Below are 57,671 nucleotides of genomic sequence, written 5' to 3'. Positions count from 1 at the left end.
AGAACGTTGTTCTAGAACCAAGTATAGGATTATAGATTTAATCACTTTAAAAGAAAGAGCAGAAGATTGTTTTTAAAATGATGCAAATTTTCGGATTATTGACATTGGAAAATGTTATAGGACATATTATAGTAGATAAAAGAAAGTGGACATTTTAAAGTTTTTCAATTGAGTTTAAAGATTAAATAGAGTGAGCAAATTGAAAGAGCAGGTAGTAGATAAGAGAAATTTAAAGACAAAAATTATAAACAGAAGATTAGCCTATAATATCATACTTGTAATTTTTCTAGGTGGTAATATAGTATCAGCCTTTAGACAAGATGAAGTACTTTTTTTACAAGTTTAAGTAAAATACTTTATGGTGCAGCAATACTGATTTTATTAGTGCCTTTAATTAGAGTACAAATCATAGAAAGAAAGCATAAAAACATACAATCACTGATGAGAATAAGAGTTGCAAATATTACAGCGGTGAAAAGATTTAGGAATGTTTTAAAAGTCGTTGGTGGTATATGGTTATTTTTTATAGTACTTATGGTTTGGGCAGACTTCAAAGATGGTGTACCATTAGTAGAGAATGTAATAGAAAATGGATATATGATTGTGGAGTGGTTTTTTTGGTCGTTATGCTTAGCATATCTTATAACATTAATGAAGCAGATATATATGAAGATGGGATACTCTCATTAGTGTATTTTTCAAAGTGGGAAAATATTGCAGGTTATAGATGGCAAAAGTATCCTAATAAAAAGGGAGACAGCTATGCTTTACAGCTTAAGTTAAAGAAGAGAAATAGTGAAAAAACAGTATGGGATCAATTAATATATGGGTAGAAGATGAACAAAGAACAGAGCTTACTAAACTTATGGAAGACAAGAAAATCTCTTATCGTACATATATGTAGGAAACACTTATAATTAGATAAGGACAAAATACTTGAATTAAGAGCGCTAGGGGCTTATCATAAGAAGAAAGTATAGTAAAGGGGAGTGAGTGGATGAAGGCAAATAGGCAAGGATATAACTATATGCCAGAGGGTAGCGGACCATCATGGATTGCAATTATTATTTTAATGATTGTTTTTTGGCCCGTGGGTATATATTTATTATACAAAAGATTAAAGGTGGATCATAAGGCGGCAATAAAGTCAGGCAAGTTTATACATGGTTTTGGGATTATGTTAATTGTATTAGGTGGATTAGCTATAGTAGGAGATACAAGTACGGTAGCTGCTGCAAGTTTTTTAATTATTTTAGGTATTGTTTTAATGAGGACAGGGTCTAAAACAAAGAAACAAGTCTTACGTATTAATCAGTATATTGCCCTTATTGTTAATCAGCATATTATATCACTAGATGAATTAGCACGTGCTACTGGAAATACGTATGCTGTAGTATGTGAAGACTTAAATAAGATGATAGAAAAAGGCTACTTACCAGGCGCTTACTTAAATTTATCTATTAGACAAATTATGTTACAAGGTCAGAAGGCGCCAATTTATAGAGCTAATACTCAGGGACCTAGAAAACAACCTAGAACGAAAGTGATAAGTTGTAAAGGCTGTGGTGCTGAAATGATTGTAGCAGAGGGAACTATTAGGAAATGTGAATATTGTGGGACACCTCTTCAAGGTTAAAAAAGCATTATAATAATGATTAAATTAATATTAATAAAGAAGCTATTTAAATAAATGGATAGCTTCTTTATTATGTGCGAAAAAATATATGTAAGAAATTTGGGTTTTTTTGAAGCTGTTAAAGCGTTGGCGAGTGGAAAGTTATGGCATGAATAATTGCTAGAATAAGACTAGTGTGGTTATAATAAAAGTAAAGCATATCTGAGGTGGATAGCTCAGATAAACTATAATTTATATAGAGGTGGAATATGTCAGCAGTAGAAAAGCAATTTCAAGAAGAACTCATTAAAAATTGTCAGTTAGCAGAAAAAGAATGCCCAGGTTATAGAGCAACTCGTTTTCTTCAAACAGTAGAAAAGTTTGGTGCTGTAAAAACAGCTAAAGAAATCATTAGAAAAGGTAGAACATCTGATGATTTTGAGAAGCTTCAAGAAGCAGGTCTTTTGGAATATACAATGGAAGCGCTTATTGTAAAAGCACAATATGGCGATCTCTTCACTGATGACGAAGTAAATAGTTGTTATGAAATTCTTTGTGAATATGGCTATTATTAAAAATAAAAGAAGACCATAAAACTAGGTGATTGGCCTAGCTTTATGGTCTTTTTATTTTAGTAGGGACATAAATATGATATACTAGACATAAAAAATAATAGATATAAAAGGAGAATAGTAATGTATAGCTTTAAAAATGACTATAGTGAAGGCGCACATCCTAATATTATAGAGGCGCTAGTGAAATCAAATTTAGAACAAACATCAGGATATGGGCAAGATGCGTACACAGAAGAAGCCGTTCATTCAATTAAGGAAATAGTAAAAGATGAAAATGTAGATGTACACCTTTTAGTAGGAGGGACACAAACAAATCTTACAGCTATTTCAGCTTTCTTAAGACCACATGAAGCAGTTATCTCAGTGGAAACTGGCCATGTATGTGTTCATGAAACTGGAGCTATAGAAGCGACAGGACATAAAGTAATTGCAGTACCAAGTGAAAATGGAAAAATAAGGGCAGGGCAAATTTTAAAGGTATTAGCAACACATACAGATGAACATATGGTGAAACCAAAGCTTGTCTACATTTCAGATTCTACTGAAATAGGGACAATTTATACAAAAGCAGAATTAGAAGCTATTAGTAGTGTATGTAAGGCAAATGGTCTTTATTTATTTTTAGATGGGGCACGTATAGGCTCTGCGTTAATGTGTAAAGAAAATGATTTGAAAATGGAAGATTTTCCAAGTTTAACAGATGCCTTTTACATTGGAGGAACTAAAAACGGTGCCTTAATGGGCGAAGCATTAGTGATTTGTAATCCTACTTTAAAAGCAGACTTTAGATATCATATCAAACAAAAGGGAGGGTTATTAGCTAAAGGGAGACTCCTTGGTATTCAATTTGCTCAGTTATTTAAAGAAGACTTATTCTTTAGTTTAGCGACATATGCTAATGAAATGGCAGATCTTTTAAGAGCGGCCATTAAGGAAACTGGGTATGAATTCTTTAGTGAATCACCAACGAATCAAATATTCGTTATTTTTCCAAATGAAATACTTGAAAAACTAGAAAAAGATTTTGATTTTACAATCTGGGAAAAAATTGATGAAAAACGTACAGCCGTCCGTTTAGTAACTTCATGGGCTACTACGAGAAAAGGTGTAGAAAGCTTTATTAAGGCTTTAAAAGATGCATAAGAAACAAAAAAGAAAAACAGTTGCTTTTGCGACTGTTTTCTTTTTGTCGAAAAAAAGGTAAAAAATACAAATAGATAATTGACGGTAGTCTATTTTTGAGGTATAACAAAAATGAAAATGTTAATTATGATTAAATAGTTTGATTAAAAAATAAAAATACTTCGAGAGAGAGGGAGAAAGATGAGTAAAAAGCTAATAGCATCTTTAATGATCGCAACATTACTAGTAAGTAATACACTTTACGCACAAGCTCCAGCTGCAAAAAATACTACAACTAATGTGGCAGTAACAAACAATCAAAAACAAGATACTAAGCAAATTGCAGAAATTAAAGGCACACTTTTAACCTTAGATGAAGCTATATCACAAGGACTTGAAAATAGTTTAGTTCTGCAACAAGTTCGCAATCAAGCGGACATTGCTAAACTCGTAGGAAGCAATGGAGAAGAAGTAAGAAATAACTTAAACGAAAGTACAATGGCATTATCGCATGCAAGCTATGTAATTAATGACGGTAGAGATCAAATATATGAAAAACAACCTCAATTAGAATCAGCACAAGCAGCACTTGAAAGAGGAATGTCACCTGCTACAGTATCAAAAGAGTTTCAAGGTGTTACATTTAACTTTAAAGCTGGAAATACAATAATGGATGATGTTGTAGATTCATTAGCAGCGCATGTATTACCAGTATATCCAGGTGCAACAATGGAGCAAGTAAGATCATTAGTTAAAGATAAAGCAGAAGCATTATATCCTACTGTAGTTGAAGCACTTAAACAATATGTATCAGGTTTAAGTGATGAGTTAGCTGTAAGTCAAAAAAAAATTAGAAGAAGGTACACAAGAGTATCTTTCAAGTAAATCTCAATATGATGCAGCTGTACAATTTGCTATGTCTAATGTGGCTAATAAACTTTCAGTAAGCACAATTTCATCTTTAAGAGTAGAGCCTCTTGGGGAACTTGTGATCAAAATGGTAACAGCACAAGATAAAGTAACAGCTTATGCAGTAAACATTTATAAAAATCAAGTAGCACTACTCATTGAAAATAGTTACTTTGAAGCTTTAAAACAACAAGAAATCTTAAAGGTAAAAGATAAAGCAATGGAAAGAGGACTCGTGCAATATGAGCTAGCAAAAGCTGCTTATAAAGTAGGGGGGAAATCTAAAGATGATATGTTACTTGCTAAATCATACTATAACTCAACAGTTATGGCGCGTGAGTTACAAGTAAAAGAATACAACTCAGCTTTAATCGCACTTAAGAAAAATATGAACATGGATTTATCAAAAGAAATCCATGTTGCAAAAGTAGAAGCAAGTCCAGATGAAGAATATGATTTAGCACAAGGTATTGCCAGCGGACTTAGTCACCAATTAGCTATTAGAAAAGCAGAAGTTCAAGCAGAGCTTTATGATGATTTAATGGTTGCTGTAAATGCTTCAAATTACAAAAGCAGTGATAATCAATATAAAGAAGTTGTACTCTTACAGCAAGGTGCTAAAATCGCAATCAACCAGGCAAAACTTCAAGCAGAAAGTGATATTCGTACATCACATGCAACAGTAGAGTCTATGAAAAAACTTGTAAAAACAGCAGCTGAGCTTCGTCAAGATGCTACAGAAAATGTAGAAATTGCAAAAGTGAAATATGAAGTAGGTTATGGATTTGATAATGCCCTTCTTAAACAACTTAATTTACAAGATATGTCAGGAACAATTGTAGAAGTAATTGCGGCGGAAGAAAATCTTACAAACATTGAAGAGAAAGAAATTGAAGTTGTAAATGGTTATAACTTATCAAGACTTAAATATCTAAATGATATTGGGATTTTACCATATTAATCATACATAAGAATAGCATCCTAAATGCTTAAATTTAAATGAGAGTATTTAAACGTATAGTTATAGGAGGAAGAAATATGAATATAAAAGAAGTGTTTAAAGCAAAGAGACTACTTAACTTAGTTGCAATCGCAGCTTGCTTAGGAATCGTTTTATGCATATTAACATATGGGTTCAATGGAACTAAAGATGCAGAGCTTACAGCAATCGGAAAGTTCTTTGATGCTGGAGATGGATTAGTAGCACAGGGGATTCTTGAAACACAAGAAGTCAATGTAAATAGTAAAGTACCAGGTAGAATTGTAAAAATCTATGTACAAGAAGGTCAAGAAGTAAAAGCTGGTGATCCACTTATCGAGATTTCAAGTGATGAAATCAAGGCAAAGAAACAACAAGCAGAAGCGGCTTTAAGACAAGCAAAGGCAGGACTTGAAGCAGCTAAAAAAGTATATGAACAAGCACAAGCTGGACTTGATGCATCAAATAGTTTAATTGAAAAAGCGCAAGCTGGTGTAGATGCTTCAGCAGGAAAAGTAAATGAAGCAAAAGCTGGTGTAGCAGCTTCTCAAAAACAATATGAAGCAGCAATGGCAGTTAAAGAAAAAGCAGATAATGGTGCAAGAACACAAGATGTCATAAAAGCACAAGCAGCATATGACTTAATGAAAACATCTTATGCTAGAGTAGCAGCACTTGTAGAAAAAGGTGCAGTATCTCAGCAAAAATTAGATGAAATCAAAACTCAACTTGAAGTAGCAAAACAAACTTTAAGTATGGCACAAGAAGGTGCTAGAGAAGAAGATAAAAAAGCGGCTACAGCAACAAGTGAGCAAGCATTAGCTGGACTTGAAGCAGCTAAAACAAGAGTAGATCAAGCGGAAGCTGGACTTTCAGCCGCAAAAGCGCAACTTACACAAGCTATGGCTGGTGTAGATTCTTCTAAAGCGCTCCTCGCACAAGCGCAAGCAGGCGTAGAAGCTAAAGAAGGATTAGTACAACAAGCTAAAGGAGCAGTGGCGGAAGTTGATGCTTATCTTAAAGAAGTTGTCATTAAAGCACCAATGGATGGTATCGTAACAACTATCAATTCTGAAGAAGGTGAACTTGTATCATCTGGTTCACAAATGGCTATCGTAAGTAATTTAAAAGGAACTTGGGCAGAAGTAAGTGTTAAAGAAACTGACCTTAGCAAAATTACACAAGGGCAACAAGTACAAGTTAAAGTACCAGCTTATAAAGCCCAAACATTTACAGGTACAGTAACAACAATTAATGCACAACCTGACTTTGCAATTAAAAGAGCAACTAATGAAAATGGTGATTTCGATATCGTATCATTTGGTGTAAAAATTGAAATCGATAATGCTGAACAAACATTAAGACCAGGTATGAGTGCATACATTCAATTTGCCAACGAGGCTGAATAATGAGACACCCTATGAAAGCTTACGCAAAGAAGGTGAGTAGATGTTAGGAAGTATCAGAGAAGAATTAAGTAAGTTAAAATCAGATAAGCTTATGCTTATTACATGTTTAATTATCCCTATTGTTGTCAACCTTTTAGTAGGGTGGCAACTTAATAAGGGGGTTATAGATAAAGTACCTTTCGCTATAGTAGACTATGACGATTCTCAGCTTAGTAGACAGATGATAGGTTACTTTAGAGATAATGATGCTTTTGATTTAAAGTATCAAATAGATAGTCAATCAGAACTTGAAGAGCTTATTAATTCAAGTATGGTAAGAGCAGGAATGGTTATTCCTAAAAATTTCTCAGAAGATGTAACAGCTTTAAGATCGCCATCTGTTATGATGATTTATGATGGTAGTCATATGAGTCTTACAAGTATTGCAAAAAGTAAGGCTAGTGAAATTCTTATTTCAATGAGAGTTGGAGCTAGTGTGAAGCAGATTCAAAATCGTTTAAATAAGAGCTATGATGAAGCTTTCACAACAGCTATGCCAATTAGCTTTGTGACACGTACGCTTTATAATCCAACTAAAAGTTTTAATTACTTTATGACACCGGGTTATGGGACAGTTATTTGCCAGCTTGGAATTGGATTAACTGGTGTTTTATGTGTACGCAGAAGACGTAAAGAAGAGGGAGAAAGACGTAATGAACTTGCTTATATTTTAGGTAAAGTTATATTTTATGGCATATTAGGAAGTATAGCTATTTTAATTAATGTAGCTGTGCAAGTATACATATTTAAAATTCCTTGTAGAGGTTCACTGCCACTTGTATATTTCTTAAGCGTGTTGTTTATGTTTGCGGTATCAGCACTAGCGGTAGCTCTTTCAGCATGTTTACGTAACCGTGTAGTTGCTATGACAGCATCAGGTTTATTACTTATTCCCAACTCTATTATGGCAGGTTATACATGGCCACTTATTTCTATGATTCCATCATACAAATGGATGGCACAATTTATTCCATTCACACATTATGGTGATAATTTAAGAGATATTTATCTTAAAGGCAGTACAGTAAATGTTGGTGCGGATATTAGATTTTTAGTACTTTATACATTAATTATGATTGCAGTAGGTACACTTGGAATCACTATTCGTAATATGGGAAAACCAAAGGAGGAAGATAATCGATGATCACTTTTTTTAAGAGCCTTTGGGAAGAAATTGATTTTGCAACTAAGAAAATAGGATTGCTTTTAGTATGCTTTATCGCTATGCCATTCTTATCAATGTGGATTGGTGGGGCATATTATAATAGCTATGTAAATGACGTATCTATTGCTGTTTTAGATGAAGATAATAGTAGTTTAAGTAGAAAAATTATACGTTACTTTGATGAAAATGAACGCTTTATTGTGGAGTATTATGCAAAGGATAAAATGGAGCTAGAACAGCTTATTAATGAACGTAAGGTTTATATGGGAGTATATATTCCACAAGACCTTAGTATGAATATTAAAACAGGTAAACAATCACAAGTTTTAATTTTAACAGATGGTACAAATGCCATTGTAAGTAATAATTTATATGCAGGAGCAGCAAGTATTGTCCAAACAGTCTCTGCTGGAGCTGCTATTCAAGTTATAGAAGGAACAGGCAGTATGCAGGAAAATGAAGCTAATGGTATGGCACTTCCTTTAACTTTTGGAGAACGAATGTTATATGATTCTAAATTAACTTATATGAATTACTTAATGTATGGACTCTTTGCTGTATTCTTACAGCAACTTATGCTATCAAGTATGGCAACTTTAATGGCAAGAAATCCAGAAGAAGTAGCAGCTAAAAGAACACTTCCTAAATTATTTGCTAAAATGGTATTATCAGGAATATGCCTTATGAGTTCAGGTGCCTTTTCAATTTATTTAATACATAGGAAGTTTGGGTTAATATTTAATGGAAGTATCGCTTTAGCAATTTTAATAAGTGCATTATTTGCAATAGCTATAAGTTGTGTAGGTATTATCTTATTTAGTTTAACAGGTAAGAAAACCCGCTTTACACAAGTGGCTTATATGTTATCATTACCAACATTCTTAACATGTGGTTATGTATGGCCTATCGATCAAATGCCAAATGCATTAGTAGCCCTTGTGAAAACATTCTGGCCACTTATTAATTATGCAAGAAGCTTTGATGAAATTCTAATTAAGCACTTATCTTTTGCAGATGTAAAAAATAATATCATTGGCTTAATAGCATATATTTTAATTATGCTGCCAATTGGCATTTGGTGCTTTAAAAGAAAATTTGATTCAGAAGTAGACGTATAACGATAAATATAAAAAAGCATATCACTTTATGTGATATGCTTTTTATTTTGAATAAAAATATTATTTTATAAAATTTATGTATATTGACTTATAAAAATATAATTCAGTATAAAATTATACATAGATATTTTACATAAAATGTAAAATTGGAATATAATCATGTGGAGACAAAAATGAATATCAAGAGTAAATGAGTGAAGATGATTCTATTAGGGGGAGTAATAGTAAGTCTTACTGGATGCAATAATAATTTTGCTCAACAAGAAACGAAGGTGTTTTCTATAGACATTGATGGTAACAATCTATTTTACGATGAAGATTGTGAGGATGCAGCCGCTATAAAGTCTAGTGCAGAAGGTTTTACTATTGCAGCAATGGGTAGAAATTATTATAAGCCTGATGTGAAGGCAGAAACAGAGTATTATAGTGAAACACTCAAAGAGTATTTTACAGCGGATGATTGGATTGATAATGACAATGCATATATCGTTAAAAATAAACTGATGATGAGTGTGGAGGAGCTAAATATGGAGAGTATTCAATTAGTTCGAATAGGAGGTGAAGGAGCCTGTATAGTAGATTATACATATGTACTTATTGTAGAAAATTCAACTTCAGATTTCTTTTCAGGTTATGAAATAAAAAATGGTACTTCATATGAAACAGCAATTCAGCTTAAAATGCTAAGGCAGCAAGGCGAATGGAAAATTGATGAGTATAGCATAGAACGTACGGAGGAGATTAATTAACATGAAAAGAGGAATTACATTAAGAATTGTAGCAATAGTAACTATTGTTATTATTGCAATTTGTACAGCATTAAGTTATGTAAATTCTAATAAACTTATTAAAAATGCTTATATAGCACAGATGCATAGTGACCTAAATTTTATCAAAGAAATGGTTAATAACCTAATGGAAAAAGGCGAAATCAATGTGGCACTTATAGAGGGTCATCCATTTAAAGAAAAAATGTATGAAATGATTCAAATGGTAGCAGATATGGCGAAAGACACATCTAAATCAACAGATGAAATGTCAGCATATATAGAAGAACAAGTTGCTACAATGAATGATATTGTAGATATGTTAAAAGTATCAGTTGATACTGCTCAAGTTTTAAATAAAGAAATGGAATAGTTTAAAATTTATTCTGTTTTAAAAAATTATAAAAAACATATATTAAGTATACGGTATTGATAATTTTCGTATAGTACATATTGTGGTATGATAATAGTCGGAAATTTTAATATAAAATAAAAGAGAGGATGGACAAGGTGAAGAAGTTATTAATTTACCTCAAGGACTATAAAAAAGAGTGTGTTTTAGCACCTTTATTTAAGATGTTGGAAGCTTCTTTTGAACTTTTTGTACCCCTTGTAGTAGCCGCAATTATTGATAAGGGAATTGCTGGTCGAAATGTAGGATACATTATAAGAATGTGCTTAATACTTGTATTATTAGCGTTAATTGGACTTGCTTGTTCTGTAACTGCCCAGTATTTTTCTGCTAAGGCTGCTGTTGGCTTTGGAACAGGTGTAAGACAAGCTTTATTTAAGCACTTATTAAGTCTTTCGTTTACAGAAGTAGATACACTGGGAACGGCCACAATGATGACAAGGATGACGAGTGACGTTAATCAAGCGCAAAATGGTGTGAATATGGTGCTGCGTTTGTTTTTGCGTTCGCCATTTGTTGTACTTGGCGCAACAGTTATGGCCTTTACAATTGATGCAAGGTCGGCTGTAATCTTCGTCGTTGCTATTATTTTATTATCTATTGTTATATTTGGCATTATGCTTATAAATATTCCTATGCTGAAAGCAGTACAACAAAGATTAGATCAAGTATTAGGTACTACAAGAGAAAACTTAGTTGGTGTGCGTGTTATTCGTGCTTTTGGTAAAGAGGAAGAAGAGTTAAAAGCTTTTAACAAACATAATGAAGCTTTAACACATATTCAAAAGAAAGCAGGTACAATTGCTACGCTTATAAATCCACTGACTTATGTCATTATTAATGTAGCCATTGTAAGACTTATATGGGTTGGCGCGATTCAAGTGAACGAAGGAATTTTATCACAAGGTCAAGTGGTGGCTCTTTATAACTATATGTCACAAATTTTAGTAGAGCTTATTAAACTTGCTGGACTTATTATCACAGTAAATAAATCTATTGCATGTGGCAATCGTATTTCAGATGTATTTGAGATTAAATCAAGTATGTTACATGGTGACCAGATAGTAGGAAATGTAGGAGAAGATATTCCAGTAGTAAGCTTCAAAAATGTTTTTTTAACTTATAAAGGAGCAGGTGAAGAATCATTAACAGCTATTAATTTTGAGGTGAAGAAAGGTGAAACTGTAGGAATCATTGGTGGTACCGGTTCAGGAAAAACATCACTTGTGCATATGATTCCTAGATTTTATGATGCCACAGCAGGAGAAGTACTCATAGATGGTAAAAATGTTAAGTCATATGAACGTAAGGCACTACTTAATAAAATAGGTATCGTTATGCAAAAAGCAGTGCTATTTAAAGGGGATATGGCAAGCAATATTAAATGGGGAAATAAAAAAGCCACAAATGCAGAAATTCATGAAGCTATTACATTGGCTCAAGGAAGCGATGTAGTGGCACAAAAAGGCGGGTTAGAGGGAAAAATAGAGCAAGGTGGTAAAAACTTATCTGGTGGACAAAGACAGCGTATGAGCATTGCTAGAGCTCTTGTGAAGAAGCCTGAAATTTTAATTTTAGATGATAGTACATCTGCCTTAGATTTTGCAACAGATGCTAAGTTACGTAAGGCGATTCGTGAGCTTGAATATAAGCCAACTGTATTTATAGTGTCTCAGCGTGCATCTTCTATTCAATATGCTGATCAAATTATTGTTTTAGATGATGGTAAAATGGTGGGTAGAGGAACACATGAAACTTTACTTGAAGACTGTGAAGTCTATCGTGAAATCTATTATTCTCAATTTAAGAAAGAGGAGGCATAAGAATGAGTAAAAAAATAGATAAAGCCTCTCAAAGAAAAACGCTTAAAAAAGTTCTAAATTACATTAAAAAGTACAGAGGACTTATGGGGTTTTCTATACTTTTAGCGACTTTAATTGTTATACTAACTCTTTATGTGCCTATTTTGATAGGACGAGCTATAGATGGTATCGTATATGGCAACGTGAACTTCACAAGCATTTTACAAGCATTAGGCTTAGTGGTTATAGTGGTCATTATTACAGCTGCCGCCCAATGGCTTATGAATATGATTAATAATAAGGTGACTTATAATGTGGTAAGAGACATTCGTAATGAAGCTTTTGAAAAAATTGAGATTTTACCACTTAAATATTTAGATAGCAAATCACAAGGTGAAATAGTAAGTCGTGTAATCACGGATGTGGATCAATTTGCAGATGGACTTTTATTAGGATTTACACAGCTCTTTACTGGGATTATAACAATCTTAGGTACATTAGGCTTTATGCTGAGCATTAATATAGGCATTACTTTTGTAGTCGTACTCGTAACACCTTTATCTTTATTTGTAGCTAGTTTTATTGCTAAGAAGACCTATACAATGTTTAAGCTTCAATCTGAAACAAGAGGAGAGCAAACAGCATTTATTGATGAAATTATAGGTAATCAAAAGGTGGTTAAGGCTTATTCTCATGAAGAAGAAGCTATAGAAAAGTTTGATGAGATTAATAAGCGCCTTCAAAAGTATTCATTACGTGCGACTTTCTTCTCATCTTTAACGAACCCTTGTACACGTTTTGTAAATAGCATTGTATATGCAGGCGTTGCCATTACTGGAGCTCTTACAGTACTTTCAGGACGTATGAGTGTGGGAGCTTTATCATGTTTCTTAAGCTATGCCAATCAATATACAAAGCCATTTAATGAAATATCTGGGGTGGTTATGGAACTTCAAAATGCTATTGCTTGTGCAGGACGTATTTTTGAACTCATTGAAGAAAAAGCACAAGTACCAGAACCAGCCAATGCCATAAATTTAAATCATGTAGAAGGCGAGGTAATTTGCGAAAATTTAGCCTTTTCTTATGTACCAAAGAAGAAATTTATTGAAAACTTCAATATTCATATTAAACCAGGACAAAAGGTAGCTATTGTAGGACCTACAGGCTGCGGTAAGACAACACTTATTAACTTATTGATGCGTTTTTATGATGTAAATGATGGTAGCATTTTGGTAGAAGGTAAAGATATTAGAGATGTAACACGTAAGAGTTACGTGAAAGCTATGGGATGGTACTTCAAGAAACATGGCTTAAAAAAGGTACTATTAGAGAAAATATTGTTATGGGAAAACCAGATGCTACGGAAGAAGAAATTATTACAGCAGCTAAGGCAGCTCATTCTCATTCATTTATTAAACGTTTACCACATGGCTATGATACAGTTATTGGAGAAGAGGGGGGATGTTATCACAAGGACAAAAACAATTACTTTGTATCACAAGAGTGATGCTTTGTAAGCCACCAATGCTTATTTTAGATGAAGCGACATCTTCTATTGATACACGTACAGAACTTAAGATTCAAAGCGCATTTAATAAGCTTATGGAAGGCAGAACGAGTTTCATTGTAGCCCATCGTCTTTCAACCATTCAAAATGTGGATATTATTTTAGTTATGCAAGATGGCAAAATTATTGAGCAAGGCAATCATGAAACACTTCTTGCACAAAATGGTTTTTATGCAAATCTCTATAATAGTCAATTTGCAATTTAAGTACTTATAAAATCCAACTTTATACTAAAAGAGAATTGTAAATAGATGTTTGTTTTATAAAAAGAATGAAATGAAAAGATTTCCTTCTTTTTTGTTTAATTTAATCTAATTTAGTAAAATATATTGAATTAAAAATTTTAGATGATAAAATAGAACGTATATAATCTTATGTGAAATATATTTTAGCTTTTAATATGAAAAATAAACAAAGGGTACTAGCGTTCATAAGGAGAATAAGCATGGTTATATAAATACAAGATTATATAAAAAATGGTATAAAGTAGGGAGGAAAAAGTATGGAAGAAAGAGAAAAGTTTGGCTCGAGACTAGGATTTATCTTAGTTTCTGCAGGATGTGCTATTGGACTTGGAAATGTGTGGAAGTTTCCTTATATATGTGGTCAAAATGGTGGAGCAGCTTTATTTTAATTTATTTAGTATTCTTAGCATTATTAGGATTACCAATTTTAACATGTGAATTTGCCATTGGTCGTGGTAGTAGAAGAAGTGTGGCAAGTGCCTTTGATCAGTTAGAACATCCAGGTACCAACTGGCATCGTATGAAATGGTTTGGAATCATAGGAAATACTGTTTTAATGATGTTTTACACAATGGTAGCTGGTTGGATGTTCTGTTACGCATATCGCATGGCTACAGGTCAGCTTACAGGAATGTCACAAGAAGCGATTGGAGATGTATTTACTAGGATGTTGGCTTCACCAGGAGAAATGGTATGGTGGACACTTGTAACAATTGTCGTAGCAATGTGTATTTGCAGCTTAGGATTAAAAAATGGTGTAGAACGTATTACAAAAGTGATGATGAGTTTATTAATCGTTATTATGATTATTTTGGCTATTAATTCATTAACTTTATCAGATTCAAGTAAAGGGGTAGCTTTTTACCTTGTACCTGACTTCAGAAAACTTGTGGAAAATGGTATAGGGAATGTAGTATTTGCAGCTATGTCCCATGCCTTCTTCACATTAAGTGTTGGTATGGGGTCTATGGAAATTTTTGGAAGTTATTTAGAGAGTAAACGCAAATTAACAGGGGAGGCTTTAAGTGTTGTTATCTTAGATACATTTGTAGCCCTTACAGCAGGACTTATTATTATTCCTGCATGCTATATTGAACCTAATGCTGGACCACCGTTATTATTTATTACATTACCAAATGTATTTAATCATATGGAAGGTGGACGTGTATGGGGAACACTTTTCTTTGTATTTATGACATTTGCAGCACTATCAACAGTTGTAGCTGTATTTGAGAATATCGTTTCAATGACTATGGAAATGACAGACTGGGGCCGTAAGAAGACAGTTATGATTGATTTAGTAGTAATCACTGTGTTATCAATGCCAGCAATATTTGGTTATAATATTTTAAGCTTCATAGAGCCAATGGGCAGCGGTAGTACAATTATGGATTTAGAAGACTTCATTGTATCTTATAATATCTTGCCATTAGGCAGTTTAATTATGGTACTATTTTGTGTTAAGAAAAATGGTTGGGGATTTGAAAGCTTTATTAAAGAAGCAGATACAGGAAAAGGTATTTCTTATCCACAAGTTTTAAGAGGCTATATGCAATATGGTCTACCTACAATTATTGTTGTAGTTTATTTAAAAGGTTACTATGACATGTTTGCGCCACTTGGAGTAGGTTCACTTGTATTTTGGATGATTGTAGCCCTACTTTTCTTAGGTTTTATCTTTAGTTTAGCTTTACCACAAGGACATAAGAAGAAATAGAGAATTAACAAGTAGTACAACTTTGCAATACATAATAAGCAAATAAAATATAATCCCTCTAACGAAATTCCGATAATATAAGGTATTTAAAATACATTTTAAGGAGAGAGTTGGAGGGATTTTATGAATAAGACAAGAAGAAGTATTTTAGCAGTAATGATAACTTTAGTATTACTAGTTGTAATGGCATTTAAGGCGGAAGTATCACCTGTTTTCGCTGCACAAAAAACAGTGAGGATTATGCCACTAGGTGACTCGATTACAGATTGTGACTTTTGGCGAACAATGCTCTTTAACAAACTTACAGAAAATGGCTATAATGTAGAGTCGGTAGGAACAAGACCAGGGAATCATGAAGGACACTGGGGATTTAAAGTAACAGATATTGCGAATTATAATCAATTAGTGCCATGCTTGATGCATCTAATCCAGATGTTATCATTATGCATTTAGGCACAAATGACTGCTGGCAAAATGTAAAAATAAGTGAAATTATGAAAGCCTACACCAAGCTTGTAGGACAAATGAGAGAGAACAATCCTAATATAATTATTGTAGTAGCACAAATTATACCACTTCACCCAGATGATAAGATTAATTATGCTGCTAATGTTAATGCATTAAATAAAGAACTACCAGGATGGGCAGCAGAACTTACAACAAAAGCTTCACCAATCTACGTATGTGATCAATATACAGGGTTTGATGTAGATGTAGATACATATGATGGAGCACATCCAAGTCAAACAGGAAGTCAAAAGATTTGCGACAATTGGTATAAAGCATTAGTACCTATTTTATCAGGTAACGTACCAGAACCTACAGAAATACCAAAGCCAACACAGACACCAGAACCTACAGAAATACCAAAGCCAACATCGGTTACAGCGGGATTAGTTTTAGAAGCTACGACAAGTAACTGGGTGGTAGCTATACAATGGCAGTTAGGATTAAGAATGATTCTGATAAAGTTATTACAAATTGGACATTAAAGCTTAAAAAATCAGAAGTAGATATTACAAGTATTTGGTGTGCAAATGTAGATGAAGATGGAGAGGATTTGGTTATTACACCTATGGGCTGGAATAATACAGTTGCTCCAGGTAGCTTCGTAGAATTTGGTTTTCAAGGAAGCGGATCAGTAACAGAGGATTTTACTTATACACTTAGATAATGAATAAATTCAAAGAGGGGGGCTGTCGCACTAAGAAATTAGTGTGCAGCTCCTTTAACTATATAAAATAAAATAGCCAGGCTTCGAAAAGCTTGGCTATTAGTGCATAAATATATTTATGCCAACAAATAATATCTTACATAAGAATTATATACTTACTCAGAAATTTTATCAATTAGAATTACCTTTAGATATTGATGGCATAATCCCAGATAATGATTCAGTGCGTTTGCTCAGTGAGTTTGTAGAGGAGATGGATCTTTCAGAGTTATATTCGACTTATTCCCGTATTAGGAAAAATCCTGCAACGCCACGTTTTTTTTTTTAGAATGGAAAAAGACGTAAAATGTTTATAAAGATGATATAATAAATTTCGGGATAAGGAATCCTATAAAAAGTTATAACACAAGGAGATAAAATAATGAATCAAATAATTGAAAACATTTTAACAAGACGTAGTGTAAGAGTATTCTCTGAAAAGGATATTGCAAGAGAAGATTTAGAACAAATTTTAAAAGCAGGTCTTTATGCCCCAAGTGGTATGAATCGTCAAACATGGCAGTTTACTGCTATTGTAAACAGAGAAAAAATCCAAAAGCTTGCTAAGCTAATAGAAGTGAAATTAAGTCGCGCAGGTTATAACTTTTATAATCCATCAGTGATTGTACTTGTATCAAATGAAAAAACAAGTGGATGGGCAAAGGAAGATACAGCTTGCGCCCTTGAAAATATGTTTTTAGCAGCACATTCATTAGAAATTGGTTCTGTATGGATTAATCAGCTTAAAGATATTTGTGATGAGCCGGAAGTTAGAGCTTATCTTAATGAAGTTGGCGTGCCAGAAGAACATAATGTATATGGAATAGCAGCTTTAGGTTATGCGGCTAAAGAACCTAATCAAAATGTAGTTAAAAAGGGTATTGTGAAGATTGTAGAATAATTAAATAAGATAGGTAAGATAAAAAGGATGCTATGAAATATAGCATCCTTTTTAAACTTTTCAAACACTCTTTTTGAACCAATGGTAAGGCTATCATATCCAGCAATAATTTTGTGACATTTTACTTTATCTATTTATAAAAATAGTTATTTGATATATCGTCAAATAGAAGAAATTATATAAAAATATGTATTATGTCTATATAAAAAAACATTAGATATCAAAGGTTAAAAAGAAAAAAAATGAGTTTTTATAGGTACAATACAAATGTAGAAAGTGTATTATATCTATTTGTTTAACTGAGATAAAAAAGTAATATAGTCAATATGCACTAGAAAAAAGGCAAAAATTATATAAAATAATAAATAATATTTTATACATTGAAAAATGATTGAAAAAAATATAATATGATTATATTAAAAAGTTTTTATAAGTGAAGATAGATATCTAGTGGAGGCAACTATGAAAACAAAAATAAATTTACCAATGAAAAAGAGAATGTCTTTAGTATTAGCAGGAACATTAGCTATGGCAGCAGTGGTTCCTTCATTTGGTAGTAATATTGCAAACCAAATTGTAAATGAGACATATGCTTCAAGTTATAAAGAGATAGAAACATCTATAGCAACTAATAGTGCAATAGAAGAAACAGCTGCTATTGAGCAAAAAAACGAATTAATAACACAAGAAGAGACTATGGTAGTACCACGAATATTAGATGAATCAAAAGGTATTTCACAAGAAATAAGAGGACAAAGAATGTTCTTCACACATAAAAATGATAAAGCTTCATTAAATGTAGATGGATTAAAGGAAATGGGATATTACCTATTTGATACAACAAGTAAAGCTATGACTATTGAGGCGGATATCGAAGTAAAAGATATTCAGGCGAGTAGTAGTTATGGGATTTTCATAGGAATGTTTAATGAAGAGGGTGATATTTCAGGAGTTACCACACTAGGTATAAGAGGAGATCAATCTGTTAGAAATATATATACTAAAAATCTAGGTGGTGCACCGGGCGCAGGTGGTATTAACACTAAGCTAAACATAGGAGATAAAGTGCATGTTGTTATCCAAAAAACAAATAATGGTTGTTATACTGAGGTAACCAATAATGGAGAAACAAAAACAGCTACAGTAAGTTATAGCAATGCAGCAGCATTAGACGATATCAATACTCCTGTACGTTATGGGATTGGTCTTTCAAATGCCTCTATAATTGTTACAAATCTCGTTTATAAAGATGCGGATGAAAATATATATTTCAAACAAACAGATTACTATAAAGCAGTTGGAAAAGCACCAAGTATAGAAAGTGTAAATGAGTCTCAAATTGCTAAGAATCGTAAAACAATTAGTGTAAGTTGGAACGGTGAATCACCAGAGGATGATGGGAAGTATAAGGTAGAACTATCTAAGGATAATGGAGAAACATATACAGTTTTAGATACAGATGTTATGGAAAAAACTTATACGACTAAGGTTAATGAAAGTGGTACATATATTTTTAGGATTTCAGGAATTTGTGGTACTACTGAAACAGAGCCAAAACTTTCACCAGCTGTTTCAGTTTTAGCACCATTACAAAGTCCGGTATTAAATGCCACAAGTAGTGATGGGCAAATTAATTTAACATGGGAGGCAGTAGCAGAAGCAACAAGTTATGAGATTTATAGAAAAAATGATGTAAATGAAGAAGGCATATTAATTGGGACGACAACTACATTAGGTTATAGTGATCAAAACGTAATCAATGAAGAACCATATTATTATGAAGTCATTGCAAAATCAGCAAATAATAGTAGTAATCCATCGGAGCCTCTCATTATGGTAGCAACAGCAGGGCGTGAAGGTAAATATGTTTATGAAGATCAAGCAACTCATATCAGTATGACAAAAAAATCTTATGACACAGTTTATAAAGATAAAGCTACCTTGGAAGGTAGCGTAGATAGAAATGGAGAAATGGTATTAGAAGTAAATGGTCAAGTACAGCAAACTATTAAACTTGCTAAAGGTGATAAATTTGCATTTAAAGCAAATTTAGTAGCTGGTAGAAATGATGTGAATTTATTATTTAAAGATGAAGTAGGAAAGGTAACACGTAAAACCTTTAATTTTGTGTATTTAACTAATTATGATATTGTAGTTGATCAAAACTATACAGGTGAAGATGGACAGCTTGCTAAGGATGGAAGTAGTGTAAAAATGTATAAAACAGTGCAAGCAGCTGTGAATAGTGTAGCTGACACCAATGCAAAACGCATTGTAATTCTCATTAAAGAAGGAAACTATGTAGAATATTTACGTGTAAAATCACCTTATATTACCTTAATAGGAGAAGACCGTGAAAAGGTTAATGTAAACTTCTTTGACCCGGAGATTACAAAGCCAGGTGGAGATACTAAAGCACGTAGTGCAATATACATTGAACCAAGTGCTACAGGATTTACAGCAGAAAACTTGACTTTTGAAAATACATATAAGTTTAAAGGTGATGGTTCAAGTTCTAATGAATCATCAGATGCAATTCGTGTAGATGCTGATGAAGCAACATTTGTAAATGTAAAATTAGTAGGATATCAAGATACACTTCAAACAAATACAAATCGTCAATATTTCTATAAATGTGTTATTACAGGAAATGTAGATTTTATTTATGGTGTAAATGCACGTACATTAATTGAAGACTGTGATATTGTATATCGATATAATGCTAATAAAAATAGTGGTTATGTTATTGCGCCAAGAACAGATGCGAGTGCTAAATATGGATATATCTTTAATAATTGTAGAATCACTGCGGAAGAAAATTGTAATGGTGATAAATATTTATTAGCACGTCCTTGGGGGCCAGATGCTGCAGTTACATTTATTAATACATATATGAGTGGCATTATTAATAAGTCAATACCATATTCAGATATGAGCGGAAATGAATACCGTAAAGCACGTTTTAAAGAATTTTATTCATATGGTGATGGTTATGCAATTAATGGAGAAAGACCACAAATCTCCAAAGTCCAAGCTGAAGAAATGTTAACAGCAGACTTCTTAGGTTGGAATCCATATGCAGTCGCACAAAATGTTGGACAAACTGATTTTGTAGGTAATGTGGTAACAGAAGTACCAGAAAAATTCATTGAAAATAAAGAAGTAGAAGATGCTCATGTAGATAAAGGATTAGGCGCTTATTCAGTAGAAGGATATGCAAGACAAGTTACAGGTGGCGGCATTGTATCTGAAGAAAGTGAGGCTTATTATAAAGTAAGTACAGCGGAAGAATTCTTAAATGCATTACAAGAAATGAAAGTTACAAGTAAAGCAGGGGTTATTGAATTAACAGCTGATATTAACTTAGGTTCTATTGAAGTTGGAGATGCCTTAGAGAAATATAGTAAAGTTATTAAAGCTGTGAGTAATGCACCACTTTTACATCCTACATTATTAAAAACAGGTGTTTCTACATTAAATATTAAAGATATGAGTAACCTTACAATCTATTCTAAAAACGGGGCATCAATTAAACATGCTTGTATTAATATGAGCAATGCATCCAATATCATCATTAGAAACATTGTATTTGATGAAATTTGGGAATGGGATGAAGGAGGAGTAGATAATAAAGGTGAATACTGCAAACCTGGTGATTATGACCGCAATGACTGGGATTACATTAATGTACAAAATGGAAGTACAAATATATGGATTGATCACTGTACATTCTACAAGGCTTATGATGGTATTGTAGATATCAAAAAAGCTGGTACAGCACCAACTAATGTAACTATTTCGTGGTGCCAATTTTTACCTGAAAGTAAATCAGGATTCTTTGATGAAATGATGGATTTACTTGAAAGTAATCCAGAAAAATATCCATATTATAATGGGTTACTTACAGAACATGGCATGACCAAAGAGCAAATAAGAAGATTTGCAGCAGCTCAAAAGAAAACACATTTAGTAGGCGCGTCTGATAAAGAAGCTAATATAGAAAACTTACAACTTACATTAGCTAATAACTACTATAAAAATTCTATGGATCGTATGCCTAGACTTCGCGGTGGAAATGCTCATGTTTATAACTGCATTTTAGATGCGGCAGATATTTATAAACTTAAAAATGAAGTAACAGATGCTTATATGAAAGAAAAGGTTGTAAGTAATGGAGCAATCTCAACATGTAATGCATCGGTACTTCTTGAAAATACAGTGATTGATAGCATTATTAATGCTTTAGCAAGTGGTAATGGTTCAAGTCCAGGAGGATATATTAATGCAGTGAATACTGTTTATTATATGGATGGTAAATTAACAAATCTAGGACTTACAGATAATGCTGGGTTAGGCATGTTATTAGATATAGATCAGTTCAAATCAAGCTTACCATATACAAATTACAACTTATACAATGCAATAAGTCTGACACAAAAGGTGATGCCATTTGCAGGAGCCGGCACAATAAATATGTCAAGTGAGCAGTGGCAAAAAACAAAATACAAGGATGATGTTATAGGTATGAATCAAGAAGTAACAGTAAGGTTTAATTATGCTGGAGCTAATGGAAATAATACAGTAGTGAAACTTCAAGCTGTAGTAGGAAATACATATGGCATTTTACCATCGCCAACTAAAGCAGGGTATACTTTCTTAGGGTGGTATGATGAAAAAGGTAATAAAGTAACAGCAGAAACTATTATCAATAATGAAAGTACACAAGTTTTAACTGCTAAATGGAAGCAACAAGGTTCAAATACTGAAACACCAAAAGTATCAGAAAAACCAGTGGTTCCAGAAAATACTGTAACTGGAGGAGGTGGTAGCAAAAGTCATAGTGTAAAAGTTAATATCATTACAACACCTCAAAATACAGAACAATCTAGAATATCAATTGATAAGGAGAATAATGTAGTAGAACCTGCCAAAACGAAATTTAAAGATGTTTCAGGACATTGGGCAGCACAAGCTATTACTTATGTTTCTGAAAAAGGTATTTTAAAAGGAGTTAGCACAAATCAATTTGTACCAAATAAGACAATGACCCGTGCTATGTTTGCAAGTATGCTATATCGTTTGGCTGGTGAGCCGGTAGTAGAAACAAATGCAACATTTAAAGATGTTAAAGCAAATGCTTGGTATACAAAATCTGCTGTATGGGCAAATAAAGAAGGTATTATAAAGGGCATAAGTGCTGATAAGTTTGCACCAAACCAAGAAGTGACAAGAGAGCAAATGGCAGTGATGCTATATAATTATCTTAAAGTAACAAATCAAACACTTACTTTAAGTGATGAAGCTGTGAAGTTTAATGACGTATTTAAAGTTTCAACTTGGGCAGAAGATGCTATGTCATATATGAAAGGGGCAGGGATTATAAATGGGGATGACAAAGGTAATTGTAATCCTAAAGCAAAAGCTACAAGGGCAGAAGTAAGTGTAATGATGCATAGATTTATTATAGCTTTAGAAAACAAGTAAAAAGATTTAATACAACGTATTAAGTGAACTATATATCCAGTGCCTAATTATGGTACAGGCCTTTCAACATTTTATATAACACTTTGCTTATGGGGTGGTGCCTTGTTACTCACATCACTGCTTACTACAGAAGCAAAAATTATTTGTTGTTTTAGGTATGTTTTATAGTATTGTGTTTATAGCTATTGTTTACACTCTGGTAGCATTGTTTAGTAATGTAGGTAAAGCATTAGGTGTTGTATTATTAGTATTACAACTGGGTGGTTCAGGAGGAACATTCCCAATCCAAGTAACACCTAAGCTTTTTCAAGTACTTTATAATTTATTGCCATTTACCTATGCTATTAGTGGGATGAGAGAAGCTATTGCAGGCATTTATTATGTGACTTTAGTAAAAGAGTTGATTGTTTTATTTGGATTTTTAATAGGAGCCTTGATTATAGGTGCATTATTAAAATAAAAGGCTAATGAAAAACTTCATAAATTCACTAATAAATTAGGAGAATCAGGAGTTGGATAACATTAAGAGAGGGTGTCGCAGGATTAATAATAATTTTGCGGCATCCTTTTTTAGAGGATTATTTGGACAAAGGGATTGAAAAATAAAATATATTTAAGCTAAGTATATAAAATAGTAGACTTATAGAGGGAAAATAATATGAAAATATGTATGATCCATGGGAGTGGGAGAAAAGGCAATACAGATATAACACTTGAATTTATAAAGCAGACAATGAGTGAGCTCGGTGATGTAATCTATACAAATATTTATTTGCCTAAAGACTTACCTTATTTTTGTACAGGGTATATGGCCTGGTTATTTACAGGAGATTATGCAGGAGAGAATTGCCCACATAAAAAATATACACATCTGATATTAGAAAAATTATTAGAAGCTGATGCCATTGTAATAGGGTATCCGAATTATGCATTAGGGGAGACAGGGTAGATTAAGGCATTTTTTGATCACTTTGTATGTAATTATATTGTACATAGACCTAATACGCAAATGTATGATAAGGTGCCATTAGTTGTTTCTACTACAGCAGGTGCAGGTTCGGGGGAGAGCTATTAGTACAATTAGTCGTAATCTTTTGTTTTGGGGCGTTAAGAGAAGTCAAAAATGTAAATTTAGATTATTTGAAAGTAGATGGCAATATATAAAGCAAGAGCGTAGAGAAAAGATAGAAAATAAAATTAGAAAAGAAGCTATTAAGTCTTATCATATGACAGAAAAAAGGGTAGCTTTAAGAAAAAACATTATAAAAACAAAAGAGGGTATCGTAAAGATTGTTATTTTGCGATACTCTCTTCAAGATGTCGATTAAGAATTCATGATGTCACGAATAAAGTTTTCATAGTTTTCTCTTTGACTACGAGTATTTCCAGGATAAATTTCAGAAGACAAGACTGAACGGTTAAGAGCTCGGGGCGTTAAAGTACTAAGCCTTGTATATTCTCCAGAAGCATACAGAGATTTAATGGTTCTTCCAATACCTAAGAGAGCATCGTGATAATAAGGTGAAGCAAATCCGTCTATAGCATTAGGGGTAGATTTATAGAAAAAGAGGGATTTTACCAACCAACCTTTGCTAGCAGATGCGCTAGAAGTTGTGTGGGATACAATTTGATTAATAGCGTAGGTGAATTCAGTAAAAGGGCCAGTATAAAGTTTTATACCTACAATAGGATACCAGAGACCTTTAATTTTACCGTTGTTTGTACCAGAGGAACTGTAGTAAGCTAATGTAACTTTTTCTACCCCGTAAGAATATTGTATACGTGCATCTATCAAACTAATCATTCTAAAGTGTGTGTTTGTATATAAGTTGGCAGTAAAGCTTCGCGGATAGATATCTAATATTTTACATAATTTATTTGACATACATACCACCTATTCAGTTTAGATAGATAAAAAATTGGACATATAATGTATAAAAGAGACCATCTAGCTATAAGAGGGGTTACATATAACTAGATGGTTTAAATTTAGGTCATAGATTTAAGTTCTTTTAAATTGGCTTTAATATCGGATAAGGATTCAAAACTACCATTGATTCCTAGTAGTTTTTTTAGAAAATATCGTTCCTCTCGTGTAAGTGATAGTTCATAATACCAAGGGACTGATGGACTATCAGATTCTATAAAATAAGAAGTGTAGTATAGGCGAATTAAGAAATCGCCTAGATACCAATAATCATCGTTAACGGTATATTTCTCATCATCAATGTATCTTGCTAGACCAAAATCTATAAGAGCTAGCTTACCATTTGGGCGCATAATAACATTTGGAAGTCGAATATCTCTATGAACAATTTGAGATGCCTGCAAAGTTTCAATAATTCGCAGAAGCTGGCTACCAATGTTATAAATTTCTTTTCTGGAAAATCTATAACCTTTTTTCCTGACAAGCACATCCAATGGTGTGCCGTCTATATATTCTAATATATAGCCTTCTGCATCCCGGTTTTTGAAGGTACCCATAAATTTAGGGATAGAAGAAGAATGAAGACTCTTTAGAATATCCTGTTCATAAAATAACTTATTACGGGTAGTGCGTAGCATATTTTTTTTGAGCTGTTTAATGACACATTTCTTGCCATATCTATTTTCGCCAAGATAAGCTATGCCATAACGTCCTTGACCAAGTATTTTAGTAATAGTGAAATCTTTAATTTGGGTACCAGGTTTATAATACCTATCCATAAGATGATATCCGTCTTACATTAACTTATCTACTACAACCACTATTTTTAAAGCATCTGCAATTAGATTTGTGATTTCTGCGGTGGTAGTTTTTACAATTTTTGTTAGATCTCTTATGGTTAGAATTGTTTTTGTGATAAGATTTACAAGAAGAATGTCTAGAAGATTTATCAGAAGAATATCTAGATCTGCTAGAACTATCAGATCTACTAAATCTATCAGATCTACTAAATCTATCAGAAGAATATGAAGAGCTATTAGAAGATGACATATCTTTGCGGCTAGAAATACTAGAAGAATATCTGCGGCTAGAAGGATTAAACCTATTACTACGACTGTTACTACTCCAACGACGAGTTTTGTTACAAGAATTTAAATGACCCATACTTAAACAACTCCTTATAATTAATGTTAACTAAGAGAGGTGAGTTCTTAGCTACACTACATTATATGGCTTGTATTTTGTATTGGTGACAAAATATTAAATATATGATAATAGAAAATGGAATATAAGTATAGAAAGATGTCGAATAAATATTATAGAAATATTTATTCGATATCTTATGAGAAGTACAAACTAGGGGATTCTAAGAATAAAGGCAGGTTTTAAATAGGCAATTAGATGAGTTTGTGGAGTGATTTGGGTGGATGGTTTAGGAAGTTCAGTATTTGTAATAACAGCTGTACTATTATCATATTCAACAGTATAACCGAGCTCTCTAGCAAAATCTTTAGCGGGGACGTATAGTACGTTATTATAAAATAGAGTGGGTTGGTCTTGTAAAATTTGTTTGTTATTTAATAGTAGCCTATAAGGCTGGGTGAGATTAACACGCACAGTTTCAGTGGATGGATGTGTAAATATAGTTGGGCTAAGTACAAATGGGATTAGAAATAAAAAGCAATATAAAAGTTTTTTTGGATTCATTTCAACACTCCTTTTTATGAGTAGTTATTAAAAATAGTATAAGTTATCCTTAAAGAAAATATACGTAAATAAAAAAGTTGTAAAAAGTTTAAAAATATAACTTATTTTAAAATGTAAATAATTTGATTAACTCATAGTAGAGGAGTATAATAAAGGTAATCACAGGGCTGTGTCTAAAGACATGGTCCTTTATTTATATATGCATTATGGAAAATGATTAAAAATGGGAGATGACAAAATGAGTAAAATAGCAATTATAAGTGCCATATTAGAAAATCCTAAAGAATGCCAGATGCAGTTTAATGAAGTAGTGGCTAGTTTTAGGGGGAATACCAAAGGTCGTATGGGTATTCCACTAGATGAAGAGATTTCAGTAGTTTCAATAGTTGTAACAGGCAGTTAGATGAAATTAATAGCTTGACAGGAAAGATAGGAAATATAAAAGGTGTAACGGTTAAAACGGCTATTGCTAAAAAAGAAATTATATAATTTAAGATAAAAGTAAATAAGTAAGGCATTTGAAAAGGAGAGTATATATGCAAACAACGCCTAATGCAAGTCGAAAACATATCATTTTTTATGGAAAAACTAATTCAGGAAAATCATCATTATTAAATCATTTAGTAGGTCAAGATGTGGCTATTGTATCAGAAAATGAAGGTACAACAACTGATCCAGTTATAAAAGCGATGGAACTCATACCTTTTGGACCAGTTGTATGGGTAGATACGGCGGGTATACATGATCAAACACAGTTAGGACACTAAGGTTAAAGAAAACAATGGATATGCTTATGCGTACAGATCTTGCTATTTATGTAATGGCAGCAAATGACATAAATATGGAAGCTTTCAATGAGTTTAAACTTTATTTTAAAAAATATGCTATTCCATATATTGTAGTAATTAGCCAAACGGATACAGTATCGGAGATTGAACTTGTACAGATACAACAAGAATTTAAAGACTGTATATTAACTTCTATAAAAAATGGAATGGGCATTGTTAAGTTAAAAGAAGTTATTGTAAGTAAACTTAAAGAGGAAGAAGAGGATAAGCCGTTAGTGGGTGATTTATTACCTTATGGAGCAAAAGTTATTTTAGTGGTGCCTATAGATAGTGAAGCACCAAAGGGAAGGATTATTTTACCTCAAGTACAATGTATTAGAGATTGTCTTGACCATGGAATTAAGTCTTATGTAGTACGGGATACAGAATTAGAAGCAGCATTAAAGGAAATTCCAGATGTAGACTTGGTTATTACAGATTCACAGGCTTTTGCTAAAGTGAGTCAAATAGTACCGACTTCAATTAAGCTTACAGGTTTTTCACTTTTGATGTCTAGACAAAAAGGTGATTTAGAGCTGTTTATGAAAGGTATTGAGAGAATAAAGACTTTAAAACCAGGAAACAAGGTACTAATACTTGAAGGATGTACGCATAATGTATCACATGAAGATATTGGACGTGTTAAAATCCCAAATGGTTTAAGTAAATATGTAGGTGATAAATTAGAATTTACATATATTGCTGGTCAAGATTTCCCGGGAAATTTGTCAGAGTATGATTTAGTAGTACATTGTGGAGGATGTATGCTAACCCATAAAACAGTGTGTAATCGTGCACATTTGTGCGAGGAAAAAGGTGTGCCAATTACAAATTATGGTATGGTTTTAGCTTTTTTAAGTGGGACATTAGAAAGAAGTTATGAGATATTTAAAGACAACTAACATATAGTAAATTTACTTTAACAGTACAGCATATGCTATAAAAGGCAACATCTTAAGAACAGTATATTTAAAAAAATCCAGACTTCGCTATAATAAAAGCATAAGTAAATTACTTAAAAATTGATTTATTTAAGTTATTTTTAAATTAGCTTATAAAAAACTTTAAGTGATTTAAAAGAACCTATTGGTAAAGATTAAAGTGAAGAGAGGAGAATAATATGAATAAGAAAATACTTTCTAAATTAATAGTAGCGGTACTCAGTTTAAGTACAGCTACTATTAGCCCATTAAGCGCAGCAATAACGACTACAATTAAGTATGAAGCAGAAGAAGCAGTATTACATAATGTAGAATTAGGTGACAATAGTTTCAAGGGATATTCAGGAAAAGGATATGTTGGAGCTATGGATGCATCAGATGCTTATATTGAATTTACAGTAAAAGTACCTACAGCAAGTCGTTACAATTTAGGTATTAGTTTCTGTGCACCATACGGTGCAAAGCAAGAAACAATTACTGTAAATGGTAGTCAATCTTTTAATGTACAATTCCTACCAAGTGAAGAATTTGCAGAGCTTAATGGTGGTGTTATTAAATTAAATGCTGGGGAAAATAAAATCCGCATTTCGAGATTTTGGGGATGGACATTATTTGACTATATTACACTTACTCCAGCAGATAAATTAGCAGTTAATACAAATGTATCAGATAAGCTTGTTGATTCAAAAGCTACAGCAGAAACACAAAAATTGATGACATACTTAACAAGTATTTATGGTAAAAATATTTTATCAGGTCAGTTTGCTTATACAACACAATATACAGAACTTAATGCTATTTATAAAGAAACAGGTAAATACCCAGCAATTATTGGCCTTGACTTTAGTGATTATTCACCAGCTCGTGTAGCTCTTGGATGCAATAAAGGTCAAGATACAGAAAAAGCTATTGAATACTGGAAGCAAGGTGGTATTTCAACATTCTGCTGGCACTGGGCATCACCACTTGGTGGTACAACAGATCCAAATAAGAAATGGGGTAGCTTCTATACAGAAAATACTACATTTGATTTAAGTGTAGCAATGGCAGATCATGATTCTGCTGAATACAAAGGCATCATTAGAGATATTGATGTAATTGCAGAAGAACTTAAAAAACTTCAAGATGCAGGAGTACCAATTCTTTGGAGACCACTTCACGAAGCATCAGGCGGTTGGTTCTGGTGGGGCGCTAAGGGGCCAGAGCCATACAAAGAACTTTATAAACTTATGTATAATCGTTTAACAAATTATCATGGTATTCATAACCTTATTTGGGTATGGAATGGTGCAGATAAAGATTGGTATCCAGGAGATGAATATGTAGATATCATTGGTGAAGATATTTATGCAGCTAAACATGATTACGATTCACAAGCGAATGGTTTTGTAAAAGCTATGGGATTCACATCAGCTAATAAGATTATTACAATGTCTGAAAATGGTGTATTAATGGATCCAGACACACTTATAGCTGATGGTATACCTTGGCTTTGGAACTGTACTTGGGGTGGCGAATTCGTAGTACCTTGGGTAGGTTCATCTGAATATACAGAGGCTTACACAAGCAAAGAAATGCTTAAGAAATACTATGAACATGAATATGTTCTTACAAGAGATGAATTACCAAGTTACTTATTTGATAAAGAAGTCTTTACTGGAAAAGTGGTTAAAGTAGATGCTATGACATCTGCTGGTGAAAAAGTAGTTGATTGTACAGAAGAATATACACCTATCACACTTTCAGCAAAAGTGGAAAGTGAAGATGCTTATGTAGTAGAATATTTTGTAAATGGTGTAAGTGTAGGTAAAGATGAATCTATAATTTGGACACCATCAGGTAAAACAACAAATGCAGATGGCGTAGAAATATTTAAAGTTGTTGCCAAAGTAACAACAGAAGATGGTAAAGTAACAGCTTCAAAAGCAGTAGATCTTAAAGTCAAATTACCAGTTAAAGAAGCAATGAAAGTAGCATTTACAAATGGATTTGAAGATGTAATTGATGCAACAGAAGGTGTAACAGTGACACTTACAGCAGAAGCTACAAATGCAGAATCAGATTATACAGTAGAATACTTCGTAAATGGTAAATCTATTGGTAAAGGTGAAAACGCAGATTGGACTATTAATGAAGAAACAACCAATGCAGATGGACTTAAAACATATACAGTAAAAGCAGTAGCTACTAATACCAATGGCGAAAAAGCAGAAGTAGAAAAAGAAGTAACAGTTAAATTACCAGTAAAACAAGTAAGTGCAGTACTTGAAGTTTCTGAAACAAAGGACAGCCCGGTAGCTGGCAGCATTAACTTTGGTGTAGAAATTAAAAATAATGGTGAAGCTATAAATCTTAGTAAACTTGAGATGCGTTACTACTTCACAGAAGCTAATGCATCAAAACAAACTCTTTATGTAGATCACAGTGCAGCTCAATTTAATACATCACCATGGTACGTGGCACTTACAAGTGTAATTAAGAGTGAAGTCGTAGCTCTTGGAAATGATGATTATTACTTATCAATTAAATTTGATGATAAAACCTCTCTAACAGAAGGTACTAAATTAATTCTTCAAGGACGTCTTGCAAAAGAGAATTGGTCAAGTTACGATCAATCAGATGATTTCTCTTATGAAAATGGTATTGCAGTATATTATGATGGCATTTTAGTAACAGGTATGGAGCCATAGGATTTATTCTAATAGCAATTTAAAATTTTAACCCTAAAATATCTAGAAACTCCCTTATACAATATTGTATAAGGGAGTTTCTAGATTAATGAGAAAAAATATAAAATGAAAAACAATAACAAATGATATTGACTATCAAAAATAGAGGTATTATAATGGGAATATAAAAAATATGGGAGGATTCAAAATGATAAAAATAGTATATTGGTCAGGAACAGGGAATACAGAAAATATGGCAAACCACATTGCAGAAGGCATTAAAGCTAGTGGAAAAGAAGTACATACAACTTTAGTAGGAAATATAGAGGTAAATGAAGTAATGGATGCAGAGGTAATTGTTTTAGGATGCCCAGCTATGGGAGCAGAACAATTAGAAGAAGATGAAATGCAGCCGTTTGTAGATGCATTATTACCACAAATAGAAGGAAAGAAAGTTGCTTTATTTGGTTCATATGGCTGGGGAACAGGTGAATGGATGGAGATTTGGCATGAAGAAATTAAAGCTGCTAGAGCTAATGTTGTATGTGAGCCACTTATTGTTAATGAATTTACAACAGGTCAAGATGAAGAGATTTGTAAACAATATGGTGAACGTTTGGCTAAATGTTAAGCTTGATTTAAAGGGATGGTTAAGTGATAAGTTATTAATTAAATGTAGAAGGTGGAAAAAATGAAAAATAAGAGACTTGTATTTTATCGAACAATAAAAGGATTAGATGATAAGATGTACTTAAAATATTCGCTTAAGTATCAATTAGCACCAGTTATTATGGGATTTAAACCAGGAATGACCATTAACTTACCAAGAGAAAAATATGAGAAAGATTGGGCAAGTTATAGTGAGTATATTGAAAGTGAATTACAAATTAAAAGTGCAGTTTTACGATATTCTAATAAGTCTATTATTATATTTTTCTATCGCAATTGTTTAATTGAGGATTTATTACAAGACAAAGAGATAAGATTATTTTTAAAGCAGTTTGCATATGATACAACTAGTGTAATTGGTGCAGTGAAGCATTTACAAAAGCGTTATAATGAAGAACATTGTCCACATGAATTAGGAGTATTACTAGGGATTGATTTAAAAGATGTGCAGGATTATATACAGTGCCCGGATAAAGAATGCTTATTATGTAGTTATTGGAAAGTATATAATAATGTAGAAATAGCAAAGATTACTTTTGCAAACTTTGATTTAGCAAAATCTAAAATGTTAAATAGTTTACTTGAAGAACTGAAAGTTGCTTAGTAGAATAATTAAGACTGATTTAAAAAGTGTGCTACAAATTATTTTGTAGCCACTTTTTATTTTTGTATAAAACAATAGGACTAACTAGTTATATTACACTTAGACGATAGGAGTAGTAAGTGCAAACCAATTAGTCCTAGGAGAGAGAGATGTATTAAAAATAAAAAATATTTAAAATACATCCCTATTTTATCATGTAAAATAGGTCAAAATATATAGACATTTTAACAAAAAATATATAAAAAATCTAGCACAAAGAAATATTAAGATATAATTAAGGTAGATATGATATAGTATAAAAAAGAAAATATAGAGTATGGAGAGGGCTTAGTAGGAGGCAAAACAATGATAAAGGTACTATTAGTAGAAGATAATAAAGAAATTAATGATAATGTAAGGTTGTACCTTCAAAATGAATTTGAAGTACATCCTGTTTTTAGTGGGGAAGATGCCATATTATACCTAGATGCATGTATTTATGATTTAGTTATTTTAGATTTAATGTTACCTGGTTTAGATGGGATGAGTGTATTAGGACATATTAAAAAGAAGGCACTCAATATAGGCGTATTAATGCTGACAGCAAAGGAAGATTTAAATGATAAATTACGAGCATTTGATTTAGGAGCTCAAGATTATTTAACAAAACCATTCTTTATGGAAGAACTTAAAGCACGTATAAAAATTATTTTGAAGAGTATGGGAAAACTAGTAAGTGATCATACGTTGGTTTTCAAAGATTTACAGATAGACCTTAGTAAAAATATAGTAACAATACGAGGAGAAAAAGTGGACCTTAATGAAAGACTTTATAATTTATTAGAGTACTTTATGCTTAATCAAGGTATTTTACTATTTAAAGAACAGATTTTTGAAAGAATCTGTGGATATGATAGTGATGCTTCTACTGAAATTGTGGAAGTTTATATGAGTCATTTACGTAAGAAACTTAATACCTATAAGTATGGTAAGTATTTAGTTACAAAGAGGGGAATGGGCTATATTTTAGAAGAGGATAATATAAGCTAATGAAAGAAAGAGATATTTTTAGGCGTACAAGAAAAAATATTATTGTTGTAAGTGTAGGCATCGTAATGGCTGCATTACTAATTTATGCTATGATTACTGCACAACTTTATAAGAGGCATGTCTTTAAAGATGTAGATCAGCAAATACTAATGCAACGTAATCAGATTATTCATGCTCCTAATCTTATAAAATATAGAGGAGAACGTATGGTAGAAGTGATGATACCTGCCCCTGTTACATTTAATTTACTAAGTTTTGTATGGTTAGATGATAAGTTAGTTGGTAAGAGTCCTCATGACTATCTGGGGGATAATTTATATCCTGATTTTACTGGTTACACTGTAGATGAGATTTTTACTTTAGAGGATGGAGAATATATTTATCGTGCTATACAATTTACCAAGCAAGGCTTAAAAATACAACTTTTAATCAATGTGAATTCAGAGATTGCTTCGGTAAAGGCACTTGAAAAGAGTTTAGGTATTAGTTTCTTAATACTTATTGTGATTGCCCTGATATTGGCATCATATTTAGCCGTCAGTGTATTAAATCCATTAAAGATTTTATACAATAAACAGTTAGCTTTTATACAAGATTCTTCTCATGAGATGCGAACACCTTTAGCAGTTATTAAGGGACGATTAGAGTTATTAGTTAGACATAAGAATGATAAGGTAGAAGAACACTATGAAGAAATCTCTATCATAATGAAGGAACTCTGGGGATTAGAGAAATTAAATAGTGATTTACTTTTAATGTCTAAAGAAGATATGGGAATGAAATTAGAGATTACAAGTTTTAGTTTAAATGAGTTTATTAGTGAAATTGGAGAGTTTTATACAGATTTTGCGGAGATTCAAGACAAGCAGTTTAATGTAAATTTACTTGAAGAAGACATAGAAGTAAGCTGGGATAAAAGTAAGATGAAAAGATGCATCGTTATTCTTATAGAAAATGCATTGAAGTATACAGGTAGCGGTGATGAAATTACTATTAATGTATTTAAAAAAGATAAAATGATAAAGATAGAAGTAGCTGATACTGGAGTAGGAATTAAGGAGGAAGATCAAGAACGTATCTTTGACAGGTTCTTTAGAAGCAGTGAGGCAAGAGCTAGTGGTAAAGAAGGCAGTGGGATTGGGTTAAGCTTATTAAAATCTATTGCCTATGGGTTAGATGTAAAAATTGATTTACGATCTGTATATGGTGAAGGAGCTAAATTTACATTAACGATGTCAAAGCAATTAAAAAATTCATAAAGTATAAAAGCAGTACTATGAGATATGATAGATATTTCATGATACTGCTTTTTATTATTTAGCCAGAAAAATAGATTTTACTAAAATGGTTGGGGATTTTTAGGAGTATTAAGGTTAGCTTAAGGTTCAGAATGTAAACTATGTATAGTCAATGGGAGGTGAAGTCTTAATGAAGTTTAGGCATGAATATAAGCACTGTATTAATATGTCTGATTACTATATGATTACAAGTAAATTAAAGCATATTGCAAGGCTAGATACGAATGCAGGTGGTAGTGGAGAATATAGAATTAGAAGTCTGTATTTTGACAATTACAACGATAAAATTCTTAATGAAAAAGTATTAGGAATCAACAATCGTGATAAATTCCGTATTCGTTATTACAATGATGAAACACATTTTATTAAGCTGGAAAAGAAATCAAAGATTAATGGATTGTGCTTGAAACTTAGTGCAACTATTACAGCAGAAGAATGTGAAAAGATTTTAACAGGTGATATTGATTTTTTAAGGCAGTCACCAAAGGGTCTTTTTAATGAGTTTTATGTAAAGATGAAAGATCAACTCTTAAAACCAAGAACAATTGTAGATTATACACGAGAAGCCTATATTTATGAACCAGGAAATGTACGTATTACTTTTGATAAAAAAATTAGAACAGGCATCAAAGCTACTGATTTCTTAAATCAAGATGTAGTCACAACAGGTATTATTGATAACAGTATGATGGTACTAGAAGTGAAATTTGATGAGTTTTTACCAGCAGTGATACAAGATTGTATACAGACTAATACAAGACGTGCACAGTCGGTTTCTAAATATGCATTATGCAGAATGTATGGTTAAAAAATATATGAATAAATGGAGGATTAAAAATGGGACAAACAATTAATTTTAGTGATGTATTTAAAAGTGGATTTTTAAGTAATTTAACAGCAATTTCAGTGACAGATATGTTAGTGGCTTTAGGAGTTGCCTTTTGTCTTGGATTATTTATTATGGCAGTACATAAGAAAACATTTAGAGGAGTTATGTATTCACATACATTTGGAGTATCCCTTATGGCACTTACTCTTATTACAACTTTAATTATTTTAGCAATTACATCAAATGTTGTATTATCACTTGGTATGGTTGGTGCGTTATCTATCGTTCGTTTTAGAAGTGCAGTAAAAGAGCCAATTGATATTGCGTTTTTATTCTGGTCAATTAGTGTGGGGATTATTCTTGGAGCAGGACTTATTACACTTGCAGTAGTGGGGTCAATTATTATTGGAATTGTAATGATCTTATTTGTAAACTATGATGGTCAGGATAATCCTTATATCTTAGTTGTAAACTGCCAAGATGAAATTGTAGAAGGCGATGTACTTGAAAAAGTTAGAAAATCAGTTAAAAAACATGTTATCAAATCCAAAACTGTTTCAGCTAAAACAGGTATTGAAATGACAATTGAAGTAAGACTTAAAGAAATGACAACAGGCTTTGTAAATGAAATAAGTCGAATTGATGGTGTACAAAATGCAGTGCTTGTAAGTTACAATGGCGAATATATGGGTTAGTCCTAAAGCATGGTAAGCTTAGAAAAGAAGGTGATATTTTGATTAATAGCAAATATGTCCCTCATCTAGCAGCTATTGTGATGGCCTTTGTAATTGCAATAGTTGCAGTAGGTATCAAGATTAACCCTACAAGTGACAAGCAAAGTACAATCACACAGCCAGAGTATATGAGTAAAGTCTTTGATAAGGATAAGGTTTTACAAATCAATATTCAAATAGATGAGAGTAAATGGGAAGAACTTAAAGAAAATGCTTTAGCAGAACAGTACTATCCAGCAGATCTTACAGTGAATGGTGAAACTTATAAAAACATTGGAATCAGAGCTAAGGGAAATTCTTCTTTGTCAATGGTTGTATCTGATGATACCACAGACCGATATAGTTTCAAAATTAAAGTAAATGAATATCAAGAACAAAATATTTATGGACTTGAAAAATTCGTACTTAATAATATGATTGGTGATGCAACTTATATGAAAGAGTATATTGCATATGACATGTATAAAGAAATGGGAGTTGCAACACCAGGTTATGCGTTTGCTAATATTACAATCAATGGACAATCTTGGGGTGTTTATTTAGCAGTAGAAAGTTTAGAAGAAAGTTTTGTTGAACGTAATTTTGGAGATTTAGATGGGAATCTTTATAAAGTAGAAACAACAGGTGGAATGGGCGGTTTCCCAAGAGGAAAGCCAGATGGTATGAGCGCTGTATCAGAAGGAAAGTCAAATGGCGATATGGGAAATAAACCAGATATGCCAAATAGAGAAAAAACACAAGGTGATAAGCTAAATGGTGAAGTGCCACAAGGAGATAAAGGTGGTAGTTCATTACAGCAAACAAGTGTGAAACTATCACAAGATAATGAAGTAATGAAAGAATTAAGCACTGATGGTGTAAAAGAAAATGTAGATAAAACTCAAGAGTTAAATAAAGAACAAGATCAGCAAAGGGATCAATCTGATAATAAAGATATGATGAAATTCCCAGGTGGTATGGGGGCATCGGGCGGAGCTAATCTTGTTTATAAAGATGATGAAATAAGTAGCTATTCAAGTATCTTTAATTATACAATCTTAAAGAAAACAACTCAAAAGGATTATGCTAAAGTTATTGAGAGTATCAAAAACTTAAAAGAAGGAACAAACCTTGAAGAGTTTATAGATGTAGGAGAAGTGCTTAAATATTGCGCAATTAATACTTTCCTTGTAAATTTAGATAGTTATGCAGGAAGTATGAAACATAACTTCTATTTATATGAAGAAGATGGTAAACTTCAAATTTTACCATGGGATTATAACTTAGCTTTTGGTGGATTTATGATGTCAGATTCAAGTAGAGTTATTAACTTCCCAATTGACGAGCCAGTTACAGATACTATGGAAAATAGTCCACTTATTGCGAAACTACTAGAAGTAGATGCGTATAAAGAAATGTATCATGAGTATTTACAAGAGTTAGTAGAAACATATGTTACAAGTGGTAAATATGAAGAGACTATTTCAAAAATAGATGCTTTAATTGGTGAGTATGTAAAGGAGGATGCTACTGCTTTTTATACTTATGAAGAGTATAAAGCATCTCTTAAAGAGTTAAAACAATACGGCATTGATCGTACAACAAGCATTGTGGCACAACTTTCAGGTGAACAGCCTTCTACTGAATATGGCAGCATTGCAACTAGTATGAACTTAAAGGCAATGGGACAGCAAGGAGGCGCAGGAGGCCTAGGAGAGCTAGGTGGCGATAAAGGTAAAGAAGGTAAACAGGACAAAGATTTAGACAAGATGTTCAATATGGATCTTGATGTAATGATGCAGGCTATGGAAATTGTAGGTGAGGCTGCATCAGTAGAAGAATTAACAGATGCTCAAAAAGCACAAATCACAGTATTAGGTATGGATGATGCTATTCAATCAATATTTGATATGAAGAAAAAATTTGAAAAAATGGGACTTGGTTTTCCAAGAGGCAAAGAAGATTCTAAATTGTCAAAGGCAGATAAAATAATGGCAGCAATTGTAAGTATTATACTTATATTTGGAGTAGGTGTGGCATTTATGCCTAATCGCAGACGTTATTATAAATAAGTAATTTAAATACCACAATTAATTGTGTTAGGCTAGCATACACCTATCATAATTGATTGTGGTATTTTATGGTAAAAGTATAAAATTAATATACAGATTAATAATATTTTAGTGTATAATAGTTAAGTAAAAATAATATATTCTAAGAATCAATACCTATAAAATATAAAAGATAGGGGACAAAATGAAAAAGTACATAAGAATAATGACAGGGTGTTTGTTATTTTTTGCTTTGTATAATATTATTTTAGCGAATGAAAACTTGCCTGTAGCAGTATTTGAATTTACTAAGCTAGCTTATGAAAAAGGCGAAGAGGTTATTATGGTAGATTCAAGTTATGCACTAAATGGTGCAAGTGTGACTAAAAGAGAATGGATGGTGGTAACTAACCAGCAAAAAAATCTAGTAGTCATTTAAAGTCGCTTATTAATCAACTAGATGTAGGGCAATATGAAATCTTTTTGCGTGTAAAAGATTCAAATAATGTATGGAGTTTATGGACTAGCCGTAAGCTTACTATTACAAAAGCAAGGCTTATTAAGATTACAAGCTTAAAAACGTCTAAGACAAGTTATGCGAAAGGTGAAAAAATAGATTTTGTATATACGTTAGATAATCCTAATGATTTAGAAGTTAAAGGGCAGAGATGGCGTTATAAAAATTTAACAACCAATGGGAGTCTGATTTCAGGGAAACCCAAGTATTTTAAGAGATCAGGGAAGTATGAAATAAGTGTGGAATTACAAGATGAAAGAGGAAACTGGTCCAATAAAGCCACTTGCATTGTAGTAATTGGTCAAAATCAAAAAATAAGGAATGGTTATTACCTATTTAATGAAGGTAAGCAAGGGGACTTAATTGATGGGTATATCGATAAGGATTACAACAATTTTGTAGATTTATCTAGCATGGTAAATGTGGAAGTATTAGATGTAAATGGTTCACTTATTATGAGCAATTCACCAGAAAGCATTCCAAGTAGTGGAATCTTATATAGGGATACATTAGAGCAAGAAGGAAAGATACTTATTCATCATACTAATGCTACAACACAAAATAAGAAGTTAATGATTATAGCAACTACTAAAGAAGAAGAACCTATTAAACTTATTGTAAGTAATGAAGCAATTATAGGACCAAGTCCTCATATACTAAGCAGTGGGCAACTAGCAGTAAGCACATATTTCAAAGGAAAGAAATCAAAAGAGTACATAGTTAAAAAAGGGGAGCAAATTTGCATTTATAACAGTAGTTTAAATGGCGTATGGAAACCTAATGAAACGATAACGGGCTTATTAGATCTTTATTCAGAAGGAAAAGTTAGTTTATCTGTAGTAGCTATGGACTATGCATCTGAAATTGGTAATATAGCTAAGTTAGCAGTAATGCCAGCTGATGGAATCCATATAAGAGGTACTTTTGATGTTATTAAAAGGGAATATGTAGTAGATATTAATGCCTTAACACAATCTGCAAAACTTGTTATAGGACGAGAAAGCGAAGAATGGCTTAAAGGAAAAGATGCTTTAACAGGGCAGGAAGTAAGGAATAAAGGAAACTATGGATTGCCAATAAGCATTAAAGTCAAAAGTGATAAAAATATAGGGATTATATTAAATGCTAGAGGTGGAAGTTATTTAGGCGCACTTAAATGGAATAATAATAAAGTATTTAATGTACCAGGTGAAGATATATTGAATAATCAAAAGGTAGCAGCACTTGTTGGAATGACCAAAGGAAATACTAATAGTGAAATATTATATATGTTGCCAAATGGTTCATCAGCACCGGTATTATTTGGATTTATTCCAGAAGCAGTATGGAAGAATTAAATGTAAGAAAGTAAGAGGAGTAAAAAATGAAAATATTATTAATAGTAGATGTACAAGATGGTTATATTAATGAGTTTACACAAAGAATTCCAAAGGAAATCGAAAAACACGTGCACAACTTTAATTATGATTTAGTGATTGCAACACGTTTTATCAATAAATCAGACTCATTGCATAAATCAGAACTTAATATGAAAGATATGACAATGTTAAGTCCACACGCAAAGCTTGCTGAAAATATAGGAAGCTTAGCAGACATTGTTATTATGAAATCAACATATACAAGCTTAACAGTAGATGTGGCTAAATTACTTGAAAAAAATCAAGTGAGAGAAGTTTATGTAGCAGGCCTTAATACGGATACAAGCATTATGGCAACAGCTTTAGAACTCTTTGATAAAGGTATCAAGCCAAAAATTCTTTCAAACCTTTGTGGTACAATCCATGGTGAACAAGCAAATAGTGCAGCGCTTGAAATATTAAAAAATGCATTAGGTGAAAATAACATTTTATAATTCACCTAAATGCTTAAAGTAACGTTTTGGAATAAAAGCGTTACGTCTTCGAATATTGATACGCTCTTCAATTGTAGCAGCTTTATAATAAGTTCTAAAAAGATCTAAAAATGGATCTGATTGAGGTGCCTTCATAAGTTTAAGATGCTCTTCTTCTGATAAATTTTGGAGAAAAGCATCTTTTTTATTATAAATAAGTGCAACATGTCTTTTTAAGTCATGAATAATAAATGACTGATTTGAAAATCGATTCACAAAATGTTTTATAAGAAGTGGTAATATAAAATGGTCAGGTTCAATTTGAGCATAAAACATAAGTGGGGCAAGCTCTTTAAAACGAACAAATCCAGTGAAGCGGTGGACTTCATGCCCTACACGTTTTGCATAGAGATCAACTTTACGAATTACATCATTACTTTTAGCTAGATTAATTTTATCTGTATACTTAAAACAAAGACGCAGATAATGTAATATAAGGGTCTCAGCATCATTATATTCACTTAAATAGAGGTAATAAACATTAGAAAGCGTACTATGAGATAAGTTTTTTTGAATACTTGTGTAAACTCTAGTAGCCTTATCTTCTTCTGTAGAAATAACTTTTGAGGTTGTAAATAAATTTGAATGATAAGTATCTTCGCGAAATATAGAAGATGCTTCTTTATCGTTATAGGCATAAAAAATACAAGTTAAAAGCCCGTCAAAAGATCCATCATATAAGTAATCTATCATTATAAGTATCCTTTCTATTATAATTCTCCTGTTAAAGCAGATAGGCTGTCTTGAAGTAATAATGGCTTAACAGCAGATGTACTGTTTAGTAGCAGACTAGTATTATGAGTCGTAGATGATAATGTAAATAAACTTAATTGTTCATAGGGTATATTTTCTTCAAATTCGAACTGAGGCACTAACTTACGGCGGATTTGTATATCGTCAATATCTGTGCTGCCGTAATATTTGGTATTGCAGGTGATAAAGAATTGAGCTCTTTTAAGCACTATACCTAGTTTTTTCAAATCATCGTAATTAAGTGGGGCAATACGCCTGCTTATGACAATTTTTTTAGCACTACGAATACCGATGCCTGGAACTCTTAATAACATCTCATAAGGAGCTTTATTAATTTCAACAGGAAAGAGATGCAAGTTATTCAGTGCCCAATTACATTTAGGATCTAGATGAATATCAAATTGTGGTTTTTCTTCACTTAGAAGCTCATGAGCTTTAAAACCATAAAAGCGAAGAAGCCAGTCACCTTGATAAAGTCTATGTTCTCTTAAGGTAGGTGGTGTCTTAAGTTCTGGTAAATTACTATCTGTATTAACTGGTGTATAAGCAGAATAATAAACACGTTTTAAATTATATTTGTTATAAAGATTTTCGCTTAAGTTTAAGATTTTAAGATCAGTTTCTGGAGTGGCCCCAATAATAAGTTGTGTACTTTGACCTCCAGGAACGAAAAGAGGGGCTTTTTTGAAGGTTTTACGAGCTTCTTTAGCAGATATAATTTGAGATCCAATACTACGCATAGGGGCTAAAATGGCGTTTTTATCTTTATCTGGTGCCAGAAGTTTAAGAGAGTTTTCTGAAGGAAGTTCAATATTTACACTCATTCTATCTACATAAAGGCCGGCTTCATGAATGAGTTCTTCGCTAGCACCAGGAATGGCTTTCATATGAATATAGCCATTAAAACCTTCTTCAAGTCGTAATTTTTTGGCAACTTGTAAAAGCATTTCCATTGTATGATTAGAATTCTTAATAATAGCTGAACTTAAAAATAATCCTTCAATATAATTGCGTCTATAAAAATTGATTGTTAAATTAATAATTTCTTGAGGTGTAAATGATGCCCTTTGAACATCATTAGAACGTCTATTAATACAATAAGCACAATCATAAATACAATAATTGGTCAGTAGGATTTTAAGGAGAGAAATACATCTGCCATCTGGCGTGAAACTATGACAAATTCCGCTAGTAGCAGCTGCACCTAGATTTCCTTTTTGCCCTTTTCTTGTAGAACCAGAAGACGAACAGGAAACATCATATTTTGCTGCATCTGACAAGATTTTTAATTTTTCATTAAGATCCATAGAGTCTACTCCTTTCAAATTATAATCTGTGTTGCGAACGTATGTTCTAGCATATGTATTATAAAAGTAAATTAACTGATATACAAGGGAAAATAGAAAAAAGTAAGAAGAAAGATAAGGAAATAAAAAATTTTGTATATAAAATAAAAAATCTAACAAAAATATTGACAATTAATTCCTGCAACGGTATACTTTGAATAACAAAGTGTTAAAAATAATATACTGGAGGCAAAGAAATGTTTGAAAAATTACAAGATATTATTGTGGATAAGTTAGGTGTTGAAGCAAGTGAAGTCACAATGGAAGCAAGTTTTCGTGGAGATTTAGGAGCAGATTCACTTGACCTATTTGAAGTTGTTATGGGAATCGAAGAAGAATTTGATGTAACAATCGAAAATGAAGATTTAGAAAAAATTGAAACAGTAAAAGATGCAATTGAATATATAACAAGTAAACAGTAAATAGCTGAAAGGGGTGGCAAGTAAAAAGTTAAATTTGCTACCTCTTTTTATAACCATAAAGTATAGCAGACAAAATATAAAAATAGCACCTATAGTGCCATTTGTGAGTAAAGACAAGAACAGAGTAGAGGGTGAGAAAAATGAAATTAGCGCTATTATTTCCTGGTCAAGGCGCTCAATATGTAGGAATGGGTAAAGAATTGTACGATCACTTTGAAGAAGTAAAAGCTATATTTGATAAGGCAAACAAATTAGTTGATTGGGATTTAAAAGAAGTGTGTTTTGAGGATAAAGAGGATGTTATTAATCAAACACGCTACACGCAACTTGCATTATTCACAACAAACTATGGGGCCTTTAAAGCTTTTACAACTAAGGGAATTGATGTACAAGCTGTATTAGGATTTAGCCTTGGAGAATATGATGCCATAGCAGCAAGTGGCGTTTTAACGTTTGAAGAGACCTTAAAACTAGTAGAAAAAAGAGGTTGTTTCATGGAGGAATGTGCAGTGCAAAATCCAGGTGGCATGGTAGCTGTTACTATGCTGGATATTGATACTGTAAAAGAAATTTGTGATAAGGTAAGAGAAGAAGTGGGAGAAGTAATTGGTGTAGCCAATGATAATTGCCCAGGTCAGGTAACTGTAGCAGGAACAAGTAAAGCGTTAGAAGTAGCAGAGCCTTATTTTAAAGAAGCGGGGGCAAGAAGAGTTGTGGCACTTAAAGTAAGTGGAGCATTTCATAGTCTACTCATGCAAAAGGCATCTGAGAGACTTTATAAAGAAGCAGTGAAATTAACTTTTAAACAAGCCAAAATGCCTATTATTAGCAATGTTACAGCAAAAGAAATGAATGAAAAAGAAGTTCTTCAAAACATTCCACTTCAAATTACAAACGGTGTAAGATTTAGAGAAAGTATTTTAAGTCTAATAGATCAAGGATTTGATACATTTGTAGAAGTTGGGCCTAAATGTGTTCTAAGCAAATTAGTAAAGAAAATTAATAAGGATGTACGTATTTTTAATATTGAGGATATGGCATCTTTTGAAAAAACTATGGAAGCGTTAGGAGAAGAATAATGTTAAAAAATCAGGTAGCTATTATCACAGGTAGTGCAAGGGGAATTGGAAAAGAAATCGCTTTAATGTATTACAAACAAGGTGCAAAAATCGTTGTTAATTATCCAGGAGATTTCGAAAAAGAAGCAGCCGAATCTGTAGTCGAAACTATCCGTAGTGAAGGCGGAGAAGCTATGGCAGTATGTGCTGATGTAACCAATTTTAAAGAAGCAGAAGAACTTATTAAAACAACTGTTAGTACATATGGAAAAATAGATATTTTAGTAAATAATGCAGGTATTACAAAAGATATGTTACTTACAAGAATGACAGAAGCAGAATTTGATGCAGTTATTAATGTTAATTTAAAAGGTGTATTTAACTGTACTAAATTTGCTGTAAAAGCTATGCTTAAGACAGGCGGTAAGATTATTAACATTTCTTCAATTGTAGGTCTTAGTGGAAATGTAGGACAATGCAACTACTCAGCATCTAAAGCTGGTATTATTGGTTTCACAAAAACAATCGCTAAAGAATATGGTTCAAGAAACATCCGTGTAAATGCCATAGCACCAGGATTTATCCAAACAGATATGACAAAAGTACTTAAAGAAAGTGTTAAAGAAGAAATGAATAAACAAATTCCATTAAAACGTTTAGGTAATCCAGAAGAAATTGCTAAAGTTGCAACATTTTTAGCAAGTGACCTTGCAAGTTATGTAACAGGGGAAGTAATTCGTGTAGATGGTGGAATGGCAATGTAGCCTCGAAAGGAGACCAGCTATGAAAAGTCAAGTAAAAAATTAGCTAAGATTTTTATATTTAATTTTACCTAAAAATGGATAACTTTAATAAAGTTATTAAAAGTAATACTATTGTAAAAATATTATTCTAGATTAAATGATATATTATCGGTTAGCATTTTATAAATAATAGGACTAGTTTACCAAGGTTGTTGCCGTAATGAGCCGTTGATTCAAGAACTATAATGAGGCTGTTTTTCTCAAAAGAATTGAATTTGGAAATCAGCTTTTGGAAGCCATTATAGTCATTTGTAAATTTAAACGGTTGAAGTATTATTTCACCATCAGAAGATAGAGCTGAGGCGAAATGATTAAGTTTGGCAATATCAATGCCAACATAAATCATAGGAATGTCTTCATTCATAAGTGTTGATACTGTGACAATTCACAGACATTTATCATCATAAACTTGATTGAGATAAGTACTTATAGGCAATAAAATAGCTTAGACACATCCAGCTATAAATGATTCAGATAAAGTTGTGGCAATACACTCCTTTAAGTAGTTGAACTACAGAAAAATAATCTAAAGTCCACAGCATCTGAATGTATTATAATCACAAATCAAAAGAAAGGAAAAGTAGATGTATTTGCTTCTAAATACATCATACAAGAAAGATATGGAACATAGAGTGGTTGTTACAGGAATGGGACTAGTTTCACCGTTAGGAAATGAGGTAGAAACATTTTGGAATAACATTAAAGAAGGCGTATGTGGTATTTCTTTATTAAGTGAAGAGCAAAAAGTAGAAGGATTAAATATTCATGTGGCAGGTATAGTAAAAGAGTTTGAAGCTGAAAGATATATGAATCGTAAGGAACAAAAGAGACTTGCTAAATTCAGTCAATATGCTATTTATGCAGCTAAAGAAGCATTAAAAGATGCCAATGTAGATATGGAAAAAATGGATACCACAAGAGTAGGTGTCATCATTGGTAGTGGCATAGGAAGTTTGCAAGGAACATTTGAGGAATCAATTAAATTAAAAGAAAAGGGTGGTAAACGTGTATCACCTTTATATATTCCAATGACTATTGCTAATATGGCAGCAGGAAATGTAGCAATTTATACAGGGGCAAAGGGTGTATGTACTGCTATTGTTACAGCTTGCGCATCTGGAACACATAGTATTGGAGAAGCTTATAGAAACTTAAAACATGGATATAGTGATATGATTATAGCAGGTGGTTCAGAATCTTGTATTACTCATATAGCAATTGCAGGATTCAATGGACTTACTGCACTTAGTAAATCAAAAGATCCAATGCGTGCATCTATTCCGTTTGATAAAGAGAGAAATGGCTTTATCCTAGGGGAAGGTGCAGGGATACTTATATTAGAAACATTAGAGAATGCTATGGCTAGAGGTGCCAATATTATTGCTGAGATTGTAGGATATGGTGCTACAGGAGATGCTTATCATATTACATCACCATCTTTAGATGGCGATGGTGCTGCTAGAGCTATGCGTGAGGCAATCGAAGAAGCTAATATTACACCAAATCAAATAGATTATATTAATGCGCATGGTACCAGTACACATTACAATGATTTATCTGAAACAATTGCAATTAAGAAGGTATTAGGTGAAGATACAAAAGTTGCAATCAGTTCAACTAAATCTATGACAGGACATTTATTAGGTGCTGCAGGCGGTATAGAAGCCATTGTTATTGCGAAAGCATTACAAGATGATTTTGTGCCAGCAACTATAGGTTATAAGGTGCCAGATGAAGAATGCGATCTCGATTATGTACCAAATGAGGGTAGAAGCATGAAAGTTGAATATGCAATGAGTAATTCATTAGGATTTGGCGGACATAATGGTACAATTGTTATGAAGAAATGGAGAGGTTAAATATGTTAAGTACAAAAGAAATTATGGAAATTATTCCTCATAGATATCCTTTTTTACTTGTAGACCGTGCAGAAATTATGGAAGAAGGCACTGGGGCTAGAGGATATAAAAATGTAACAATGAATGAACCATTTTTCCAAGGACACTTTCCAGGAGAACCTGTTATGCCAGGCGTTTTAATTGTAGAGGCATTGGCACAAGTAGGGGCTATTGCAATTTTATCTCAAGAATCTAATAAAGGAAAAATAGCTTATTTTGGTGGAATTAAAGAAGCTAAATTTAGAAATAAGGTTGTACCAGGAGATGTATTAGAATTAGAATGCTCAATTATAAAGCAAAAAGGCCCTATAGGTGTAGGCAAAGGAATTGCTACCGTAAATGGCAAAAAAGCTTGTGAGGTAGAATTAACCTTTGTAATAGGGTAGTATATAAATAGCTAAAAGTATTAGACAAAGAAAGTTAATAGAGTAAAGGGTGTAGAAAATGCTAGATAAAATAAAGGAAATTAATAATGCACTGGTTTATATGCATAATTATATTATAGAAGCAGAAAAAGATGCCTTAGTCAATAGCCCTTACAATGAATTAACATTTACAGAGATCCATGTTATAGAAGCAGTGGGAATAGAACCTAAAACAATGAAGGAAGTAGCTAGTAAATTAAAGATAACGATGGGCAGTTTAACTACTAGTGTAAATCGTATTGTACAAAAAGGATATATAGAAAGAAAATTTGATAAGGCAGATCGCAGAAGAATATTTATTAATTTAACGCCAAGAGGAGTAGAGGTTTATAATTTTCATGAGATTTTCCATGAAAATATAATAGGTGAAATAACCAAGGCATTAGAAGAAATCAATCCTGAAGTATTAAATATAGAGTTACAAAAGCTTGTCGATGTATTTCAAAGAGCTGAATAAAAAAGAAGTTACTGTAAAATTTTATTTTGCAGTAACTTCTTTTTTAATAATTTGAAAGTAATTTAACTAATCTTACACCATGAGCAGGTACATCTAATGAAAAACTATCTTTGACTTCCTTTAAAGTATCATGTGTCCATAAATCATAAAGGATATATGTATTAGATAGATTTAGATTTGTGTTAATTATAAAATTAGTATCTGTTGTATTGAAAATAGCTAGGTAACGAGAACCATCACTAGCTTGTGTAGTCCAAGTAATATATTCATCTGTGCGATAGAGTTCATAAGCTGCATGAGAATGTTTTAGTAAAGAAAAGACATCTGTATTTGTAAGTAGAGATTGTACTTCTTCTGAGAGTTTTTTGAAATCTCCATCTAATATAATAGGTGATCTAAAAATAGCACATAAGCTTAATAGACTCATGATTTCATTTTTAGTGAGGTGCTTATCTAGCTCACTAGCTATAAAAGGAAGTATAGGCCAACTATCAACGCCAACAGCAGGATTCCAAATTTTACAAAGTTTAAAAGCTTTCATAATATCTGGCCAGCCATTAAGAAAGGTATCACTAATAGGCCAAAGGTTAGCGTATTGTGTAATATAGTCTAATTCTTGATAAGGCATAATTGGTGAGGCCACATAAAGCAGCATTTGTCTATCACAGCTTTTAAGTGCTTCGTTTAAATCAGGTAAGTCTTCATAATCGAATTCAGTCATATCGATATAAATTAGGTCAACGCCCCAATTTGCATAAAGTTTAAAAAGATATATGTAATAATTAATGGCACCAAATTTATTAAAGTCAATAACATATTGATCGCCATGTGCAGTAGCAATATCGCTGATATGAGTTTTGCCATCAGGCAAAAGAACATCTTTGATAATACTGCTGCGTGGAATATAAGGAGAAATTTGTAGTCCAAACTTAAGATTTAGATTATGAAGGTGTTCTCCTAATGGCTTAAATCCAGCATTGTTTGTAGCAGAGGTAAACTGCTGTGGCGTAGGAATATAAAAACCATGTACATCACTTTCGGCACCAGCATACCAGCTATCATCTATAATAATATATTCATATCCAAAGGCCGTAAGACATTCGGAAATATAATTTGCAGTAATGAGTAAACTTGTTTCGGTAATGGGTTCTTGACGGAAACCACTATACCACCCCAAAGGTGGAGCTTTTTCAAATTGAATCATCATTAAAACCTCCCTAATTTCTATTTCTTTAGAATAAAATATTATTTATATAAAGTAAATGTTAATAATTGTCATGTTACTTAAAATTAGAAGGCAAAATGAAGTTCACTCAATAATAAGATGGGAAAAAAGTAAAATTAATGATAAATAATAAAATATTTTAGAAAAATATGATATAATTCTAGAGGAAATGACATGATACCACAAAAAAAGTGACATTATAGACTGGTAGATTGAAAAAATAGCAGGTAAATATATAATTAATTTATAAATAAGATTTAAGAAATCAAGGGGTGTGTTTTAGATGAAAAGTAAAAGATTTTTTGCTAAATTAGTAGGATTAGCAGTTATCGTATCAAGCACATTAGGATTTAGCAATGTAGTAGTTGCAAGCACAGGAACATTAGAAGAAGCAAATATTGTAGGGTCTAAAGCGATAGTGGGAGAAGACAGTATAAATAATAATACACTTATTATTAAGGCAAATGGGGGGAAAATGCAATCAGCAGATGATAATATTAGCTTTTCTTATGTACCAGTAAGTGGTGACTTTACAGCGACAATGAAGATTGCAAGTTTGGAAAATGTAACTTCAAATACAAGAGCTTATTTAATGGTACGCAATGGCTTAGACATTACAGATGCACATATTTCAGCAGGACTCAAAAGTAGTGGACAGGGAGCTTATGAAGTTAGACTTCCAGAACGTAATAGTGGTAGTTTAAGTGGCTCAAAAGTAGGAGATTTTGTACGTATTGTAAAACAAGGTTTAACTTTTAGTGTATATGTATCAGATACGTTAGACTTTAAAGGAAATCCAGTTAAAGTATTTACAACTGATGAGAGTAAAAATAATACAGTAGCTCTTGCAGGAAATCAATTAAATGTTGGTATTGCGGCATGTGATGCCACAGTAAAAGTAGATTATTTTAATATTGTAGATGGTAGTGGGAATACAATTTATGATCTAAGTAATACAAATGAGGATAAGCCTGTAATCGAAGAAGCTTATATTACAAATGTAGAAAATCCAAGTAGTATCAGTGTATATCAAGGTGAAAATATTGATTTACCAAGCACAGTAAAAGCTACATATAGTGATGGCACAATAAAAACAGTTAATGTAGCATGGCAAGGAATCAAAAATATATTGGGAACACAAACAATTATTGGCATTATTGAAGGATATAATGGCATAGTGACTATGAATTTAACAATTTTAGAAAAAGAAGATAAGAAGGAGCAAGAAAATAATTTAACAACAATCTATGTAGCACCAAATGCTGATGACAATGGAGCGGGTACAATAAATGCACCAATGTCACTTAGAAAAGCCATTGAAAGTGTAAAGGCTGGTGGCACTATTTATTTAAAAGGTGGGACATATTACTTGGATAGTCAGCTTACCATTCCTTATACAAACAAAGGAGAAGAAGGTAAATTAAAATCTATAATTGCGCTAGAGGGAGAAGATGTGGTATTAGATTTCTCAGTACAATCTTATAATATGAAAGATACTTCTCTTAATGAACGTGGGCTTCAAGTAAATGGTGACTATTGGCATATTAAAGGAATTACTATTCAAGGAGCAGCTGATAATGGCTTTTATATTGCTGGTAAACACAATGTAGTAGAACTTTGCATTGCAAAAGGAAATCGTGATACTGGTATTCAAATCGGCAGAAGAGGTTCTAGTGTAATAAATTTTGCTGATTGGCCATCAGATAACCTTATTTTAAACTGTACATCTTATAACAATAGTGACCCAGCTACAGGAGAAAATGCAGATGGTTTTGCAGCTAAATTAACATGTGGTAATGGTAATGTGTTTGATGGTTGTATTTCATATAACAATGTAGATGATGGATGGGATTTATTTGCTAAACCAGCTACAGGGCCAATTGGACCAATTACAATTAGAAATTGTATTGCCTTTAGAAATGGGGCTACAACAGATGGTACATTTACTAAAAATAGTGATGGTAATGGATTTAAATTAGGTGGTTCTAAGATTGCAGTTTCACATGTAGTTGAAAATTGTATTGCTTTTGAAAATAAAAATCATGGGTTCACAGACAATAGTAACCCAGGGACAATTACTGTAAGGAATTGTACAAGTATTAATAATGCTTTAGATAGTGGCATTAAGAGTAATATTGATTTTGCTAGAGATAAAACGAATTCATATAATATTTTAGAAAACTGTATTTCATTTAGTACAGGTAAAGTAGGTAGTGATAAATACAAAGGAGAAGCTGAAAACTGCGTCTTTACCAATGGCGGTAAATGGTACAATATTGCAGAACGTCAAGAAGTAGATGTGAATAATTCTGCACTAAGAGGGCAACAAATGACATCAGGTGTAACAGCAAATGATTTTGTAACACTTAGTACACCTTCATCTCATGAGGATATTCATAAATTATGGCGTAATGCAGATGGTTCTATTAATATAGGAAATGTATTCAAAATTAAATCAGATAGCCAGTTTGCAAACCGTAATTTAGGGGCAGATTTTTCTAACTAATTCTTTGACCTACTAGTAAATTGATATAAAGAAAAAGGAGTATAGTGAAATAAAATTATTTTACCATACTCTTTTTTTGCATCTAATAGAATAGAAATCTTTTTAAAGCATAGACATGGAAGAAAATATCATTTAATATACCAAGTAGACATATGTCAATTATTCGTAAACTAAGGTAAAACTTTTGTAGAATTATTGGTAATACAAGTATATATATATATAATGAGTAATAAAGCATATATATGAAAATAATAAATAGAAAAAGTAAAAGAGGATTTAAAATGAAATTTATTATCGTAGGTGGTATAGCAGCTGGAATGAGTGCAGCAGCTAAACTTAGAAGATAGATGAAAAAGCAGAAATTACAGTATATGAAAAACAAAATTATGTATCATTTGGAGCGTGTGGACTTCCTTACTATGTAGGTGGATTCTTTGATAATCCAGATCAAATGATGGTAAGAACGCCAGAGAAGTTTAGAGAAACAGGTATTAATGTACAAACTGAACATGAGGTGATTTCAGTAGATATAAGTGCCCAAACTGTAAAGGTGAAAAATTTAGTAACGGATGAAGTGTTTGAAGATAATTATGATAAAATGATGATTGCAACAGGGGCAAGTGCAATTATTCCGCCGATTACAAACTTAGAACTTGAAAATGTGCATACAATGCGTTCATTACAAGATGGTCATATCTTAAAAGAAAAATTTCAACGAGAAGACATTCAAACAGTAGATTATAGGTGCTGGTTTCATTGGGCTTGAAGTTGTAGAAGCAGCTAAAAAATGTGGCAAGGAAGTAGTAGTATTCCAACTTGAAGACCGCGTATTAAAAGAAGTATTTGATGCAGAAATGACCACTTATTTAGAAGATGAGTTAAGAGCACATGGCGTTAATCTCCAAAAAAGTACAAAGGTAGTAGCATTAAAAGGTGAAAACGTGGTAACACATATTGTAACGGATAAAGAAGAAGTGCAAGTTGATCTAGTTATCTTAGCAACAGGTGTTAGACCCAATACAGCTTTCTTAAAAGATAGTGGAATTGAAATGTTAGGCAATGGGGCTATTGTAGTAGACAATGAAGGAAAAACATCAATTGCTAATATTTATGCAGCAGGAGATTGTGCTACAGTACCACATCTCTTAAAAGAAACACCAGCCTATATCCCACTTGCAACAAGTGCTAATAAATTAGGGCGTATTGTAGGTGAAAATTTAGGCGGTAATACAATGAGTTTTGAAGGGACACTTGGTTCAAGTTGTATTAAAGTAATGGATATTGAAGCGGGAAGAACAGGGCTTTCAGAAGAAGAAGCTAAACGTATGAATTTAGATTATAAAACTGTTTACATTGTAGATAAAAACCAAACAGACTATTATCCAGGACAAGAATCTATTGCTATTAAATTAATTTATGATAGTGCGACAAAAGTAATTTTAGGTGGTCAAGTTGTAGGGAAAAAAGATGCTGTACAAAGAACGAATGTTATTGCAGCTGCTATTTATGCTAAAATGACTACAAAGCAATTAGGTATGCTTGATTTATGTTATGCACCACCATTTGCACGTACATGGGATGCATTAAATGTAGCTGGTAATGTAGCAAAATAATTATAGATATATAATAAAATATATATGATAAAAAGGAGCATGAGGAAGAGATTCAATGTCATTAAGTTAAGATGACAAAAAAATTTCTATACTAATCAAATGGTATAGGGATCTTTTTTGAAAAAAATATTGACAAGTCTAAAAAATGAAGATATGCCTATACTTGTTGTTGATGGGTCTGATGTATATATTCCAACTAATCCTGATGATCTAAATTCATTTCATTCTGGAAAAGATGGAAGAAAACCATATAATCTTCTGCATATAAATGCATTGTATAATATAAATCATTTTATTTATCATGATGTAATAATACAAAAGTCTAAAGAAAAAAATGAATATAATGTTTTACAAGAAATGGTCGATTGTTCTGCAATGCCTAAAGCTCTCATTATTACTGATAGAGGTTATGAATCTTTCAACAGTATGGCTCACATTCAAGAGAAAGGATGGTTCTTTCTTATTCGAGTTAAAGATGGGATTAATAGTATAAAAAATGGACTGGATCTATCCAAAACAGACTGTTTTGATATTATGAAACCATAGTTACAAATCTAAACAGCGAGGAATAGCCTTCTGATAAAGTGAAAAAACTGTATGTTTCTCGTTGGGGGATTGAAATATTTTTTAAAGATTTGAAATATACGATCTTAACTATTAAGATTTTTCATAGCTTCCTTTATAGGGTAGCATAAAATTTTTATAATTGAATAGAAATTTTGAGACAGATGCAAATTTTTCTATTTCTAGTGCCTAAAAATAGAAAAAGAAGTTGAAGAAATGAATCTTCAACTTTTTTTCTAAAGAGTGCGTTTCTAATACAATGTTAACTTAATGACATTGGGAAGAGATTCATGATCCTTTTTGTATGTAAATGATAAGAAATACAAATTATAAGTTATAATTTTGTATTTAAGTAAAAGACTATTGTTTCCAAGGAATGCCCACATCTGAAATATTCCAGTTTTGCTCATCATTTAAAGTAAGGATAACTTTACTAAGGCCGGCAGCATAAGTAGTAGAATGCCATTTACTTGGCATGATTTGAATTTGATTATTTGAAAATGGTGTATCCTCTATTTTTAAGAAAAGCCCATTTTCAAAGACGGCATCATTTATGTAGCCTTGATTTTGTAAATCTTCAAAAGAAGCATCTATTATTTCAAAATGATAGGTTTTTAATTCCTCAAGAAGTTTAATGCAATCTTCTTGATTAAGATTAGTAAGGGCTTTTGTGTCAATAGCCAAATACTTAATATCTTGATTCATTTCGGGTGATGTATTAAAAACAAGGTCAATAGCAGATAAATACCCGGCTACAAGGTCTGTTTCACTTAAGTTTATGTTTGACGTAGAATTAGTTACAGGGGAGTTGTGACAGCCTGTAAGAAAAATACACATGGTGAAAATTAAGAGGTTAATAAAGACTTTAAAAAGTTTTGTGTGCATAATAAATCCTTCCTTATACAATTATAATGTGATTAAACTTTAGTATAGCAATAATACAGCTATAAACCAATGTATAAGAATGTAAATAAAGTTTAAATAAAGCATTTTAGTAGATATAGTAATTTGATACGAGTATAGATACATTATATATAAAATAGAAACTTAGAAAGGTACGGTGACAGTAGAGTCTAAGAAATTGAGTTTGAAATATAAGACAGCATCTTTATTGGAACTTGAAAGTGGTAGTAATGATACCGTGTTTTATATGTTAACTATGATTGTACTTATTATAATGGAAGGGAAAACACATATAGGAAGTATCGTTTATATGGTATTTGCTGAAATAGTATATGGAATATTAGTTGGTATAGGAATAGCTGCTATAAGCCGATTTATTCTTAAGAAGTTAAAGCTTATAACAGAAGACATTGAGACTATATTTATTATAGCTTTAGTTATAGGTAATTATGTATTTATGATTTCACTCATTTCTGTAGCAGTATAAGGGTCTTTGTTATCTATGTTGGCAAGAAAAATCGCCGATTACATTGATTCGTATAGCTATTAAAGAAGGGCATAGTTGGGTAAATAAAACAATAGAAAAGGCAGGCATTTCTACAAATTCATTAGCTATTATGATTAGGCGGAAGGAAGAAAATATTGTTCCTAATGGAGATGCGATTATTAAGGCAAATGATAGTATCGTATTAAGTGTATCAGAGTATGATTTAAAAGGAGAAATTAAGCTTAAAGAAAGTTATATTAATAAGCAGCATAAGTGGTGTGGAAAATGTATAGAGAAGTTAAAGCTGGCAGATGATGTACTAATTGCATTAATTAAAAGGGGCGATGAAAATATTATTTCAAGAGGCAGTACAACCATATTAGAAGATGATATTGTGGTGACGTATGTAAGTCAGTAATTCGAACTATAAACTTAATTAATTTGAAAAGAAATTTAGTATCTGATTTATTTGCAGTTTTAGCATGTATAATAAGGTGGCATAAAAAATATTATTTTGCGTCACCTTATTCTTTTAGTGTCTATAGAATATAATATTAGAATCCTTTTTTTATAATATTCGTGCCATATTTAGATTTTAGTAGGTCCAGAGAATTTTCAAGTTCTACGATTTTATGGTTATTGCTATTAAGTTCAAATAAACTCATTTGTTCAGGTTCATGTTGATCCTTTAGATTAAGGGCACGAATACCTAAGGCCCGTATAGGTGTTTTAAAATTACAATGGGCTTCAAAAAGTTCCATGCTTATGGCATTTATATCTTTTGCTAGGCAGCTTGGAAAAGGAAGAGGCTTTTGATACTGCTTGGCATTGAAGTTAGCATCCTTTACCCATATTTGAACGGTACGTGTAAGGAGTTCTTGATGACGAAGTCTTGTACTAACTTTTTCAGAAAGTTTCATGAAAAAATGTCGAACTTCATTTAAAGAAGTAAGATCATGTGCTAAAGTCGTGCTATTACCAATGCTTTTGATGGGTTCTTTACTATTTAAATTATGCACAGGAGAAGTATCTAAACCATTAGCATATTGCCATAGTTGTAAGCCATTTTCACCTAAAATTTGTTTAAGAAATTGGGGATTAGCCTGTGCAAGGTCACCAATAGTACGTATACTATAGAGTGTTAACTTCTTAGTAGTAGCTTTACCAGCCCCTAAAATGTCAGACACAGGAAGAGGCCATATAATTTTTTTAAAATCTTGTGGTGGAATGGAGGTAATTGCATCTGGTTTTTGGAAATCACTACCTAGTTTAGCGAAGACTTTGTTAAAACTTATACCAATAGAGATGGTAAGTCCCAATTCTTTTTTAATAGTTTGGCGTATTGTTTCAGCAATTTGTAAGGCATTACCAAATAGAGGGGTGCTGCCAGTAATATCAAGCCAACATTCATCTATACCAAATGGCTCAACTAAATCAGTAAAGCGGCTATAAACTTCTCTAGCAAGTTTAGAATAGTGGACATAAATATCATGATGAGGTGAAGCTGTTACAAGTTCAGGACATTTTTGTCTTGCGGACCATAAAGATTCACCAGTGATGATGCCATACTTTTTAGCTAATTCATTTTTTGCCAAAACTACACCATGTCTTTGGGCCTCACTGCCGCCTACAACCATAGGGATATGCTTTAAATCAGGATTTAAAAGACATTCTACGGAAGCAAAGAAGTTATTGAGATCACAATGTAAAATAATACGATTCACTTAAATTCACTCCTATATATGTAAACATTCATTTGAAAAAAGTATTATTTAATATCTTGAAATAATACTTTTGAATATATGATATATTATAGATTCGAACAAATGTTTGAGTCAAGGGCTTGAGTAGCTTCAGAAAGCACGAAAATACAAGTAAAAAAGAATAAAAGATGAAGCTTACATAAAATGGAAGGCGTAAAAAGGTTGATTATATAAATAAAGAGTGTATAATAGGTGTTACAGATTTATTACATAATTATTACAAAACACAACACATAAAATCATGTGAGTAATGAATCCAAATTGAGACTAACGATAAGAGGAGACATGAAAATGAAATACAACAAATTATTTAATAAGATATTATCAAAATCAGCGCTGTTACTCGTAGCAACAGGATTAATAATAACTTCAACTGTGCCAAATTATTTATATGCACAAGAAGCAGCTACAGAAAGTACAGCAGAAGAAGTCAATGCAAACAATGAATCAGTAGCAATTCCAGCAGAAAATGTATCTACAGGAACAGCACAAGCAAGAGGAACTACTCAAAAAGCAAGAGGAATTAAAATGACTTGGACAACAACATCATCAAGCTGTAATGTTACAAAGCCAAGTAATTCAAAAACAACAAAACCAAAAACAACAAAACCAAAAACAACAAAACCAAAAACAACAAAACCAAAAACAACAAAACCAAAAACAACAAAACCAGAAACAACAAAACCAGAAACAAACAAAACCACGAAACAAACAAAACCAAGAAACAACAAAAC

General features: G+C 32.3%; 58 protein-coding genes and 3 pseudogenes (1 of these 61 running past the window's edge). 52 read left to right on the top strand and 9 right to left on the bottom strand.

The genetic code is table 11. The features are described from left to right. The 25 genes and pseudogenes from JCM14822_RS07025 to JCM14822_RS06910 all read left to right on the top strand — a co-directional run. Window positions 1–76 carry the 3' end of a cyclic nucleotide-binding domain-containing protein gene (locus tag JCM14822_RS07025; RefSeq protein ID WP_054740927.1) on the top strand. It extends 590 nt beyond the left edge of the window, so 76 of the gene's 666 nt are visible here — the last part of the coding sequence; the start codon falls outside the window, past its left edge; its stop codon occupies window positions 74–76. Between the two features lie 541 nt (window positions 77–617). After that, window positions 618–833 (top strand): hypothetical protein, encoded by a 216-nt coding sequence (locus tag JCM14822_RS20110; protein WP_172674785.1) that lies wholly within the window; start codon window positions 618–620, stop codon window positions 831–833. A gap of 164 nt (window positions 834–997) precedes the next feature. Next, window positions 998–1,636 (top strand): hypothetical protein, encoded by a 639-nt coding sequence (locus tag JCM14822_RS07015; protein ID WP_054740923.1) that lies wholly within the window; start codon window positions 998–1,000, stop codon window positions 1,634–1,636. 248 nt (window positions 1,637–1,884) lie between these two features. After that, window positions 1,885–2,190: a hypothetical protein gene (locus JCM14822_RS07010; RefSeq protein WP_054740921.1), complete on the top strand. Its 306-nt coding sequence runs from the start codon at window positions 1,885–1,887 to the stop codon at window positions 2,188–2,190. A gap of 120 nt (window positions 2,191–2,310) precedes the next feature. Continuing rightward, the gene (locus JCM14822_RS07005) at window positions 2,311–3,333 is read left to right on the top strand and encodes a threonine aldolase family protein (RefSeq protein ID WP_054740919.1); all 1,023 of its coding nucleotides are present in this window, start codon (window positions 2,311–2,313) and stop codon (window positions 3,331–3,333) included. 180 nt (window positions 3,334–3,513) lie between these two features. After that, window positions 3,514–4,197 (top strand): hypothetical protein, encoded by a 684-nt coding sequence (locus JCM14822_RS07000; RefSeq protein ID WP_054740917.1) that lies wholly within the window; start codon window positions 3,514–3,516, stop codon window positions 4,195–4,197. 31 nt (window positions 4,198–4,228) lie between these two features. Further along, window positions 4,229–5,182 (top strand): TolC family protein, encoded by a 954-nt coding sequence (locus JCM14822_RS06995; RefSeq protein WP_054740915.1) that lies wholly within the window; start codon window positions 4,229–4,231, stop codon window positions 5,180–5,182. A 77-nt stretch (window positions 5,183–5,259) separates the two neighbouring features. Further along, complete coding sequence (locus tag JCM14822_RS06990) at window positions 5,260–6,609, top strand: HlyD family secretion protein (protein WP_054740913.1); 1,350 nt, start codon at window positions 5,260–5,262, stop codon at window positions 6,607–6,609. Window positions 6,610–6,649: 40 nt separating this feature from the next. Then, on the top strand, window positions 6,650–7,792 hold the full coding sequence (locus JCM14822_RS06985; RefSeq protein ID WP_054740912.1) for an ABC transporter permease: 1,143 nt from the start codon (window positions 6,650–6,652) through the stop codon (window positions 7,790–7,792). Further along, the gene (locus tag JCM14822_RS06980; RefSeq protein ID WP_054740910.1) at window positions 7,789–8,931 is read left to right on the top strand and encodes an ABC transporter permease; all 1,143 of its coding nucleotides are present in this window, start codon (window positions 7,789–7,791) and stop codon (window positions 8,929–8,931) included. Before JCM14822_RS06985 ends, JCM14822_RS06980 begins: the two co-directional genes overlap by 4 nt. A 194-nt stretch (window positions 8,932–9,125) precedes the next feature. Beyond that, window positions 9,126–9,680, top strand: a complete 555-nt coding sequence (locus JCM14822_RS06975) for a hypothetical protein (RefSeq protein ID WP_054740908.1) — start codon at window positions 9,126–9,128, stop codon at window positions 9,678–9,680. A gap of 1 nt (window position 9,681) precedes the next feature. Beyond that, window positions 9,682–10,071, top strand: coding sequence for a hypothetical protein (locus tag JCM14822_RS06970; RefSeq protein WP_054740906.1), 390 nt, complete (start codon window positions 9,682–9,684; stop codon window positions 10,069–10,071). A gap of 137 nt (window positions 10,072–10,208) precedes the next feature. Continuing rightward, window positions 10,209–11,933 (top strand): ABC transporter ATP-binding protein, encoded by a 1,725-nt coding sequence (locus JCM14822_RS06965; RefSeq protein ID WP_054740904.1) that lies wholly within the window; start codon window positions 10,209–10,211, stop codon window positions 11,931–11,933. A 2-nt stretch (window positions 11,934–11,935) separates the two neighbouring features. Then, window positions 11,936–13,432, top strand: a complete 1,497-nt coding sequence (locus JCM14822_RS06960) for an ABC transporter ATP-binding protein (RefSeq protein ID WP_330377387.1) — start codon at window positions 11,936–11,938, stop codon at window positions 13,430–13,432. Further along, window positions 13,377–13,688 (top strand): ATP-binding cassette domain-containing protein, encoded by a 312-nt coding sequence (locus tag JCM14822_RS23710; protein WP_330377386.1) that lies wholly within the window; start codon window positions 13,377–13,379, stop codon window positions 13,686–13,688. Before JCM14822_RS06960 ends, JCM14822_RS23710 begins: the two co-directional genes overlap by 56 nt. A 296-nt stretch (window positions 13,689–13,984) precedes the next feature. Next, window positions 13,985–15,444: pseudogene (locus tag JCM14822_RS06955) on the top strand (sodium-dependent transporter). Between the two features lie 123 nt (window positions 15,445–15,567). Continuing rightward, the gene (locus JCM14822_RS06950) at window positions 15,568–15,897 is read left to right on the top strand and encodes an SGNH/GDSL hydrolase family protein (RefSeq protein ID WP_054740903.1); all 330 of its coding nucleotides are present in this window, start codon (window positions 15,568–15,570) and stop codon (window positions 15,895–15,897) included. Then, entirely contained in the window at window positions 15,888–16,436 is a 549-nt protein-coding gene (locus JCM14822_RS06945; protein WP_054740900.1) for a GDSL-type esterase/lipase family protein, read from the top strand. Before JCM14822_RS06950 ends, JCM14822_RS06945 begins: the two co-directional genes overlap by 10 nt. Further along, window positions 16,382–16,618: a cellulose binding domain-containing protein gene (locus JCM14822_RS06940; protein ID WP_054740898.1), complete on the top strand. Its 237-nt coding sequence runs from the start codon at window positions 16,382–16,384 to the stop codon at window positions 16,616–16,618. The genes JCM14822_RS06945 and JCM14822_RS06940 overlap by 55 nt, the downstream gene beginning before the upstream one ends. Before the next feature lie 118 nt (window positions 16,619–16,736). Continuing rightward, window positions 16,737–16,934 (top strand): annotated as a pseudogene (locus tag JCM14822_RS25380) (IS5/IS1182 family transposase); the annotation flags it as partial. Between the two features lie 105 nt (window positions 16,935–17,039). After that, on the top strand, window positions 17,040–17,558 hold the full coding sequence (locus JCM14822_RS06930) for a nitroreductase family protein (protein ID WP_054740895.1): 519 nt from the start codon (window positions 17,040–17,042) through the stop codon (window positions 17,556–17,558). A 462-nt stretch (window positions 17,559–18,020) separates the two neighbouring features. Beyond that, window positions 18,021–23,042 carry a pectinesterase family protein gene (locus JCM14822_RS06925; protein WP_054740893.1) on the top strand — a complete coding sequence of 1,674 codons (5,022 nt, stop codon included), beginning with the start codon at window positions 18,021–18,023 and terminating at the stop codon, window positions 23,040–23,042. Window positions 23,043–23,139: 97 nt separating this feature from the next. Continuing rightward, entirely contained in the window at window positions 23,140–23,502 is a 363-nt protein-coding gene (locus tag JCM14822_RS06920; RefSeq protein ID WP_207643256.1) for a YhgE/Pip family protein, read from the top strand. Window positions 23,503–23,700: 198 nt separating this feature from the next. After that, complete coding sequence (locus JCM14822_RS06915; protein ID WP_054740889.1) at window positions 23,701–23,991, top strand: NAD(P)H-dependent oxidoreductase; 291 nt, start codon at window positions 23,701–23,703, stop codon at window positions 23,989–23,991. 82 nt (window positions 23,992–24,073) lie between these two features. Continuing rightward, on the top strand, window positions 24,074–24,370 hold the full coding sequence (locus tag JCM14822_RS06910) for a hypothetical protein (protein ID WP_054740888.1): 297 nt from the start codon (window positions 24,074–24,076) through the stop codon (window positions 24,368–24,370). Here JCM14822_RS06910 and JCM14822_RS06905 read toward each other — a convergent pair. The 3 genes from JCM14822_RS06905 to JCM14822_RS06895 all read right to left on the bottom strand — a co-directional run bounded on the left by JCM14822_RS06905 (window position 24,367) and on the right by JCM14822_RS06895 (window position 26,676). Further along, the gene (locus JCM14822_RS06905; protein WP_054740886.1) at window positions 24,367–24,927 is read right to left on the bottom strand and encodes a hypothetical protein; all 561 of its coding nucleotides are present in this window, start codon (window positions 24,925–24,927) and stop codon (window positions 24,367–24,369) included. The two genes, JCM14822_RS06910 and JCM14822_RS06905, sit on opposite strands and share 4 nt — an antisense overlap. A 104-nt stretch (window positions 24,928–25,031) precedes the next feature. Then, complete coding sequence (locus tag JCM14822_RS06900) at window positions 25,032–25,748, bottom strand: serine/threonine protein kinase (RefSeq protein WP_054740884.1); 717 nt, start codon at window positions 25,746–25,748, stop codon at window positions 25,032–25,034. Between the two features lie 577 nt (window positions 25,749–26,325). After that, window positions 26,326–26,676 (bottom strand): stalk domain-containing protein, encoded by a 351-nt coding sequence (locus JCM14822_RS06895; RefSeq protein WP_054740882.1) that lies wholly within the window; start codon window positions 26,674–26,676, stop codon window positions 26,326–26,328. A 223-nt stretch (window positions 26,677–26,899) separates the two neighbouring features. On the opposite strand from JCM14822_RS06895, the pseudogene JCM14822_RS24890 reads away from it, so the two are divergent. From JCM14822_RS24890 to JCM14822_RS06830, 14 genes and pseudogenes are all read left to right on the top strand, one after another. Next, a pseudogene (locus tag JCM14822_RS24890) lies at window positions 26,900–27,165 on the top strand (TM1266 family iron-only hydrogenase system putative regulator). 47 nt (window positions 27,166–27,212) lie between these two features. Beyond that, on the top strand, window positions 27,213–27,443 hold the full coding sequence (locus JCM14822_RS23705; RefSeq protein ID WP_330377384.1) for a GTPase: 231 nt from the start codon (window positions 27,213–27,215) through the stop codon (window positions 27,441–27,443). A gap of 14 nt (window positions 27,444–27,457) precedes the next feature. Further along, a complete protein-coding gene (gene hydF, locus JCM14822_RS06885) occupies window positions 27,458–28,405 on the top strand; it encodes a [FeFe] hydrogenase H-cluster maturation GTPase HydF (RefSeq protein ID WP_330377382.1) in 948 nt (315 codons plus the stop codon). 218 nt (window positions 28,406–28,623) lie between these two features. Next, the gene (locus JCM14822_RS19200) at window positions 28,624–31,134 is read left to right on the top strand and encodes a glycosyl hydrolase (RefSeq protein ID WP_083461308.1); all 2,511 of its coding nucleotides are present in this window, start codon (window positions 28,624–28,626) and stop codon (window positions 31,132–31,134) included. A gap of 187 nt (window positions 31,135–31,321) precedes the next feature. After that, entirely contained in the window at window positions 31,322–31,744 is a 423-nt protein-coding gene (locus JCM14822_RS06875) for a flavodoxin (protein ID WP_054740880.1), read from the top strand. A 60-nt stretch (window positions 31,745–31,804) separates the two neighbouring features. Next, on the top strand, window positions 31,805–32,386 hold the full coding sequence (locus tag JCM14822_RS06870) for a DUF3793 family protein (RefSeq protein WP_054740878.1): 582 nt from the start codon (window positions 31,805–31,807) through the stop codon (window positions 32,384–32,386). 345 nt (window positions 32,387–32,731) lie between these two features. Next, window positions 32,732–33,415, top strand: a complete 684-nt coding sequence (locus tag JCM14822_RS06865; protein WP_054740875.1) for a response regulator transcription factor — start codon at window positions 32,732–32,734, stop codon at window positions 33,413–33,415. Further along, on the top strand, window positions 33,415–34,674 hold the full coding sequence (locus JCM14822_RS06860) for a sensor histidine kinase (protein ID WP_054740873.1): 1,260 nt from the start codon (window positions 33,415–33,417) through the stop codon (window positions 34,672–34,674). Before JCM14822_RS06865 ends, JCM14822_RS06860 begins: the two co-directional genes overlap by 1 nt. A 169-nt stretch (window positions 34,675–34,843) precedes the next feature. Then, a complete protein-coding gene (locus tag JCM14822_RS06855) occupies window positions 34,844–35,521 on the top strand; it encodes a polyphosphate polymerase domain-containing protein (RefSeq protein WP_242861434.1) in 678 nt (225 codons plus the stop codon). 29 nt (window positions 35,522–35,550) lie between these two features. Then, window positions 35,551–36,237, top strand: a complete 687-nt coding sequence (locus tag JCM14822_RS06850) for a DUF4956 domain-containing protein (RefSeq protein WP_054740869.1) — start codon at window positions 35,551–35,553, stop codon at window positions 36,235–36,237. Between the two features lie 38 nt (window positions 36,238–36,275). Next, complete coding sequence (locus JCM14822_RS06845; RefSeq protein WP_054740867.1) at window positions 36,276–38,327, top strand: CotH kinase family protein; 2,052 nt, start codon at window positions 36,276–36,278, stop codon at window positions 38,325–38,327. A 184-nt stretch (window positions 38,328–38,511) separates the two neighbouring features. Beyond that, window positions 38,512–38,745 carry a hypothetical protein gene (locus JCM14822_RS06840; protein ID WP_054740865.1) on the top strand — a complete coding sequence of 78 codons (234 nt, stop codon included), beginning with the start codon at window positions 38,512–38,514 and terminating at the stop codon, window positions 38,743–38,745. Between the two features lie 44 nt (window positions 38,746–38,789). Further along, window positions 38,790–40,160: a hypothetical protein gene (locus JCM14822_RS06835; RefSeq protein WP_054740863.1), complete on the top strand. Its 1,371-nt coding sequence runs from the start codon at window positions 38,790–38,792 to the stop codon at window positions 40,158–40,160. 26 nt (window positions 40,161–40,186) lie between these two features. Beyond that, window positions 40,187–40,675 (top strand): isochorismatase family cysteine hydrolase, encoded by a 489-nt coding sequence (locus tag JCM14822_RS06830; RefSeq protein ID WP_054740861.1) that lies wholly within the window; start codon window positions 40,187–40,189, stop codon window positions 40,673–40,675. Here JCM14822_RS06830 and JCM14822_RS06825 read toward each other — a convergent pair. Both JCM14822_RS06825 and JCM14822_RS06820 read right to left on the bottom strand, forming a co-directional pair. Beyond that, entirely contained in the window at window positions 40,670–41,407 is a 738-nt protein-coding gene (locus JCM14822_RS06825; RefSeq protein ID WP_054740859.1) for a TIGR03915 family putative DNA repair protein, read from the bottom strand. The two genes, JCM14822_RS06830 and JCM14822_RS06825, sit on opposite strands and share 6 nt — an antisense overlap. A 17-nt stretch (window positions 41,408–41,424) precedes the next feature. Then, entirely contained in the window at window positions 41,425–42,774 is a 1,350-nt protein-coding gene (locus tag JCM14822_RS06820; protein WP_054740857.1) for a putative DNA modification/repair radical SAM protein, read from the bottom strand. A gap of 236 nt (window positions 42,775–43,010) precedes the next feature. On the opposite strand from JCM14822_RS06820, the gene acpP reads away from it, so the two are divergent. The 3 genes from acpP to fabG all read left to right on the top strand — a co-directional run bounded on the left by acpP (window position 43,011) and on the right by fabG (window position 45,057). Then, entirely contained in the window at window positions 43,011–43,235 is a 225-nt protein-coding gene (gene acpP, locus JCM14822_RS06815) for an acyl carrier protein (RefSeq protein WP_054740855.1), read from the top strand. A 140-nt stretch (window positions 43,236–43,375) separates the two neighbouring features. Further along, window positions 43,376–44,314 carry an ACP S-malonyltransferase gene (gene fabD / locus JCM14822_RS06810; protein ID WP_054740853.1) on the top strand — a complete coding sequence of 313 codons (939 nt, stop codon included), beginning with the start codon at window positions 43,376–43,378 and terminating at the stop codon, window positions 44,312–44,314. Then, window positions 44,314–45,057, top strand: coding sequence for a 3-oxoacyl-[acyl-carrier-protein] reductase (gene fabG / locus JCM14822_RS06805; protein WP_172674784.1), 744 nt, complete (start codon window positions 44,314–44,316; stop codon window positions 45,055–45,057). The genes fabD and fabG overlap by 1 nt, the downstream gene beginning before the upstream one ends. 151 nt (window positions 45,058–45,208) lie before the next feature. Here fabG and JCM14822_RS24460 read toward each other — a convergent pair whose 3' ends face one another. Beyond that, complete coding sequence (locus JCM14822_RS24460) at window positions 45,209–45,442, bottom strand: IS110 family transposase (protein WP_242861435.1); 234 nt, start codon at window positions 45,440–45,442, stop codon at window positions 45,209–45,211. A gap of 274 nt (window positions 45,443–45,716) precedes the next feature. Between JCM14822_RS24460 and fabF the strand changes: the two genes are divergently transcribed. From fabF to JCM14822_RS06785, 3 genes are read left to right on the top strand one after another with little or no spacing between them, the layout of a single operon-like run. Further along, the gene (gene fabF, locus JCM14822_RS06795) at window positions 45,717–46,955 is read left to right on the top strand and encodes a beta-ketoacyl-ACP synthase II (RefSeq protein WP_054740972.1); all 1,239 of its coding nucleotides are present in this window, start codon (window positions 45,717–45,719) and stop codon (window positions 46,953–46,955) included. A 2-nt stretch (window positions 46,956–46,957) separates the two neighbouring features. Beyond that, window positions 46,958–47,380 (top strand): 3-hydroxyacyl-ACP dehydratase FabZ, encoded by a 423-nt coding sequence (gene fabZ / locus JCM14822_RS06790; RefSeq protein ID WP_054740848.1) that lies wholly within the window; start codon window positions 46,958–46,960, stop codon window positions 47,378–47,380. A gap of 58 nt (window positions 47,381–47,438) precedes the next feature. Continuing rightward, window positions 47,439–47,876 (top strand): MarR family winged helix-turn-helix transcriptional regulator, encoded by a 438-nt coding sequence (locus JCM14822_RS06785; RefSeq protein WP_054740847.1) that lies wholly within the window; start codon window positions 47,439–47,441, stop codon window positions 47,874–47,876. 43 nt (window positions 47,877–47,919) lie between these two features. Here the strand turns inward: JCM14822_RS06785 and JCM14822_RS06780 are convergent, their stop codons facing one another. Continuing rightward, window positions 47,920–49,083 carry an alpha-galactosidase gene (locus tag JCM14822_RS06780; RefSeq protein WP_054740845.1) on the bottom strand — a complete coding sequence of 388 codons (1,164 nt, stop codon included), beginning with the start codon at window positions 49,081–49,083 and terminating at the stop codon, window positions 47,920–47,922. A gap of 301 nt (window positions 49,084–49,384) precedes the next feature. Here JCM14822_RS06780 and JCM14822_RS19195 point away from each other — a divergent pair, with 301 nt between their 5' ends. The 4 genes from JCM14822_RS19195 (at window position 49,385) to JCM14822_RS06765 (ending at window position 53,766) form a co-directional block, all read left to right on the top strand. Continuing rightward, on the top strand, window positions 49,385–51,607 hold the full coding sequence (locus tag JCM14822_RS19195; protein ID WP_083461307.1) for an Ig-like domain-containing protein: 2,223 nt from the start codon (window positions 49,385–49,387) through the stop codon (window positions 51,605–51,607). A 343-nt stretch (window positions 51,608–51,950) separates the two neighbouring features. Beyond that, window positions 51,951–52,373, top strand: coding sequence for an FAD-dependent oxidoreductase (locus JCM14822_RS23700; RefSeq protein WP_330377391.1), 423 nt, complete (start codon window positions 51,951–51,953; stop codon window positions 52,371–52,373). After that, the gene (locus JCM14822_RS06770; protein WP_330377390.1) at window positions 52,345–53,220 is read left to right on the top strand and encodes a CoA-disulfide reductase; all 876 of its coding nucleotides are present in this window, start codon (window positions 52,345–52,347) and stop codon (window positions 53,218–53,220) included. The genes JCM14822_RS23700 and JCM14822_RS06770 overlap by 29 nt, the downstream gene beginning before the upstream one ends. A 117-nt stretch (window positions 53,221–53,337) precedes the next feature. Beyond that, window positions 53,338–53,766, top strand: a complete 429-nt coding sequence (locus JCM14822_RS06765; protein ID WP_054740843.1) for a transposase — start codon at window positions 53,338–53,340, stop codon at window positions 53,764–53,766. A gap of 378 nt (window positions 53,767–54,144) precedes the next feature. Here JCM14822_RS06765 and JCM14822_RS06760 read toward each other — a convergent pair whose 3' ends face one another. Next, the gene (locus JCM14822_RS06760; protein ID WP_054740841.1) at window positions 54,145–54,669 is read right to left on the bottom strand and encodes a hypothetical protein; all 525 of its coding nucleotides are present in this window, start codon (window positions 54,667–54,669) and stop codon (window positions 54,145–54,147) included. A 175-nt stretch (window positions 54,670–54,844) separates the two neighbouring features. Here JCM14822_RS06760 and JCM14822_RS06755 point away from each other — a divergent pair, with 175 nt between their 5' ends. Together JCM14822_RS06755 and JCM14822_RS06750 are read left to right on the top strand one after the other, a co-directional pair. After that, a complete protein-coding gene (locus tag JCM14822_RS06755) occupies window positions 54,845–55,174 on the top strand; it encodes a hypothetical protein (protein ID WP_054740839.1) in 330 nt (109 codons plus the stop codon). Between the two features lie 43 nt (window positions 55,175–55,217). Continuing rightward, a complete protein-coding gene (locus JCM14822_RS06750) occupies window positions 55,218–55,592 on the top strand; it encodes a TrkA C-terminal domain-containing protein (protein ID WP_054740836.1) in 375 nt (124 codons plus the stop codon). Between the two features lie 136 nt (window positions 55,593–55,728). Here the strand turns inward: JCM14822_RS06750 and dinB are convergent, their stop codons facing one another. Beyond that, window positions 55,729–56,898: a DNA polymerase IV gene (gene dinB / locus JCM14822_RS06745; RefSeq protein ID WP_054740834.1), complete on the bottom strand. Its 1,170-nt coding sequence runs from the start codon at window positions 56,896–56,898 to the stop codon at window positions 55,729–55,731. A gap of 330 nt (window positions 56,899–57,228) precedes the next feature. Between dinB and JCM14822_RS06740 the strand changes: the two genes are divergently transcribed. Continuing rightward, the coding region (locus JCM14822_RS06740) for a hypothetical protein (protein ID WP_330377380.1) at window positions 57,229–57,671 on the top strand (443 nt) is incomplete at its 3' end.

This window comes from Cellulosilyticum ruminicola JCM 14822 (genome assembly GCF_001311925.1).
Taxonomy (GTDB): domain Bacteria; phylum Bacillota; class Clostridia; order Lachnospirales; family Cellulosilyticaceae; genus Cellulosilyticum; species Cellulosilyticum ruminicola.
The sequence above is the reverse complement of the archived record's forward strand: the minus strand, read 5'-3'. Positions and strand labels throughout refer to the sequence as shown.

Coding starts and splice junctions, on each gene's coding strand:
- JCM14822_RS07015 (WP_054740923.1), top strand. CDS start 998: ATGAAGGCAAATAGGCAAGGATATAACTATATGCCAGAGGGTAGCGGA.
- JCM14822_RS07010 (WP_054740921.1), top strand. CDS start 1,885: ATGTCAGCAGTAGAAAAGCAATTTCAAGAAGAACTCATTAAAAATTGT.
- JCM14822_RS07005 (WP_054740919.1), top strand. CDS start 2,311: ATGTATAGCTTTAAAAATGACTATAGTGAAGGCGCACATCCTAATATT.
- JCM14822_RS07000 (WP_054740917.1), top strand. CDS start 3,514: ATGAGTAAAAAGCTAATAGCATCTTTAATGATCGCAACATTACTAGTA.
- JCM14822_RS06995 (WP_054740915.1), top strand. CDS start 4,229: ATGTCTAATGTGGCTAATAAACTTTCAGTAAGCACAATTTCATCTTTA.
- JCM14822_RS06990 (WP_054740913.1), top strand. CDS start 5,260: ATGAATATAAAAGAAGTGTTTAAAGCAAAGAGACTACTTAACTTAGTT.
- JCM14822_RS06985 (WP_054740912.1), top strand. CDS start 6,650: ATGTTAGGAAGTATCAGAGAAGAATTAAGTAAGTTAAAATCAGATAAG.
- JCM14822_RS06980 (WP_054740910.1), top strand. CDS start 7,789: ATGATCACTTTTTTTAAGAGCCTTTGGGAAGAAATTGATTTTGCAACT.
- JCM14822_RS06970 (WP_054740906.1), top strand. CDS start 9,682: ATGAAAAGAGGAATTACATTAAGAATTGTAGCAATAGTAACTATTGTT.
- JCM14822_RS06960 (WP_330377387.1), top strand. CDS start 11,936: ATGAGTAAAAAAATAGATAAAGCCTCTCAAAGAAAAACGCTTAAAAAA.
- JCM14822_RS23710 (WP_330377386.1), top strand. CDS start 13,377: ATGTTATCACAAGGACAAAAACAATTACTTTGTATCACAAGAGTGATG.
- JCM14822_RS06950 (WP_054740903.1), top strand. CDS start 15,568: ATGAATAAGACAAGAAGAAGTATTTTAGCAGTAATGATAACTTTAGTA.
- JCM14822_RS06945 (WP_054740900.1), top strand. CDS start 15,888: ATGCATTTAGGCACAAATGACTGCTGGCAAAATGTAAAAATAAGTGAA.
- JCM14822_RS06940 (WP_054740898.1), top strand. CDS start 16,382: ATGGCAGTTAGGATTAAGAATGATTCTGATAAAGTTATTACAAATTGG.
- JCM14822_RS06930 (WP_054740895.1), top strand. CDS start 17,040: ATGAATCAAATAATTGAAAACATTTTAACAAGACGTAGTGTAAGAGTA.
- JCM14822_RS06925 (WP_054740893.1), top strand. CDS start 18,021: ATGAAAACAAAAATAAATTTACCAATGAAAAAGAGAATGTCTTTAGTA.
- JCM14822_RS06915 (WP_054740889.1), top strand. CDS start 23,701: ATGAAAATATGTATGATCCATGGGAGTGGGAGAAAAGGCAATACAGAT.
- JCM14822_RS06905 (WP_054740886.1), bottom strand. CDS start 24,927: ATGTCAAATAAATTATGTAAAATATTAGATATCTATCCGCGAAGCTTT.
- JCM14822_RS06900 (WP_054740884.1), bottom strand. CDS start 25,748: ATGGATAGGTATTATAAACCTGGTACCCAAATTAAAGATTTCACTATT.
- JCM14822_RS06895 (WP_054740882.1), bottom strand. CDS start 26,676: ATGAATCCAAAAAAACTTTTATATTGCTTTTTATTTCTAATCCCATTT.
- JCM14822_RS23705 (WP_330377384.1), top strand. CDS start 27,213: ATGCAAACAACGCCTAATGCAAGTCGAAAACATATCATTTTTTATGGA.
- hydF (WP_330377382.1), top strand. CDS start 27,458: ATGGATATGCTTATGCGTACAGATCTTGCTATTTATGTAATGGCAGCA.
- JCM14822_RS19200 (WP_083461308.1), top strand. CDS start 28,624: ATGAATAAGAAAATACTTTCTAAATTAATAGTAGCGGTACTCAGTTTA.
- JCM14822_RS06875 (WP_054740880.1), top strand. CDS start 31,322: ATGATAAAAATAGTATATTGGTCAGGAACAGGGAATACAGAAAATATG.
- JCM14822_RS06870 (WP_054740878.1), top strand. CDS start 31,805: ATGAAAAATAAGAGACTTGTATTTTATCGAACAATAAAAGGATTAGAT.
- JCM14822_RS06865 (WP_054740875.1), top strand. CDS start 32,732: ATGATAAAGGTACTATTAGTAGAAGATAATAAAGAAATTAATGATAAT.
- JCM14822_RS06860 (WP_054740873.1), top strand. CDS start 33,415: ATGAAAGAAAGAGATATTTTTAGGCGTACAAGAAAAAATATTATTGTT.
- JCM14822_RS06855 (WP_242861434.1), top strand. CDS start 34,844: ATGAAGTTTAGGCATGAATATAAGCACTGTATTAATATGTCTGATTAC.
- JCM14822_RS06850 (WP_054740869.1), top strand. CDS start 35,551: ATGGGACAAACAATTAATTTTAGTGATGTATTTAAAAGTGGATTTTTA.
- JCM14822_RS06840 (WP_054740865.1), top strand. CDS start 38,512: ATGAAAAAGTACATAAGAATAATGACAGGGTGTTTGTTATTTTTTGCT.
- JCM14822_RS06830 (WP_054740861.1), top strand. CDS start 40,187: ATGAAAATATTATTAATAGTAGATGTACAAGATGGTTATATTAATGAG.
- JCM14822_RS06825 (WP_054740859.1), bottom strand. CDS start 41,407: ATGATAGATTACTTATATGATGGATCTTTTGACGGGCTTTTAACTTGT.
- JCM14822_RS06820 (WP_054740857.1), bottom strand. CDS start 42,774: ATGGATCTTAATGAAAAATTAAAAATCTTGTCAGATGCAGCAAAATAT.
- acpP (WP_054740855.1), top strand. CDS start 43,011: ATGTTTGAAAAATTACAAGATATTATTGTGGATAAGTTAGGTGTTGAA.
- fabD (WP_054740853.1), top strand. CDS start 43,376: ATGAAATTAGCGCTATTATTTCCTGGTCAAGGCGCTCAATATGTAGGA.
- fabG (WP_172674784.1), top strand. CDS start 44,314: ATGTTAAAAAATCAGGTAGCTATTATCACAGGTAGTGCAAGGGGAATT.
- JCM14822_RS24460 (WP_242861435.1), bottom strand. CDS start 45,442: ATGATTTATGTTGGCATTGATATTGCCAAACTTAATCATTTCGCCTCA.
- fabF (WP_054740972.1), top strand. CDS start 45,717: ATGGAACATAGAGTGGTTGTTACAGGAATGGGACTAGTTTCACCGTTA.
- fabZ (WP_054740848.1), top strand. CDS start 46,958: ATGTTAAGTACAAAAGAAATTATGGAAATTATTCCTCATAGATATCCT.
- JCM14822_RS06785 (WP_054740847.1), top strand. CDS start 47,439: ATGCTAGATAAAATAAAGGAAATTAATAATGCACTGGTTTATATGCAT.
- JCM14822_RS06780 (WP_054740845.1), bottom strand. CDS start 49,083: ATGATGATTCAATTTGAAAAAGCTCCACCTTTGGGGTGGTATAGTGGT.
- JCM14822_RS19195 (WP_083461307.1), top strand. CDS start 49,385: ATGAAAAGTAAAAGATTTTTTGCTAAATTAGTAGGATTAGCAGTTATC.
- JCM14822_RS06760 (WP_054740841.1), bottom strand. CDS start 54,669: ATGCACACAAAACTTTTTAAAGTCTTTATTAACCTCTTAATTTTCACC.